We start from the raw sequence: 54,925 nt of genomic DNA on the forward strand, positions 1-54,925 counted from the left end.
TGGAAGGAAAACCCGATCATGACCGACCTTAATCTCCGAGCAGCACGAATCCAGCCCCGAGGCATCGTCGCGATCAGCATTGCGGTGGCAATCACCGCAGGTGAGTTTGCGCTGTCTTTCGCTATGCAACGCGACGTCGCATTGCAAGCGGGTATTCCCCATTCACTCGCGTGGATCTTCCCCGTGACCGTCGATGGCGCAATCCTGGGCGCAACGATCGCCGTCGTTGCGCTCAGGATGATCAACCGCAACGACGGGCGGCGCAATGCAACCGCAACGCATTCGGTGGGGAGTGCACGTCTCTCCCTCCGGGGCGTCCGTTCACTGACGACTGACCAATAGAGAGACCCCTGCCGATTAGTGCGGTAGGGGCCTCGTCGACCGGGACCCCGTGGAAGGAAAACCCGATCATGACCGACCTTAATCTCCGAGCAGCACGAATCCAGCTCCGTGGCCTCATTGTGGCGTTGCTCTTGGCGATCACTTTTGCGGTGGGAATCACCGTTGGCGCGTTCGTGCTGTCTTTCGCAGTTCTGCGTGATCTCGCTCAGCAGGCTGGCATTCCGTACTCACTCGCGTGGATCTTCCCACTGATCGTCGACGGCGCAATCCTGGGCGCAACGATCGCCGTCGTTGCGCTGAGCAAGATCAGCGGCAATGCGGCAGGTAAGAAGTTCTTCATGGCGCTCGCTGTCGTCGTGGTGCTCATTAGTGTCCTCGGCAACGCGTACCACGCAGATCAATGGGCAACCCGCTCTGCACAGAAGGTCGCCGCTGGAGTCGATCTGGGTTACGCGCCTCTCTCCCCGACTGGAGCTGCGCTCATTGCGATCATCGCGCCGCTGTTGGTCCTAGCTTTTACCCACGGCGTCGGCGTCCTCATCAAGGCGATTGGAAACGCCCACGCCGATTCCAACGCGTTCATCCAAGAATCTCGCGACCAGGAACAGCAGGCGAACGAGCTGGAATCCGAACGCCACAACGATCCGATTCGGCAGGCCCCGTCGTACTACGAGCGCAATAGGGCAGACGTTGCATCGATGCCTGTTGCTGACGTGAGTGGTGTTGCCCCGAACGACGTTGCCAACGACGTTGCGGCCACGACCCGAGCAAGCGTTGCAAAGGCGGCGACGCGAGCGACATCAGTCGTCGACGACGCCGGGCTGGTTGAGAGTCAGGCAGACATTGCGGCCGCTGTTGAGCCTGCTGTTGCGGCGGGTTCCGCACCGATCGTTGCGGACGCCGACAGCGTTGCCGAGGTTGACCAGGGGGAGTGGGGGGTCGTCCGCAATGCGCCGGACGAGGACTCCCAGGAGATCTACGTGTTGCCGGACGAGGAACAGACCATCGAGAACCTCCTCGACTTCATCGACAACTGCGATGACTTCGAGCCCGTCGTCAAGGAAACTGCCCGTCTCCGAATCACCCAGAACCTCAGCTACGCGGAAATCGCGACGACTACCCGGGCCAAGGCGGCGTCCACCGCAATGCGTCGCTTCGTCAAGGTCGAGCAACGTGCCGTGGAGGCCGGATTCCGGACCCCGCCGCTGCCCGAGGTCGACGACGCAACTGATGGCCGCATTGCGGCAACGCCTGACCAGCAGTACGCATTGGTGGGGGCACGCTGATGTCCCGCCCGGGCAAGGGCGGCGACGATCAGTTCGCGCTCTTTGACCTGACCGCCGGCGAGGCGGACGAGGAGGAGGTGCCGACGGACGTCGGTGCGGCAACAACGACCACCGAATCCGACGTTGCGGTGCAACACTCACCCGTTGCGGACGCAACAGAAGCCCATATTGCGCTCCAGGAGGTCGGTGACGACGCAACGTCGGAGGCGGACGCAACGGACGCCGGTGTTGCCGACGATGAAGTCGAGGCACCCGCAACGTCGACGCCGGTGTGGGAGTCGTTGCCGGTGGGGGAGGAAGCCGACGGGCACGCCCTGATCGTGACCGCTGCGGGCACGTACACGCCGTCCGGGCGTGAGTTGACCGGTCCGGTCGATTCTGTCGAGAAACTGGACAAGCTGATTCGCTGGGCTTCCCTGACACCGCTGGGTGCCCCGCCTCAGGTGTGGATCGTCGGACAGGTCGCGTGCGAGGCATTGGGGTGGGTGATCGATCCGGGCAGCGAAGACGACTTCGACGACATGGAGGCGCTGCGCACGCGCGCCGCCTCCGGCCTGACCGCCGTCCTGCAGGCCACCCTCACCCCGATGCTCAACGCAGGATGGGAGCTGCGCGGCGATCCCGGGCACGTCGTGCACCTGTCCCGCAGCATCGGCAAATTCACCTCGATGGTCGACGTAGTGATCGAACCGTACGTGTGGACATACTGGAACAAGGACTTCGGCTGGAACAACCGGGTCGGCGAGATGGGCATCCTCGGCTCACCCACCGCCGGAACGTATCTCCCCGACGACGACCTGCCGGCCGCACGTGAACTCGGGCGCCGGCTGGCCTGGTCCGCGAAGAACCTCGGCGTGCTCCCAGGGCCGACCCCGGCCCGCACCGGCGCCGCGATCCTCGACAAGATCAAGCGCGAACGCACCCGCTCAGGCAAAGGCATCGTTGTGGCAACCACCGGCCCGGTACCACCGCTCGACGGGCCCCCACGCGGCGACCTCGAACCCGCGGTCGGCTGGACCCGAGTACCCGACGCGCAGGATGTGGACGGGGCGAGCCGGTTGGTGTCCATCGACCAACGCGCCGCCTACCTCGCATCCGCCGGCATGCTCGAATTCGGCTACGGGCAACCCCAGCACCTGACCGGCGGGGCGGCGACAGCTGCGACGGTGGGGGACAAGGGGGCCCCGTTTGGCCTGTGGCGGATCACCCTGCCGCCCGCGCAGACACTGTCGCTGCCCGAGAAACTCCCGTTGCCGCACCCGCACATGCTCGCGGACCAGCCGGTGCAGACGTGGGTCACCTCGGTCAGCCTCGACGCCCTGCGGGAACCGGTCGCTGATGGGGGGATCGGCGCCGACCTCGACGACCTCGACATCACCGAGGCCTGGGTCTACCCACAGCAGGGCCGGACGCTGGACAAGTGGGCCAAAATCCTGCGCGAGGCCCGCAAGACGGCGGTGGACACCGAGGACGCCGCAATGAAGAGCTTCATCGGCTCCTGCTACAAGGGCTACATCGGGCGGATGGTCAACCCGGACATGTGGACTGCCAAGCAGATGCAACACCACCACCAGCCTTTGTGGCGTGCGGCGATCATCGCGCACTGCCGGTGGCGCGGCCGCCGCGTGGCGATGCGGATCGCCCGCCAGCACGGCCGCTGGCCGGTCCGCACCGTCACCGACTCCTGGGTGTACCTCCTCTCAGGAGGTGAGGACATCGCCGACGCAAGCGACGCTTTGGGGAAGATGTCGGTCGAGAAGGACGTGGTCCTCACCGACACACTCCTGTCCGCCTTCACCTCGGCCCAGGACGTGCACGATGTGAATCTGGCGATCAAGGCCGCCTTCGCCGACGAAGACGAAGAGGAGGGGGATCTTTGATGGCCCTGCATCTTCCGAAGCCGCGCACCAAGAAACCCGCACAGGAGGCGGTCGGCCTCGACGGCCTCAAAGTATCCGTCGCCAACGCCGCAACCAGCGGCGTCGAAAAATCCAAGCAGGTCAAGAGCGGGGGCCTGGCAGGGCTGACCAGCAAGGTCTCCGTCAAGCAACTGCGCAAGGAACTCGGCAACGAGGGCCTGCGGCAGGCCGCGATCGATGCCGGCCGCACACCCCCGTCCGCTCGCACGCTGCGCCGGTGGGCGCAACAAGGCCGCATCCCCCACCCGGACGTCGTCGAACGAGCCCAACGACGTGCCGCGATCGAACGCCTCGGCGGCATCGATGCCGTGGCCGCCAAGATCGGCCGGTCCCGCTCCGCCGTCTCCCGATACCGATCCGGGGAAACGAACGAGTTGCGTGCCGACGCCAGCAAGAAACTCAAGAACGTCAAGGCGCAGGACATCATGAAACGCGCCGGCGTGCTGCGCCCGGACGGAACACCGAAGAAGGCGGTCATCCGCGTCAAGGGCGGCGTCATGGTCCGCAACGGCGCCGACGAGGGCTACGACTACCGCATCCGCACCCTGGACTTCGCGAACTCCGATACCCCGTTCACAAGTGAAGAGTCCCGCGAACTCGCCGCCGCACTGGCCAACGACGATCACGCCCGCGTCGTCGCGTTGCTCGAGCGGCACGCCACCCTCGACTACCCCGAAAACAAGGGCTTCGACACGTACAGCGACCAGTTCGGATTCCACTTCGACCACATCGACTCCGTCCACATCGACTGGATCTAACATCCAGCCGCAGCCTCCCAGGCTGGGCAGACTGAGTTATCCACAGGGCTGCTGGAGATTTCCGCGCCAACTCACGACACTGTGCCCCTCACCTCGACGTGGGCATGGCCGGCTGGGACAAGCGGTACTGCCTACCGACGGGTGCACCACCACTTGTCCGCCGGGTAGATGAGGTATCGATGCCTGCCACACGTCCGACCGCTCGCCGCGTACTCGCCGCTGCGGTGACCGCGACGGTCGCCACCGGAACGGCCGCGCTGACCGCCCCTGCCATCGCACACGCAGACCCGGCGGGGTGCGCCGCCACATACAACCTGTTCATCCCCGGAACCTGGGAAACCAACGAGACCGCGGACCCCTCGGTGCCGGTGGGCATGCTCAAACCGATCGCCGACGCCATCAAGACCACACAGGGGGCCCGGGCCGAGGTCTACACCCTCCCGTACATGGCCCGCGCGTTCGACAATGGCCACACCTACGCCGACAGCAAGTCCGACGCACGCGCAAGGGCAGACAGCGTGCTATCCGATGAGGCAAGCAGGTGCGCGCGAACGAAGTTCACGATCACCGGCTATTCCCAGGGCGCGGACGCGGCCGGTGATCTGGCCTCCGCCATCGGCAACGGCAACGGCCCCATCCCACCCGAACGAGTACTCGCAGTCGGACTGTTGGCCGACCCCGGTGCCGGCACCAAAGGCGCCGCTGTCGTCGGTCCGCGCTCGACCGGGACCGGCATTGCCGACCCGCGCCCGCAGGGGATGGGCAAACTCTCCGGACGCGTCGCGTCCATCTGCTACTCCGGCAAGGACCTGTATTGCTCGATCCAGAAGGGCTCGAACCCCCTGCTCGGATCGCTCGGCTCCATCCTGAGCAAGTCACCGAGCACCGGTACCGATGCTGCCGCGGCAGGCGGAAATTCGACCGTTGCTACCGCATTGACCTCGGACTTCTCCAAGGCCGACCTACCCGGGATCGGCGCGAACACCACGTCGTTGGCCCAGCAGAGCAGCGCGAGCACGATCGACGTCGCCCAGGTCGCGAAGTCCGCCACCTCGTTGATGAACACGCTCACACCGGTGGCCGATCTGATTGCGAGTGGCGCCGCGAACTCTGCAGCCACCACACAATTGACCACCGCAGCGCCCGGCACGGCTGAGCACGCCGCCGGACAGGTCCTCGGCGTCGCGTCTCAAGCGGATCTGTCGAGCGCACTGACCACCGCAGCGAAACTCGCGGACACCGCGTCGTCGCTGGTGCAATCGGGGACCACCACCCTGCCGTCCGCCTCGCCGGACGCGACCGCATTGTCGACCGCGGCAGGGACACTGAGCACCCAGGTCGCACCGCTGGCCGCCACGCCCGCCGACGCGCTCTCGTCCGCATCGAGTGTGCTGTCGGTGCTCAAACCGAGCGTCGTCGTCGGCCAGGCGCTCAATGTGGTGACGAACGTGACCGCCCTCGACCTCCCCGCCATCCTCCGCAACCTGACCCTGCTCCCGCAGAAGGTCGCCGCCCTCGACGCGCGCGGGGCACACCAGATCGCGGGGGAGCTGAACAACCTTTTCTCGCCGTTGGTCCGGCTGGCCGCGGGTGTCGACCTGCGGTGGGTCTCCCAGATCCTTTCTGTCATTCCCGATCCGACCGGGTACACGCAGATCGCCGCCCTGGTGACCTCGATCCTGGGGAACGTTGACATCGTCCGGCTTGCCAATCTGGTCGGTCAGATCCAGGAAATAGCCTGGGCGGCCGTCGAAAAGCTGCTTCCACCCCCTGGACAGATACCTGACCCGCTCGGCGCCGGAGCGGCAATGACCGGGCTGCTGCCGGTCGGTCTCGATCTTGCCTCCGTGGCGGTGAACATGCTCAGCGGGAAAGCCACCAAGACCGACGTGGCGCTCCTGGGCAAACAGACGAACACCGCCTCCAACGCGATCACCGCCCAGGCACAGAACGTCGACCTACCCGGCCTGACCGGATCGTTAACCACGATGGCCAGCACCCAGGGCGCAGACGACCTCGCCGCCCTGGTCGGAGAAGGACTGAACGCCGCGAGCTTCTTCACCTCCGGTGCGCACACCGACTACGGAAATCTCGTCGTCGACAACGCCGGCCGCAGCGCCATCAAGTGGCTCTCCGACTGGCTCAACCTACAAATCGGCCGGGCTGCGTGACCCGCCTCCGACACCGAATCTGCACGTAGAGAGGCGAACTGTCATGACTACCCACCGATCACACAATCCCGCCGCACGGTGGATTTGGTGCGCACAGTGCCGACAACGCGGCTACCTCGCTCGCGGCGACGCCAAGAAGGTCCGTAAGCAGCGCCACCACGGCGCCAAAGGACTCGCGGTGTTCGCCTGTCCGCACAACCCTGGCCAATTTCATGTCGGCCTCCGCCCAGCCGCGCTCGGCAACGGCACGCTCACGCGAACGCAGCTGCGCCGGAACCAGCTGGGCCTGTTCACCGACGGCGCGACCGCGACCAACTGAGGAGAACTGATGGCGAACAAGTTCCGGGCGTTGGCCGGCGGCTCCATTCTGGCCGCTGCGGCGCTCGCGCTCGTCGGCCAGCAGAGCGTGCTTGCCGTCGTCACAGACATGAACACCACCTTGGCTGACGTCTTCACGGTGGCCGACACCGAAGAACCTGCACCTGCCCCAACAGATGCCGCACCAGGCCTCGACCAGCTGATTGCCGCGCTGACCGTTGTCGACGAACTTCCCACAGTGCCCGGATACGACCGCGACTGCGGCAAAGGGAACGGCTGCGTCTTCGGTCCATCCTGGACCGACAACTACACCGGCCCGGACTCACACAACGGCTGCGATACCCGCAACGACATCCTCAGATCCCAGTTAAGCGACGTGCGATACAAGCCGAACGCCCATGACTGCAAGGTCATCTCGGGCACACTCATCGACCCTTACACCGGCACCACGATCGCGTTCTCGACCGAGAAGCCCTCCGCTGTGCAGGTCGATCACGTCTATCCCCTCGCGAGAGGATGGCGAGCCGGAGCCGCCACTTGGACCCCGGAACAACGCGTCGCCTTCGCTAACGACACCGCCTCGAACTTGATTGCATCCGAGGGCAAAGCGAACCAGGCGAAATCGGACCAGGGGCCGGATACCTGGCTTCCCCCGAACACCGCATTCAGGTGCGAATACGCGCAGAAATACCTGACGGTCGCCGCCAAATACCACTTGGCCGTCACCGCCGGCGACGTCAACGCAGCACGCCGTGAGTGCACCCGACCAGCCGAAACATCAACAACGACAAGAAGGAGTCTCAGATGACCCTCAACGCCGATGGAGTCCAACGTGAACTCCCTATCGACGAACAATGCGTAAGCGGGCTGAGGAACCGCGAGCTGCGCCTGAGGCGCGCCGACAGGAAGGTCCTTTGTCGTGTAGTACGGCAGAAGGGGAGTGAGCAGTTCTTCGTCGGTGGGTTGCTGGGAATCCAGATAGCTCTCTTCGTGCTATTTGCAGGGGTTCTCAGTACTTTGAGCGATCAACTCGATTTGCCGATCCTCCGAAACCTCGCCGCACTCGCGCTTTGCGGAGCCGTGTTCCCCGTCGTCATGCAGATCCTCCGGTCGGTACTTCATTCCTTCAGGCCGATCCGCACCTGGCTTACCCGCCGCGCCAAGACTGCCCAGGACCGCGCCGAACACGTGTTGTCCGAGATCTCAGAACGAACAGCGCAGGTGACCGCCTGACAGGCTGGCCCCCAAAACCCTTGTCCCCAACCGAGACGGTATGGAGAACGACACGAACAACAACGCTCACCGGTCACTCAGACCGGTGCCAACGCTGTTTGTGAAAGGAACACACACCATTCCTCTCTTCATGTGGATCTTCTACGCCTCCACGCGGGCAGGGGCGGTGTTGTGTTGGGGAGACTCTCTCGACTTGCAAAGGACGCCCGCGGAGGGTCGATCCTGACTTCTCCCCCCGAAGTTGATGTGTGCCATGCTGGGGGCACAGTACGTGAAAGCTTGGGGGAGGCATGGCTGTTCAAACACTGACGCGATCCGGTGGAAGACATGGCTGGACGATCCGTTGTGATCTGTGCGAGCACCGGTTCACCGCCGCAGTGGCTGGCCAATCCGACGCGTGCAGCTTCGCGCAGACCAACGGGTGGATCATCGACGGCACCACACGTTGCCCAATGTGCGCGGCAACGCAGTCGGCGGCGGACCGACCAGGATGAACCTGCGGCCGGGCCGCAGGCGGAGCCGTGGTAGACCAGTCGTCAGCGAAAGGGAGAGGCGATGGGGGAGTCCAACCGGTCGGGACGGGTACTTGGCATGGTGTTGTTCTGGTGGAGTCACGGAGACGAACTCGCCAACCACCAACTCGGGCAAATCCTGACCCGAGCAGGATGTTTGGACGGGGAGATCACCGACGCCGCGGCCGTCGATCGTGCCCTGCGTGCCGTCGGTGACGAGCCTGCACTTGTGGCTGAGCTGGACGAATGGTGGCAAATGGTCGCGGCCCGCCGAAACGACAACACCACCCAGAATCCTGGTCTCAGCCTCGGCGGTTCGATCCGGCAGCTCACCGACCGCCTGGACGCGGACCGAGTTACCCCGGAGTCGATCGAGGAATGCCGCCGGCAGATCGCAGCTCTCGATACCCAGATCGTCAGTGCGAAAGACCTGCCCGAACTGGCCCACCCCGATGCCGAGATGCTCACCCTCCTCGCCCGCTACATGGAGGCGCGTTCACGGGTATTGGCAATGACCTCACGTGATCCAGTCACACGCGTAACAACTTGTGTTGAAATCGGTGGCAGCTTCGTGTTCTGTAGGCGTTGCGGGATCCTCCCCCCGAGCCCGCAATGACCGCTCTAGCCTCCCCTTGGCACCTGAGCGCGCCGGAAGCGCCCCAGTCTGGTTACCAGCTGGGGCGCTTCCTATGCCTTGTCGATCAGCCCATCCCCTCATGGGACGAACTGGAGCCGTCGATCATTCGTTTGAACTGGGGAAATGACACGTCCCCTTCACTGCGTGTCAAAGTCGAGAGGAAACGATGCGATGACGAGCGCCGCTGATCTCCGCCGGGTGAGTATCACCGAGGAAATTCACTCTCGGCTGTTCTCTGACTGCAAGCGCCCATCACGACCCGACCCCGTCCCTGGTCGACCTGAAACCGCTGGCGACGGGCGCACTTCGCAGCAAAGAGCGGAAGGCCACTCGCGACGTGATTCGCAGGATTTGCTGCCTCGGTTGCAGTTACGATGACGGACTACCGCGCTCTGTGCGCGGATGCCGGGCCCGTCAGTTTGAAACACACCGGAGGCTGGCGGGCCGCGGCTCATCCTGATCGGTCAGCGATCGAACTTGTCTGGAGTTGCCCACCGGTCCGCTTGAGGGTCGGGGCCGGCGCACGGAGGTATCCGGACTGTGGTGCGGCATACGCGGCAGAAGTACGTGCGGTGCCCTCCGTGCCCGGCGCTGGCGCACCCGCAGACCTCCCACCCGACCAGGCACGTTCCGCCGATCAAATCGTGACCGTTGGGGCACTGGCCAGGGGCGGTTTCTATGGACCTCACCTTCTAATCTTCGCACATATGTTCGACTTCGCTGCTATACTGGCTGTGCCCCGGTCCGGAGGGAAGCCGGCCGGGGCATAACTCCAGTTCAGAGACGTAAAACGCCTCGCGGGTCGACGATCGCGGAGCGCAATCGGCAGATGGGCGGAGCAGCCAACAGGCCGATCGCGCCGATGCTCGCGACCCTCGGAGCCCCTCCTCTGGGAGCGGACGAGCGTTGGGCTGCGGAGTTCAAGTGGGACGGCTGCCGCATCGTGGCTTCTACCTGCGGTGATTCCCCGGTTCGGTGGTCTCGGAGCGGTAGCAGCGTCGGGCAGTGCTACCCGGAGGTCGTGGAAGCTCTGGACAGTGCGGTCGGTAGTCGGCGAGCAATCCTCGATGGCGAACTCGTTGTGCTCGACGCTGAGGGGAGAGCCCGACCGTGCTCCGCGGCGATGGGCGAATGGACCTGACCGTATACCCGGACGGGCGAATCGATCTGAAGTTCGACCCGAAGAAATCAGACCAACAGCAGTAGGCGGACAGGCATCGCCACGTGGTTCTGCCGCCCGGTTCTCTCACTGCCCGCCATCAGTTCCCGACATACCGACCCAGGGGGGAGGGGACATGTCATCTCCCCAGTACTCTGCGCTCATGTGTCGCTCGAAATCACACGGAGCCCGCCGGTGCCCGGGGTGCGGTAGTTACAGTGCCGCAGCGAAAGCGAACGCGAACCGCCGGCACGGCCGTAACGCCCGGAAGAAGGTCGTCGACCACCTGAAAGAGCAAGGGATGGTCGAGACAGCGGCCGCGGTGCAGTCGGCGCCACCGAGCATTCTGCCGGAGTTGATGGCCGCGTTGGGCATCGACCAGTCGGTGCTGGGGGACACCCCGATGCCGAGTGTGCACGCGAACCCGCCGTCGGCGAAACTGCTGATCGCCCACGCCGAGGCCGAGCGGGCGAAGTTGACGGGCCCGCAGATCACCTCGGCGCAGGCAGCTCTCGATGAGGCCGAGCAACGCCTCGCCGACGTCGATGCCGAGGCCGAGGAAGCCCGCAAGGCGGTCAACCGAATTCGGGCCCGACTGAGGAAGGCCAAGAAGGCCGTCGAGGACGGCACCGGCTCACCGTCCGACGTCGCAACGAAGCAGCAGGACCTCGACGACGTCAAGCAGGCGCATCTCGACGCCAAGCGCAGGCAGGTCGAGGCCCGGGAAGATCTGGACGCGGCGAAGTTCGGGATGCGCGACGACATGGCCACTGGCGCCGAGCGTGATGCGTACTATGCCTCGCTCTCGGATGACGAGGTCGATGCGATCGCCCGGTCGGTGAACCGCCGCGCCGCACCAGAAGCCGCAAAGGCACTGGCCGAGGGCGGACAGCCGACCCTGTCGTCGACACCGCGGGACACCAGCGTCTACAACGCCGGCACCATCGCGATGGAAACCGGGTCCGGTGTCACCGAGGTCGAGGGCCGTGTCCTCGATGGCGGCACCGCGATCTACCGGCGCGGGTCCTCGGATTTCATCATTCTGCAGCGCAAGGGCGACGCCTACCATCCAGTGGGCCAGGCCACCGGCAAGAACGATGCCCTCGCGAAGGCCAACTGCATTCCCGTCCTGTCGGAACCAGAAGCGCTACCCGCGAACGCCACCGAGCTGCAGAGACAGGCGCACGCCATGAAGGGAGACGTGGCACTCGAAGTGGCGCGTCGAGCTGCCTCAGGTCTCGCGTCCACTCCGGCCGCGCAGCAGGCGGTCATCGATGAGGAGATGGCCGAGTCGAAGGACAAGTTGACCGATTCCGCCGGTGGAGGCCCGGTCCGCGCAGACATCCACGACGGCATCAAACGGCACCGGCGGACGTTGCGGCAACAGTCTGCAGTAAAGGCTGGCGAGCAGGCGCGCGCGAAAGCCCTCGCCGATGGCGCCAGCAAGGCGGAGGCCGACGCCGCCTACGCCAAGGCCCACCGCCGGGCACTCGGTACACCGACCCTCGGTGGGGGCACGATTCCGCATTTCGACCACGAGATCCCTCCGCAGAGTCTCGGCGCGGACAAGCACGCCAGCCTCTGGCGGAGTGGAATCCGCGCCTACGGCAGGGAAACTGCCGACGACTACGTCGTGATCGCTCAGCGGGCCGGTGACCTGAAGTCGTGGGGCTTCCAGGTCGGGCCGGGGGGCCATGTGCAAACGTCGAACATCGGCGCGCTGACCACCTCAAACACAGCGTTCGTGCAGAAGGTATTGAGCTACAAGGAGCGCAGCGCACTGACGACCTACACCGGTGGCAGCTACCGCTCGATCAACGCCGCCATCACCGGCCGCGACGCCAACCCCTCTGGACACGTGAAGACCGTGGTGTCCCAGCTGGACTCAGCGTTCGACAAGTTCCGTGAGCACAATCCGAACACGACACCCATGACGCTGGTTCGCGGCACGCAGATCCCCAGCGGGTGGAAGGGCACCACCGAGGAGTACATCGACTCGACGTTTACCGTCGGTTCTAGGATGGAGATCGGCAAGGTGACCAGCTTCAGCACCAACCACGGCACCGCCCACAACTTCGCCGGCCACCCGCCGTACATGATGGTCGTCCGCACCCGCGACGGACTTCCCGTCAAGTCCATCTCCAACTACTCGTCCGAGGACGAGGTCGTCCTGCCGATGGGTACCAACCTGCGGTGCGTGAAGGTCGACCACCACGGCATCAGCGGCCGGCCAACGGTGTACATGGTCGCCGAAGACCTCGTCGCCGAGGCCGAAGACGGCGGCAGCTCCGCCACGAAGGTCGCCTAAATCCATATTCAGCAGCCAAAATGACACGTCCCCTCCTCGAAGGGGCTGACGGAAGGACCCCCACGATGGCCGCACTCAACGACGAGCAGCTCGACGAGATCCGCCGGCACCTCGACGAAGGCATGACCCCAGACGCGATCGCGGACTACCTCGGCCGCGTCGCCGACCTCGATCTCATGGACATCGAAACTGTCCGCACCGCCGCCAACGCCATCGCACGAGGACAGACCCCATGACCGTGACACCGTCGATCGACCAAGACGCGACACCGACCGAGGGCTTCGCCATCCGGTACGCCAACGCACTGACCGGCCTCGCCGCCGGCGACGCCTGGGGATACCAGGTCGAGTTCACCAGCTACGCACAGATGCCGGCCTACCCGGTCGCCCCACCGGCCGGGACCTGGACGGTCTCCGACGACACGCAGATGACGTTGGCCGTGCACCACGCCCTCAACGACGTCACCGACTTCGCCGACATCGAAGCGGTCACCGACGCCATCACCCGGCAGTTCTTCCTGTGGCAGGTCGACCCCGACAACACCCGCGCCCCAGGCCGCACCTGCATGAAGTCGCTGCGCAACTTGCGTGCCGGCGCCCGCTGGTACGACAGGGACGGGGCGGTCGAGTCCGCCGGCTGCGGAGCCGTCATGCGCCTGGTCCCCACCGCATTCGGCCCCGAGCCCTACTGGCTGGGTCTCACGGCCCTGCAGGCCGTGATCACCCACAAGCACCCTCGGGCGGTCGTTCCGGCGCTTCTGCTCGCCGATGCCACCCGCCACGCCCCGGGCCAGCGCGGACAGTTCCTCGAGCATGCCCTCACGACGGCTGCGCAGATCTACAACGGCACCAGCACCTGGACCGAGGACCCCTACCTGCAGGACGTCCTCGCCCCGATCGCGGGGGACGTGTCATCTTTCCTGGTAGATGGCTTGAATGACGACGTGGCCGACGCGCTGATGCGCGCCGCGGACAATCGGGACCGACTGCAGGATGTCGAGCCGGCAAGCTACGGCGACCCGTGCGCCGGCATCGGCGAAGGCTGGGAATCGGCCAGCGCCGCCGCCCTGGCTCTCCTGGTCGCCGACATGGCTACCGCCCCGGGCGGCGACGTTCCCGCGCTGACCGGCCCCCAGGCGCTCGCCTGGGCCTCGACGAGCAACGGCGATTCCGACTCCATCGCCTGTATCGCCGGCGGAATCATCGGCTCCGCGCACCCTGAGCCCGACTACTGGGCAGCGAGCGGACTCAATCCGACTTTCGAACCCCGCTACGCCGAGGAGCTCGCCGCTGCGGCACGTCAGGGGACGTGTCGTCTGCACTGGTAAACACGATATCGACGAGCCGCCACCAGCTCGTTGATCGGGATTCGCCCAGCGCTTTGCCCGTCGGCACGACCTGTGCCGGCGGGCATTTCGCTATCTAGGCGCCACCCCGGCCGCCCTGCCGGTTTGATCTGTTGAACCTCTCGCGCCGCCCGGAGGTACTTCCCCAGGTTTGACATAACATCGTGACGCTGTAAGGTAATTCTTGAATGAATCACGAAGACAACGGGGGAGCCGTGATGTACGACCTGCCGATGACCAACCTGCACGAGGCCTTGGCGCAGATCGACAAGGCCAACGCCCGCCTGGCGCGCAACAACATCGCCGACCGGTTCACCTACGACCTCGACCCCTACACCCGCGAGGAGACCAACGCCCTCGGCATCACCACCGCACAGCAGCGGGTGCGCCTGACCCTGTCCGCCCCGCGGATCGGATTCGACGGCTGGGTGTTCGTCGCCCGCCTGGTCGAGGAGGAAGCCGGCTACGTGACCTTCTGCGCACCAGGGCAGAACCTCGACGGCTGGAGTCGCCCGGACACCCCGCACTGCGACTACTGCGGCAAGTTCCGCCGCCGCGCCAAGCTGTACGTGCTGCGCCACACCGACACCGGCGAGATCAAGCAGGTCGGCGCCAGCTGCATCACCCTCTTCCTCGGGGTGAAAGTCGCCGGACTGTGGACCCTCGAATACGACCTCGACGAGCACCTGCCCGCACTGGGCGGCGAAGAATGGGGCGAACCGGCAACCCGCGGAGATCGGACGCTACACAAGCTCGACACCATCGCCCTCGCACTGGCCTTCTCCAACGGCGGCCGCGGCTACATCTCCCGCGCCCGGGCCCGCGACCGCGAGATCCCCGCGACCGCAGACACCATCGCGGCCGCAGTGTGGGGACTGGCGTACATCCGCGACGGCGAGGTGCGCCGCGAACTCGAAGACGGGGCGGCGGAGGCCCGCCGGATCCGGACCGAGCAGCCCGAGCTGATCGACGCCGTCCTGGCCTCCGCCTCGACCGTCGATGCGGCCAGCGACTACGGGATGAACCTGCGCACCCTGCTCGCCGGAGACTACGTGTCCGCGAAATCGGTGGGAATCGCCGCATCGCTGGTCGCGGTCTACGCCCGACATCAGCAGCACGAGGCTGAACGCGCCACCATCGCCCCCGGATTCGTCGCCCCGAAGGGCACCAAGGTCACCGACCTCGACGCCACCGTGACCGTCTCCCGCATCATCGACGGCCACTACGGCGCCAAGACCCTGCTGGTGCTCCGGACCACCGGGGGAAACCAGCTGGTCAAGTGGTTCGCCACCGGGCTGCGCGACTTCGAGCCCGGCCAGCGGGTGCGGATCCTGCGCGCCACCGTCAAAGACCACGAAACGTTCCGCGGCCAGGACCAGACCGTGGTCACCCGCGCCAAGCTCGAGGACCTCGAACCCGCCGCGTAGCGCACACCCCAGAGCAGACCCCAGACACGGCGCGGCAGACCGGATCACCCCGGCCTCCCGCCGCCGCCACCGCCCCGGAAGGACTCCGCCATGCCTCCAATGATTCGCCCGCACTTCAGTTACAACGACCCCACCCTCACCCCGCCGGAACCGGGCAAGGACCTGGTTCTCGAAGTCGGCCTGATCTTCTCCCGCCCCGGCATCGGCCCCAAGGGTGGTGGCCAGTACGGCGGCATCCCCCTGTCTGTCGGCCCCACCACCACCCTGTTCCGCCGACACGACGGCATCGAAATGCGCCTGCCGAATACCGATTTGCTGCTGTGGCACACGCCGTTCCTCACACAAGCCCACTACCGCGGCGTCACAAGCCTGCACCGACGCCCCGGTTGGGAATGGCTGACATGGACCCTCGCCGACCACATCGCCTACGACACGGCCGTCGCAGCGGTCCCCGCACATGGCGTCGTCCCCGTCACCGACGGGGAGGCCTCACCTCTGGTGATCGTGCCGTGCGGTGGACGCAAACGCGACGAGCCAGCCCCGGCTGGAGCCCTCTATACCGGCTCCTACCACCGACTTTGCCAAGAGGCTGCCCGCCGACTGGCACCCCTCGACAGCATCCAAATACTCTCCGGACTGCACGGCTTACTCGACCTCGACACAGTCGTCGCCCCGTACGAAATGCGCCTCGGCCGCCCCGGCTCCGTCACCGCCGACACCGTCCACGCCCAGGCCGCTAACCGAGGACTCCTCGGCGCCCCGGACGTCGTCGTGCTGGCGGGGCAGGACTACACCCGGATCGTCACCGCCGTGTGGCCGCACGCCCGCACTCCGCTGGCCGGCAGCCGCAGCATGGGCGAACAGCTGCAGCGCCTTGCAGGAATCGCCGCCGGTGGAGGCCTCGACCACATTGGCCTGCATCAGAAGTCGGCATGACCCAGACATGTGGGTACCCCGCGCTACATTTCCACCGGGCAACTCATGCCCAATCTTGGTAGGGAGGAGACAAGAATGCTGATCGTTGCAATGCTCGCCTTGGGGGTGGCGTTTCTGAGCGGGGCGCTGTATCCGCTGCGTGGGGTCGTGCGGAGCTGGAGTGACGGGGATCGATCCAAGAACCAGTCGACGATCGCAGCCATGTCGCTCGTCGCGCTCTACGGCCTGCTGTTCCTCTACTCCGGGGTGACAGGGCTTTTCGGCGCGCGACTATCCGCCACGACCATTTTCGCCTTCTTCGGCATAACGGTGTTGGTCGGAACAGGCTTCGCGGTCGCGAGCTTGTACTCGAAACGCCGCGCATGGTCGCTGGACAACGAGCTGCGGGCCGCGTCCGGCCGCCCCGACCGCCGTCACTGGATGCCGCCGCTGTTGGTCGGACTCGTGTGGCTCATGGGCGGATCCATTGCCCAGTTCGGCGTGCTGCTCCTGGTGGCCAGCCTGAGCGTTGGGGAACGCTCGCCTGAGACCACGACGGACGACCTCGGCGCGACCGTTGCGATTGTGTTCATGGCTGCCGTCATGGTGATCGCTGCTGGTGCTGCGGGCACCCAGAAATGGCGGCTGAACCGAGAAGAGCACCGACTGCAGGTATCTGACCGCGCGATGGCGCAGCGAGGACACGGAGGCGGACGAGGATGAATGAAGACAACAGCATCGCGGCGACCTCCCTGGACTGGGCCACGGTCGTCCTGAAGGAATCCGAACCGCCGCCGGCCCGCCCAGCGGACGACGGGCTGATGAGCGTCTTGCTCGGCATCGTCGTGCTCTCGATCGGCGGAACCATTCTGACGGCGATCCCGCTGCTGTTCGCCGGGGCCACGGTTGCGCTGGCAGCCTTCGCGGACGTCGAGGCGCGCTTCCTCACCGACCACTCCGACGCCCTCTGGACACTCGCCGGCGCAACCACGGCGACAGTCCTCGTGGGGGGCGCTGCAGTGGGCGGCATGACAGCACTCGGTGCAGTGAGGGACAAGCGAAAGCCCAACGAGATCACCGGCAACCAATTGGCCGCTGCACCTCACGGGGTGCGCGAACTCATGAGTGACGCTGTCCTGACCGTCGAAACGATCAAGGATTCCCGCGCGTGGCGAGAAGGCTTGTTCACCGACGTGGACCTGCGGGCGGCTATCTGGGACATCGGCTCCCGGGGTCTCGCGGCCACAGCTGCATGACGCCATCACCGCGGCGGGCGAATCCGGTAACGGCGCGCTTGCGCCTGAGGACGACCAGACCTACGTGCTGTCGTGCGCCCGAATCGCCGATGCAGTTCAGGCGTTGCGGTGCGCGGCCGCCGCAGTATCGCAGCTGTCGGCCGAACTCGCCGCCGCGGATGCCGTTGCGCAGCTCGACGCCGAGCGTGCCGAACGAGCAGAACAGGCAGCAGGGCGAATCGGGCGTCTGGTCGCGGCGCAGGCCACCACCCCGACGACGCCGGCCACGGCGGTCACCGACCTCAGTGAGACGATCACTACCCGGACGCTCGCATACAGGGATCTTCGTCAGAACTGAACTGGGATAACGAAACCCCAGCCCCTCCCAGGGCTGGGGTTTCTTCTGTGGTGGGCGAGGATCACGTCAGCCGATTCGTCTGGACCCCAGACGCGCGGGGACGTGTCATCACTGCAGGTCAAGCGGGGTTACTGGCGCAAACCGCGCTTCCCGGTGGACTACCGCGCAGTGGTGCGGGCGTCGACGAATCGGCGGATGACCTTGTCCCATCCCATCGACTCGAGGAGTTCCGCGGCGGCGACCCGTGAGGTGAGTGGCCGAAGCACGTCGATGTCGAGGTCGCCGCTGGTGCCCAGGACGTCGTCGAGGCGCAGGCAATCGACGTATCCGTGGTCCGTCCAGGGTTCGACGTGGCCGTCCCAGTCTGCGGTGTCGGCGTACGGTCCACCGAGACGCAGCTTTCCGCTGCGGTGGATCATCACGTACCGGGGAACCGCCTGCATCGTCTCATCGGCAGTCGCCAAGGTCACCTCGGGATCGGCTGCGGGATCCGCGCCGGCGATCCGGCGATCGTAGGAAGCCGTCTTGACCGTTGCGACCTTGACCAGCGCCCGCACGTACACCCACCGGGCCCGCTCGACCGAGCCCGCCCACGCCGATTCCTCGTCCGCGCAGGAGAACACGTTCTCGGCCTCGGTTCGTATCAGCAGCCGCGTCCCCACCCGCTCGTGATCGACAACCAGGTCGCCGTCGACGACGAGTTCGTCGTCGTACTCGCGGACACCGGTGATCGCCGCCACCGCGAGCACCTCGTCGTCCGGCGCGGTGACGAACAGTTCACGCTCGGAGCGGCCGCTGCCGGCATCACCGGGAAAGGGGCCGCGACCTCGGGCGAAGGCATCCTGCTGGGTCAACTCGGCCCGAAACCCTGCCTCGGTCACCCCCAACGGATGATCGCGCAGGTCACCGAGCCGAACCCTCAACGTCACAGGTCGATCCTCCCCAATTCATCTCCGACACACCGCCGGAGCACCGTTGGATGATAGCTATTGACCTGCGGCGATGCCTCATCAGTGTGGCCTAACCGAAGTGAAAAAATGTGGCCGAGCTCCGCTTCTAGAACTCGGACACGCCGATGATCATGTCCCCACTCAACCACCTCAGGAGCACCCTTTTCGTGTCAACGACGCGGCCGAACCCTTACTTCCCCAGTAGGGTCGCAGGCATCTGTTCGACCGACCGAGGGGGACCGGTGACGGGTTCTGCGTCCGAAAAGATCATCACGCCTGCCTCACGCGCGTTCTGGGATCGCAGTTTCGCGGGCCGACTCGCCCTGTTCGAGGAGCTTCGTCAGCGGCCGGCGATCGAGTTCCACACGGAAACAGCCGGTCCGGGCTTCTGGTCGGTCGTCGGATACGACGACGTGGTGACGGTGAGCCGGAACCCGGAGGTCTTCTCCTCGGCCAACGGCTTCACCATCGACGACGTCCCGGTCGAGATCCTCGAGTTCGCCATGTCGATGATCGCCATGGACGACCCCCGTCACCGGCGTCTGCGCGGCATCGTGCAATCGGCGTTCACCGCGGCCTCGGTGCGGGGCATCGCCGAGCGGGTCCGCGGCTACGCTGCGCAAATCGCCGCAGACCTACCCCGAGATGCGGTGTTCGACTTCATCCCCGACGTCGCGACCCGGTTACCGGTGCAGGTGATCTGCGAGCTGCTCGGGATCCCGGAGAACGACCGGCCGATGATCGTGGCCGCGGCGGCCGACGTCATCGCCGGAGGGGGCGATCAGGAGTTCGTCACCGCACCCGGCGGCGCGGCCGGCCTGGGCCAGATCTACGGATACGCCCTCGAGCTGGGTGAGAAACGCAAGGTGGACCCGGGCGAGGATCTGACGTCCCGGCTGGTGTCGACGGTGGTCGACGGGGAGACCCTCACCCCGGCCGAGTTCGGTTCGTTCGTCATCCTGTTGATCACCGCGGGTTTCGAGACCACCCGGCAGGCGTTGGCCTGGGCGCTGCATCTGCTCAGCGAGCACCCCGACCAGAGAGAACTGCTGCTCGCCGATTTCGCCGGCCACATCGACAACACGATCGACGAGGTGATCCGCTTCGCCTCCCCGGTGCCCTACATGCGGCGCACTGCGACCGTCGACACCGAGCTCGGCGGCGCCCACATCGCGGCGGGGGACAAGGTTGTCATGTGGTATTTGTCCGCGAACCACGACGAACGCATCTTCGACGGCCCGGGCCGGTTCGACATCACCCGGGCGAACGCAGGCAAGCACCTCGGGTTCGGCGCGAAAGACATCCACCACTGCCTGGGCATGAACCTCGCACGGCTGGAGCTGCGCGTCATGCTCGAAGAACTTTTCACCGCCCACCCCGCACTCCACGCGGTGGGCGAACCGGAACTGCTGCTCTCCGCATTCGTCAGCGGCATCGATTCACTTCCAGTCCGGACACGTGACTGACGGTGCCCGAGGCGTCACCTCGACCGCAGGGCAAAAGGAGCTTGACCTGCGAAGATGGCATGTCCCCTCCGCTCTGACTCCCAACGGGACATCGAAGAGTCACCAGTGTCACTCGCTCACTCCGGTATCCGACTTCGGAGAATCGTCTAGCGGCAGAGTCTCCGAACGCCGAAACGCCCCGTCCTCCCAGCGTGGACGGGGGCGTTCTGGGGTCGGGAGAGATAGCCGGCGGGGCCGGGACATGTCATCTGTGCAGCTCAGGGCAAAATTCTGACTCCAGTGACATCGAATGCGGGCGAACGTCAATCACTCTGAGCGTCGGCGCCGAGGCTTCTGCACATCGGTGCGCGCGCCCTGCCCGGGTCTGTTGTTGGCCCACTCGATGACTTCGCCGCGCTTCCACAGCGGCGTTCGCCCGATCTTCTCGACCGGGGCCGGCGCCTGCCCCCGGGCGACATACGAGCGCCACGTCGAGGCGGAGATCTCGGTGCCGGACTCGGCCTTGATCAGGTCGATGCACTCCTGCGAGGTGAGCCTGTTTGGGTTGGCCATCTCAGATCTCCGGGTAGGTAATGGCCGAGGCCGCGGAGTCGCAGACGTACGGCCGAGTGAACGATGACGACTTACCGGTGCAGGGCGGCCTGCAGCCGGGCGTAGTCCGGTGACGCGGGGATTCCATGCGCTAGACCCTACAGCTCGAGGATGTAACGCCAGCGTTCCTGTCTGAGGCATGGGGTATCTCTTCACGCTTGCGACAATACAGCATAACGCTGTAAGGTGATCCTCGAAGGTGAGCCTCGCCAAGGGGAGACGGTGCGAAATGACGCAGGAAGCAGATTTGAATACGCGTCCGATCGAGTGCGCGAAGGGAGACCTGGTCGCGTGGACCGTGCGCCCAGGCGTCTACACCGTGGTAGCGCGGTCGCGGGCATCGGTGGTCCTGCTGCCAGTGGTGCCCGAGCCGTACGCCACGCCTGACGGTGGATGGATCACCCATCCGTCCAAACTGCGCCCCGTCGACTTCGTCGAGGTCGGACGCGCCGCACACGCGGAGGGGGAGACCCTTTCTCCTGCCCTCAGTGCGGTAGTGCGCCGCGCTCTCGAAGGCCTGACCGTCGGCGACGGGCTCGGTCGCAAGATCATGTCCGACTTCGTCGACGGATGGACGGCCGCGAGCCTCGCCGAGCGCTGAACAGCAATGCCAGCAAATCTAGGGGGAATCATGACCGATCAACTCGTCCAGGGCCGCAACGTGTTGGACCTGCGCCCCGGCGACGTCGTGCGTGAACGCAATGCCGACTGGCCAGAGCCGTTCACCGCGGACGAGTTCTACGACTACACCGTCGCCGAAATCGACCGCGTCAACACCACCACTGTGCACGTCGCCATCGTCACCGACGGATTCCCTGCCGCCGTGCCCTACGGCCCCGACCAGTGGGTGACCGTCGTCGAGGAGGTATCCCGATGACCCCGAACTGCATGTCGGAGGGTGCCGTCACGATGGCCACCGAGGAGGAGACGATGACCGCAGCAGGCAACGGCCCCCGGGAATGGGCGACGCGCATGCTCGCCCCGGGCCATGCGGTCATCCTCGATACCGAGACCAGCGACCTCGACGGATCGATCCTCGAGGTGGCCGTCATCGACGCGGCCACCGGCGCCGTCCTCCTCGACACCCTCGTCGATCCCGGCGACGTGCAGATTCACCCCGCGGCGGCAGCCGTACACGGCATCAGTGCCGCCCAGCTCATCGGCGCTCCAGACTGGCCAACCGTGTTCTCCGCCCTCGCAGCGGTCACCGCGGACCGGGTCGTACTCGCCTACAACGCCGAATTCGATCAGAGTCGCATCCTGCACGACTGCCACCGCCACGGCCTCGACTCCCTGCACCTGGCCGACACCGAGCGGTGGGGATGCGTCATGGTGAAGCGCTCCCAGGCCGAAGGCGTCGAGAAGAACATCCGACTCGACGGTGCGCACCGCGCCTGCGGCGACGCAGAAGCCGCCCGCACAGTCCTCCAGGGCATCGAAGACGGCCCTACCGGCACTCCTGTACCCTCCTGCGGCCGAGACGCCGCTCACCGCCGTGACGCGGTCGCTACGACCCCTTCCGGTGAACCGTTCGCAGACTGCGTCCTGCCCGGCTGACGCGGCCTCGTCGACACCGTCGGTTCCGGGCTCTTACCTGCATAGATGACACGTCCCCTTCGTTGGAAAGCAGATGACATGTCCAAACCTTCCGGCTACGACACTCCGCGCCGCACCGTTCATGTGATCGACCGCAGCGGGTGGGGAACCCGCGGCGCCTACCCTGCGATCCGTGCTCTCACGCTGATCTGGACGTGCCCCACTTGCCGAGGCCCGCGGGGAATCCCGCAGAAACACCGCTTCCACGAGGACGGCGAATGGCTGACCTGTGACCGATGGGACAACCAGTGCGGCCACGTCGACATGTATGTGTCGGTCCTGAACGAATCCCGAAAGAGATAGAGGACTCGACCGGGTTTCTTTGTGGGACTGAATTCAAAGGTTGCGACATCACATTGTCGCGCTGTAATGTGTTTTCTCGTGAGTCCGACACGGAAGGTCACCGTCATGAACGACAACACCGCCGTCATCACCGCAGCTCGCCAGCTCGACCGGGGATCGATCGTGATCCGAGACGGACAGATCACCGCGGTCGCCCTCGACGACGAGGTAAAAGGAGACGAAATTCTGGCGGACCACTTCGACCTGTGCGAACTGGCGGAGTCCGCGAGCGACGCCGCCATTGCGGCAGAGCTGAACGCGGCTTCGCGCGACTGACCCGCAGACCCCCAGTAATCCCACTGACAAGGAGTTCTCATGTCCCACGCTCTCGCCGAAGCCATTACCCCGGACCACCCCCGCGACCGCATCGTCGGCGTGCACGGATACCACCGCGACGAGGCGGGTTCGCGGTTCGCGACCGTCCGCCTCGCCGACGGCTCCAAGGCCGAGATCGACCTCCTCGACATCTTCATCTCGCACCCGATCCGAGAGGTCGCCGCAGCGGCCTGACACACATCCGAAAGCCTCACCTACCCAGTTGAAAGGACCCCGCAATGCACGTCGAAGCGAACACCGAAGCGGGGGGAGGCGGAACGGTGAACGAGTATTTCCCGCCCGACTGGGACAACCGCCCCCGCGTCGAACCCTGGAACGGCCACATCACCCGTCAGATGTGGCTGGCCAGGGACAAAGAGGACCTGGTCGGCATCATCGAACTGCTCGGCCACCAGATCACCACGGCGAAGCAAGACGCACGCGACGCCGGCTATCTGGCCGACTGGCGAATCTTCCGGATGCTCGGCCAGGTACGACTCGGCGCCCGCGTGTACAACAACCTCGCCCGCGCACACCGCCGTGGCCGCAAGACAGTCCGGATCGATCAACTTCTCGAGGACGCCACCGATGCCTGACCGCAATGACACACGCACCCCTCGCCGCGACTACCGCGCCCTGATCGACGGCCGAGAAGTTCAAGTCGTCGGCCACGTGCATACCTCCCGGCACCACCCCGACCGCGGAGCCACGATCACTCCCTTCGAGGATCTGGCCGAACCGGGTACCGGTGCACACCTGTTCGCGCTGGTCTCGGTCCGCGGGGCTACCGACGACACCACCGTCGATCCGAACACCGGCCTCAGGCACAACAAGTATTTCGAGGGCCTATTCGGGAAGCCCAACGGCACCAGTTGGTACCTGACACCAGCTGTCTACGACCCGCAGTCGCGTACGTACGCCCTCGGCTCGCAGGCGCTCGCCGCGGGGCTCAGCATCGGTGTACTGCACGATGACGTTCTCGAGGTGGTCAGTGGCGCTGGGTACGCTGCCCCCGCGGCCGTTCGGGTGCATGAATACCCGGTGCGATAGGGGGACTAGCACGGATCACCATCTCAACCGACAGACTCGAAAAGCGCCCCTGCGCACCCGAAAGCTATGGGCTCAAGCCCTGACCACCCGCAGTCACAGAGGAAACAATGAACGCTCTCTTCTACATCGGCCTGGCGCTGATCATCATCCCGGCCGTACTCACCACACCATCGCTTCGGCGACTGCACAGCGGTGCCTTCATGAACTGGGTGGCCGCATTCGCATTGGCTGGGTGCGCAACGATGCTGCTGAGCGCACCGACCTCAACGGGCGCAACGGTAATTCAGCGAGGAGCCGCCGCAGCCGCCGCTCTGCTCAGCGCCGTGATCCTGGTCGTGACCGTCGCACTCGTGACGAAGAAATCAGCACGGCCCGAGCCGATGGACACCGACCGATGAAACGCGCCGCCTTCTGGGGATGGGCCACGGCCACAACAATCCCGGAAGCCCTGACGAACGCGCTCGACGCCGCGATGGCGACGATGCACCAGGAACTCGGTGCCGACGCGCATCCAGTCAACACCTCGCACACCACAACCATCCTCACCGATCAGGTCCACCAAGACCCAGGACTGCTCAAGAGTCTTCTCGGGAGCTCGACGGCAACCGTGAACCGCGAAGACCACGCCCTGGTCACGGTCCTACTGATCGGCGAAGTCTGGTAGCCGCTGTCATCCGGAGATGAGACTGCAACAGGTGGCCGAACTCGCCGCACCTGTATAGCTCGTCAACCACGAACACCCGTGCAACCACCCAAGGAGCAGTGATGACCCCCAACGATCGCAACGCCCTGGTTCGCACCGGCCGTGCCATCGACGAACCGCGGCGCACCGCGGCCGCCGATGCCCTCGGCTCCCGCATCAACGAACTCACATGCCTCGCTCGAGCGGGCATGAACCCCGGGGACTACCGTCAGCCTCTGGCATCGACACTGCATCGCGCCGAGGACCTGCTGCCACCGACCGCCACGACGCCCATCCCCGAGAGCGACTCCGCGCGACGCAAGAAGCTGATCTTCGCGCCCGGGCTCGCCACGACGCTCTCGCCCACCGCCGAACGGTCCTGCTCGACCCGACCACCGAGACGCCTGCCGGCGACACCGAGATCGAGCGCCTCGACCAGCCCTACGCCTGAACCCGAGTAGGGGAGTACCGGCCGCCTCATGTTATTGACCTGGGGAAATGACATGTCCCCCACTTCGTGTCACGTTGAGAAGGGGCTCCATGAGCATCGAAAGCTGGCTGGCACTAGGGATCTCAAGGTCGTCTGGCGCGGCGCGGATGGTGGTCGGTTCCCTGGGCCGGTTGGGCGTTGTGTTGTCGGGCCCGCCACTGTCTGGGACTGCACCCGAACTGGCGGTGAAACCATCGAGAGAAGTTGCTCCGCGCCGAGAACGACAATAGGTCGGCGATCTCGGTGAACGTCTGCCCCGAATTCCCCACCATGCGTTCGGCAAGGTCGGCACGCGTCGAGTTCAGTATCGACGAGTACGACTCGCCGGTTCGGGCGAGGTGGTTATGTACGGTTCGGCGGTCGGATCCAAGACTGCGGGCAACCTGCTCGGCCGAGCATCTGCCGGTGGGGAGCAGGAGTTCGATCGATTCTCGGACCCCGCCGGCGATGGTCACGTCGTTCGGGGACCCGAATGAATCCAGGAGCTGCTGGGTGTAGGGCTGGAGAAGAGGATCCGACATCCTGTTCGGCGCATCGAGGTCGCTGGCGACGAGCACGATTCCGGAGAAGTCGTGATCGAAGTTGACGACCGGACCGAACAGGTGACGATGCGTACCCATCTGCGTCGTGGGGGCGGGATGGGTGAAGCAGACCGCGAGTGGTCGCCAGCGTGCACCGAGGAACCCGACCAGGAGTCGGTGTGTGATAGCCACTGCCAGTTCGGTGAATTGGCGGACGTCGACGGGTTCGCCGAGGTCGGGTTCGATGCGGATGGTCGCTATGTCGTTCAGTTCGGTAATACGCGTATTCAGTGCTTCGTTGTACATGTGCTGGTAGCGCGACAAGATGCGCAGTGCCTGGCGGATGTCGGATTCTTCTCGAACGACCAGGCTCAGTGGGCCGAGGTTGGAGAACTGCCGACGTTCGGCCAATCGCAACCCGAAGTCTTCGCACCCGGACAGCGCTGCGGAGTCCTCGAGGACCTTGGCGATGGCTGCGGCGGGAATCCATCGGTCCTGTAGTCCGAGGCCAGCCGGATCCAGACCCGCACCCTTCAGCAGCGGTACCGGATCGATCCGGAGGGACCGGCACAGATCGAGATAGCCGTTCAGGGAGGCGTATCGGGCGAGGGGCTTCACGTCGTACTCCAGTCCGGTTCCCATAATGATACGAATTCCTCCCGTAAGGATACGTCGAACGCCGGGGATGCTACCTAGAGTTACTTCCATCACCTCGAGTCCGGCCGAAGCATCGACACCGCCGGTCTTCGCCCGGGTGAGCCTCAGACCTCTACCGACAACACAGGAAAAAGGAATGACTGCTACCACTTTGGCCACTTCGTCCGGTAGGACCAGGACCCCGTTCCGGGTCGAGCCGTTGACCGCCACCATCGGGGCGGAGCTGTTCGACGTGGACCTGGGCGAGGTGTCGCGCGACGACGCCCTGTTCGCCGAGCTGCGCGCGCTGCTGCTGCGCCACAAGGTGCTGTTCTTCCGTGACCAGGACTTCACCCGCGCCGAACACGTCGCGCTGGCCGAGCGGTTCGGTCCGCTCGAGGATCATCCGGCGCTCGGCAGCGACCCCGACCATCCCGGTCTGGTGCGCATCTACAAGGAACTCGGCAGCGCGCCCGATCACTACGAGAACGCCTTCCACTGCGACGCGACGTGGCGGGTGGATCCGCCGATGGGCTCGGTGCTGCGCGCCGTGGAGATCCCGCCGGTCGGCGGCGACACCATCTGGGTGAACATGGCCGAGGCCTACACGCGGCTGCCGGAATCGGTCAAGGAGCGGATCGCCGGACTGCGGACCCGGCACAGCATCGAAGCCAGCTTCGGCGCGGCGAGGCCGATCGAGCAGCGCCACGCGCTGCATCAACGCTTTCCGGATGCGGAACACCCGGTGGTACGCACCCACCCGGAGACCGGGGAGAAGATCCTGTTCGTCAACTCCTTCACGACTCATTTGGTCAACTACCACACCCCGGCGAACGTCCGCTTCGGCCTCGACTACGCCCCCGGCGCCAGCGATCTGCTGCGCTACCTGATCAGCCAGGCCGCCATCCCGGAGTACCAGGTGCGGTGGCGCTGGACCCGCAACAGCGTCGCGATCTGGGACAACCGCTCCACGCAACACTATGCGGTCCAAGACTATTGGCCCGCAGTGCGCAAGATGGAACGCACCGCCATCATCGGCGACCGCCCCTTCTGATCCCTCCCTTTCCCAGCTCTCTTGTCATGACCCGCTCCAGTGCTGCCGTCGCAGCGTTGCCGCAGGTCCGGCCGGGGCACGTCACCTTTGCTCCCCCTTCTTCGCCCGGAGGCCATACCCATGCAACGCACCACGAACGGACAGCCGGTCGGGGTGCCCACCCATCCCCCCACGGCCGGAGGCGGCGTCGCCCCCGTTCTCGCCTTCGCGGCGATGACTGTCGCGGTGATGCAGACCCTGCTCGTCCCTGTCCTCGCGGACCTGCCGTCCCTGCTCGACACCACCCCGGCGGACGCGGCCTGGCTGATGACATCGACTCTCCTGGCCGGCGCCATCGCGACCCCCATCATGGGGCGTCTCGGCGATCTGTACGGCAAGCGGCGGATGCTCCTGATCAGTCTCGCCGTGATGGCCGTCGGCTCGCTGATCGGTGCCTGCACCGACGACTTCGTGATCGTGATCGCGGGCAGGACGCTCCAGGGCATCGGCATGGGAGCCGTCCCGCTGGCGCTCGGTCTCATGCGCGATGTACTCCCGAGCCATAAGGTCCGCCCGGCGATGGCCCTGCTGAGCTCGGCCGTCGGCGTGGGCGCCGGCCTCGGGCTGCCCGCGGCCGCGCTGGTGGCACAGCACGCCGACTGGCACGCTCTCTTTCTCTGTTCGGCCGCGATGGCCGTGCTGGCCATCGCCCTGACCGTCTTCATCGTGCCGGAGTCCCCGCTGCGCGCACCCGGACGCTTCGACATCGTCGGCGCAGTCGGCCTCTCCCTCGGCCTGATCTGCCTGCTGCTCCCGCTCACCAAGGGCAGCACCTGGGGCTGGACCTCGCCCCTGACCCTCGGCCTGCTCGCCGCGGCTGGGGTGATCCTTGGGTGGTGGGGACTGTTCGAACTGCGCGGCCCCGCCCCCCTCGTCGACCTGCGCACCAGCGCCCGACGCGAGGTACTGCTCACCAACCTGGCCGCAATCACGATCGGCTTCGTCTACTTCGTCGTCACGCTGGCACTGCCGCAACTGCTCCAGCTCCCCGCCTCCACGGGGTACGTCCTCGGGCAGTCGATGGTGATGGCGGGCGTCTGCCTGGCGCCGCTGGGCCTGACGATGATGGCCACGACCCCGCTCTACTCCCGCATCGCCGCCCGCTACGGACCCAAGACCACCCTCGTGCTCGGCATGGCGATCATCGCCGTCGGCTATACGGCGGGCCTCGGCCTGCTGAGCGCCGCCTGGCAGAGCGTGATCATCGCGGTGATGCTCGGCCTCAGAGGCGGGCTGGCGTTCTCCTCGACGCCCGCATTGATCACCGGCGCCGTCGACGCGTCCGAGACCGGCGCGGCCAACGGCCTGAAGACCCTCATGCGGTCGATCGGGACCTCCCTCTCGAGTGCCGTCGTCGGCATGGTGCTGGCGAACTCCTCCGCCCGGGCAGGGTCGGTGGATATCCCCACCATGGGGGGTTTGCGGACCGTATTCCTGATCGCCGTCGCGGCGGCCCTGATCGGTCTCGTGCTGGCCGCATTCCTGCCGGCGCAGCGGCACGCGCGCCACACGTCGGCAGGCAGCGGGGACACCGCACCCGCCTCTGCGGCGTCCTTCCCCGAGCAGGTGCAGCAGGTACCCTCCGGAGGCCAACACGGCGCCCAGCCCGGCGCCCCGAAGCAGCGAACCCCAACGCGCGCATAGCCTCCGCTGCGGCTGTTACCGAACCCGACCCAAGAGGCAAAAGGGGCTGAGCACCCTTCTGCGATACATGGTGACACTTCACTGCTGAGGCCGGTGAGGCAAAACGGCCTGAGCGCCGTTCTGCGGTCACAAGCGTCCGTTTTGGCCAACGCCATACCGCGCCAGACCAAGCTGTTCAGCGCGGTCGCCAGCTATTACTCGGCCTTTCGTTACGCGATGCTGTTGCAGGTTACTCGGGAATTTGTGAATTCCCCGTTAGTAAAGGTGTAGTGCAGCATGGCGTGCTCGGTCAGCTGAGTGCCGTCGGAGAACGTCCATTTGACCAGTAGCTGATTGGAGTTGGATTCGGCCGGACCGATGGTGATTCCACCAACGCTGGTGGCGGTGGCGGTGGCTGTGGGCAGTGCCTGATCGATGGGATCCCCTGTCACCGACAGCGTGTACTTGAGGTTGATGCGCTGAACGCCTGCACTCGTGTCGACTGTGCGCACCGAGAAGTTGTAGGTCTCGGTGAGGTTGTACAGCGGCCCGTCCGAGCAGTACGAGGCGGGTCCAACACGGTCCAAGGTCTCGGTGAAGGTGTCTTCGGTGACCACCGCCGGCTCTGCCTGTGCAGGTAGGGCCGCCGCGGCGGTGGGCAGGAGAATCAGGGCCGCCATAGGGAGCGAGCGAGCAAGGATGCGAAGGGAATTGCGGATACCGGGAACGGACTTCATGGTGCCTCCTCGGGGCGCAAGTGAATCCGCACCGATCTTCGCACTCCATGGACTGCTCGGTGGCCGGAATCTCCTTTCAGCAAAGGAGAATTCACGAGTTTAATGGGATCACCAGCGCCTATGACAGGGGCTGATCCGGAGCAGTAGCTGACGATCGCGGCCATTGGCTCAGGCAGCTGTTACCGAATCCGGCCGACGAGGCAAGACGGACTGAGCGCCGCTCTGCCGTCACTAGGGTCCGTTATGGCCATGGCCATACCGGTACACCGGAGAACGGCGCTCCACGGCGAATGTCAGTTTCAGGAGTGGACCGCACGGCTTGGTGGCGATTCCCGCTCCGTGCAGTGGCCTTCCGATCGCAGGCCTGTCAGAAGTGCTCTGCACACTCGCCCAGGTAAGCGATCGCGGCGTGACGCTGCCCCCGCACTCGAATCGCGCGGGTGATGTGCGGCCAGGGACTCGGCCCGTGAAATGTCGTCCCCATACGTCGAACGGTAGCGCGGACGTGATGCGCTGTACCCCTATTGGCTTGGGCCCGGATCGTACGATGCAGCCCATGAGGTTTAGCTGCATCGCTGTTCTTGGCGAAAAGCGGTGATGAACTGCGAAGATGACACGTCCCCATCGCTTCTGGGCGGCGACGACGCGTGCCGCCCTACAGCGGCGGCGGCGGTTCGTCGCCGTGGATGAGCTTCCACCACAGGGTCGCGCGCTGACGAGGGATCGGGTCAACGATGATCACATCAGCCCGATCGGCGCCGAGCATGTAGGGGGCATGACCGCGGCGTTCTCCCAGTGGCAGGCGAGTGTGCGCTCGCGGCGGGGAGGCCGGCGACAGCTGCGAAGAATCGTTCCTTGGCGTGATGTGCTCTGTCCCGTAACTCGGTGGCTGCGGCATCGCAGCGGTCGGGGGTGATGCCGTGCAGCGGAATCAGCGCTTCCCGGAACTCGTGCGCAGCGTAAGCGAGGTTTTCGAGATCGACGGGGTGGGCGCGCGTGCGTAGCGTGAGTCCAAGCGCCATGCCGGGAAGCTTTAACCTGACCGGTCGGGCGACGATTGTGACGCCAGGCCGGCCGCAACCGAGCTTGCTGGCCGGGTGAGAACTCGCACCGTCGACACCGGCTCGACATCAGTGCTGGTCGTGTCGTATCCGCCCCTGGATTGCTCCTTTGACCAGCAGAAATGACACGTCCCCTGCCCCGGACTTCGGTGGCTGGTAGTCTTGTCGCCGCGCTCCCACCCGGGAGATTCCTGAGGTCTGTCGTGGTCGGCTTCAGAAGTGGCAATGAGCTTGTGGCACAAGTGTATCCAAGTGCCGAGGCCCTCCCCGGGTGGATCAACCGTCTCGATTCCGCCCCAGGGCGTCGTCCTCGCGTGTGGGGCAGCGGCGACCAGGTGTCTTTGGCAGGGGATCGGATCGAGACGGATGGAGGAACCGCATGAGCGAGCAGCGTCGACGTGACTTCAAGGTCGCACCCTTCGGAGGGCGTGCAGATCGGACACCGGAGGAAGCGGCGCCCGCAGACCGTGGTCCAGCTCCCGGCCGGCCGGCCGGGTCAGGCCGTCGTGGGAATGGTGATCTCGGCTCTGCCATCGATGGCCGATAGTTGGTAATGCGGGCAGGTGACCACCTGCCGAGGAACGGGAATCGCCTGACGGTCGGTGTCGACGTAGAGGCGGTATGCGAGCTGCCCGCGGCGATGGCTGCCGGTGCCTGGGTCGACGGCGCCGAGGAAGTACCCATGCGCGGTGTCGACGGTCGAGAAGATCGCCCGCGCCCACTCGGCAGCCTCCGCGGGCGGCAGATACCGCGGCACGCCCGTCTGCGCGTCGACGGTGTGCACGATGACCGTGACGGCGAACCCTGCCGCCGCGGGGAACCACTCCTCGGCCGCGACGTCGAACGGTGCGATGGACGTGTGAATCCGCAGCTCGATGTCCGTTCCGGTGCGCGCCCCGGCTGTGATGATGTGGGGATCCGCCGATGCATCCTGTACAGCCAGGTTCGGCAGCGCCTGGTGGCTGTCGGCGCGGATGCTGCCGGGGTCAGCGGACATGGAGCAAGGGTACTGGCCGCCGATACCTGGTCGGCGGAGTGATGACGATTCGTTCGACCGCTACTGATCCGGCAGAATGAAGCGTTGACCTGCAGAGACGGCAGGTCCCCTAACGGAAGGACTGGACCGGTACCGGAGTTGGTGCGGGTTCGTTTGAGCCGTTGCTTGAGTAATCCTCCAATTTCAGCTGGTGGTGGCGCGTGTATGCCGCTGCCGGGCACTGCGCAAGATTTCTGTCATAACTGATGACGCCAGATTGTGGGCCAGGGACGGGCTCGGTCCTCTGAGCTCGCCGGGTGCACAACCGATCTGACACCGACGGTGATGCTGCCGAGCAGCAGGTGACACTCTGCCTAGGGATGCGTTGTCGGCTGTGGGTCTGAATTACTCGGCCTGGTCCTCAGGTGCTCGTGTCGGCCTCGCCGCCGGTGCCGACACAGTGGTCGGCGAGAGATGCCTGTTTCTCGGCCGGCGTGGGGGGCCGGCCCAGGGATAGGTGGTCGCGCGTTTCGATCCAGACGTGCCGCTCCCAGTACGCTAGTGACCGTGCCCGTGGAACACTCATGCGGATCTCCCGTCAGGGTGCGCGTGGCAGTGCCCCTCATCGGGAGATCCGCTCTCTCAAAAACACAAACGCCGCGGCAGGTTGGATGGCTTCTCGTTGGTGCACCCTCGGTAACACCAGCGAGCATCTAGTTCCTTTGTAGCCCTCGGCGTCCCCGGCGTCGTCGTCCCCAGCGATCGAAGCGGCACCGAGGGGTTTAGCTGTTCCCAGGAACCGCAAGGTTGGTATTTCACTGCCCAGCACACCACCCCGACAGCGACACCGCGAATGCGGGCCGCCACTGGGGGTTACTGGTGGGCTCGCGTAATCAACTGTCGCGAGTTCGTAGTGTCCACCTCGACGGTGACCGCAGTCGAGGCTCTGCGACGTAGCGGTTCCAGGTGGCTGTGACCTGTGGCCGCCCCGACCGAACCCGCACGCGACCCTGGTCCTCGGTCAGCGCCGGTCCCGGCGGTCGTCCCGGCCTTTCGACACATGTCGCCGACGAGCCCGCGTCCGTTCCGGGTGGCCTCACCGCACATCAAGGAGTGTTCCCATGAATGACGACAGGCGTTCAGATCCCCCGCCGGCCAGAACCAGCCGAGGCCGACACGGCGCCCGGGCGGTGCCAGGGATTCGCACTCATCGTGGCGGGCCGGTGGTCGGGGCGCGCAGGGGTTGGGTAGGCGCTGTTGATCTGGAGTTCACGCACCGTTTAGATAGACGGGTTTCGATATAAGGGTCCCGCGATCGTGGGCACACCAGGTGTCCGACACCGACGTCGCGACCTTCAGGAGGCCCCGCCGTGACCACCCTCCACCTCACCCGCACCGCCGTCGCCGTGGCCGCCGCACTGGCCCTGACGGCGTGCGGCAGCAACGACAACACCGGGGGCCGCACCGTCTCCGGGCCCGTGGTGATCGACGGCTCGAGCACCGTCGAACCGCTGTCCTCCGCCGCCGCAGAGTTGTTCATGAGTGAGCACCCCGACACCACCGTCACAGTCGGAACCTCCGGCACGGGCGGTGGTTTCGAAAAGTTCTGCGCCGGGGAGACCGACATCTCCGATGCGTCCCGGCCGATCGAGGCCGACGAGATCGCCGTCTGTGAGCAGCACGGCATCGCCTACAGCCAGCTCACCGTCGCCAACGACGCGTTGAGCGTGGTCGTCAATCCCGCCAACGACTGGGCAGACTGCCTGACGGTGGCGCAGCTGAACAAGATCTGGGCGCCGGGCTCGACGGTCACCACCTGGAATCAGCTCGATCCGTCGTTCCCGACCGAGCCGCTGCAGTTGTTCGGTCCGGGGACGGACTCGGGCACCTTCGACTACTTCACCCAGGCCGTCAATGGTTCGGAAGGGGCCAGTCGCACCGACTACAGCGCGACCGAGGACGACAACGTCACCGTCGCGGGTGTATCCGCCGGCAGGGGTGCTCTCGGCTACTTCGGCTACTCCTATGTGGAGGCCAATCCCGACAAGGTCAAGGCGGTCGGGATCGACAGCGGCACCGGGTGCGTGGCACCGTCGGCCGAAAGCGCGCGGGAGGGACGCTACACGCCGCTCGCCCGTGAGCTGTTCGTCTACGTCTCGGACGCAGCTCTCGCGAAGCCGCAGGTCGCGACCTTCGCCGACTTCTACCTCCGGTCCAACACGAAGATTGTGGACGCGGCGGGCTTCATCCCCCTCACCGACGCACAGCTCCAGGTGGCGTTGTCCGAGCTCGACGCGCTGAACCAGAAGGTAAGCAATTGATGACGAGCCCCGCCCGGTCGGGCCCGGTCGATTCGCCCGCCGCCGCCTGCGTCGGCGGTAGATTCGGCCGATCGTCCGGGTGATCGGGTTTTCAGGAGCAGCAGTTCGGGTCGAGCACGAAACACAGCGCCGCCAGCGCATCCCGGCGGGCGCGGTGATAAACGTTCATCCCGCGGCGCTCGGATTCGATCAACCCTGCGGTGCGGAGCTGACCGAGGTGGTGGCTGACGGTCGACTCGGACAGGGCGATGGTGGCCGCGAGGTCGCCGGTGGTCTGGGCGCCCGATTCTGCGGTGAGCAGCAGTGACATCAGCTTGACCCGGGCCGGGTCGGCGATCGCCTTGAGACGCAGCGCCACCTCCAGTGCCGCAGCGTCGTCCACCGGGCCCGCGGCGACCGGTGGGCAGCACACCGGGGCGGACATGTCGACCAGGGGCAGGGTCTTGGGCATACCCCATTCTCCCCACGGTCTTGACTTAAGTCAAAAAGGTGGGAGGCTGGGGGTATCGGCTATTTCGATATATGTCGCACTGGTGGAGGTGGCGTCATGTCCCGTATCCAGTTGGCCCTCAACGTCGATGATCTCGGCGCCGCGGTCACGTTCTATTCGAAGCTGTTCGGCGCGCAGCCGGCGAAGCTCGAGCCCGGTTACGCGAACTTCGCGATCGCCGAGCCGCCGCTGAAGCTGGTGCTGATCGAGAACCCCGGCAAGGGCGGAAGTATCAATCACCTCGGTGTCGAGGTGGAGTCCAGCGCGATCGTGCATGAGGAGATCGCCCGGCTCGCCGGGGAGGGCCTGTTCACCGAGGAGCAGCTGGGCACCACGTGTTGTTTCGCCACCCAGGACAAGGTCTGGGTCACCGGCCCGGCCGGTGAGCAGTGGGAGGTCTACACCGTGCTCGCCGATTCCGACACGTTCGGTACCAGCCCCGAGCTGCTCGCCGCCGATCCCGCGGGCGGATGCTCCTGCGAGAGCGGCTCTCCCGCCGCGCAAGGCGACGAGCACCAGCAGCACGCCGCCACGACCCGCTGCTGCTGACCTGACGCGGTCAGGACGGGCCGTCGGTGCCGTCGATGGGGCGGCCGCTCTCCTCGGAGCCGGCGCTGCCGTGCGGGAGGACGGCGTTGTCGGCGGTGGCCGTGGCATCGGGATACAGCACCACGACCAGGGCGAGCCCGACCAGGCCGCCGACCAGTTGCGCAGCTACGAACGGTGGCATCGAGGCGGGGGCGATGCCGGCGAAGGTATCGGAGAAGACCCGGCCGATGGTCACCGCCGGGTTGGCGAACGAGGTGGAGCTGGTGAACCAGTACGCCGCCCCGATGTAGGCGCCCACCGCGGCGGCCGACAGCGCCGCCCGGCCGGTGCGCGCGAGGGCGAAGATCAGCAGGATCAGCCCGCCGGTGGCGACGACCTCACCGAGCAGGTGCCCGGAGGTGATCCGCGCCTTGGTGGAGAGCTGGAAGGCGGCAAGGTCGAACATCACGTTCGCCAGCACCGCTCCCGCGACGGCGCCGGTGATCTGGGCGAGCGCATACAGGCCCACCGCGGATCCGGCCATGCCGGTGCCGGCGTGCCGGCCGAGCAGCCAGTCGGCGGCGGAGACCACCGGGTTGAAGTGGGCGCCGGAGACCGGGCCGAGCATCAGGATCAGCACCCCGAGACCGAACACGGTCGCGGTCGAGTTCTCCAGCAACTGCAGCCCGATATCGTCCGGGGACAGCTGCTGTGCGGCGATCCCGGACCCGATCACCACCATCACCAGCAGTGCGGTGCCCAGGAATTCGGCGAGCAGCCGCCGTACCAGCGGCGGGGTTCGCGGCCTGCCGGTCACCCGGACCCCGCCGTCACCCCGGCCTCGGCGCCTGCCCCGAGTACGGCCGAGAGTTGGTGCAGCGCCGCCGGGACCACCCAGTAGTACACCCAGGTGCCGCGGCGCTGGCAGTCCAGCAGTCCGGCCTCGCGCAGCACCTTGAGGTGGTGGGAGATGGTGGGTTGGGTCAGGTCGAAGGATCCGGCGATGTCACAGACGCAGGCCTGTCCGCCCTCGTGGCCGGCCACCAGGCTCAGCATCCGCAGCCGCACCGGATCGCCGAGGGCCTTGAATTTGCGGGCCAGATCCCGCGCCGAGTCCACGTCGAGGGGTTCGCGGACCAGGGGCGAGGAGCATGCGTCGTCCCCCGCCGCGGGGTGTGTCCGGTGTGCCACCTCTCTACATTGGCGGGCGTCTATTCACCGTGGCAAGTGAAGAGTTGATGAACCACCCTCCGCCCGTGCGGCAGGCACGCGGGTGCTCAGTTCACCGGCATCGTCTGCGCAGCTCCGACCATTGCGGTGAGCACCTCGACCCCGACCGGGTCGGTGGCCAGTTTCGGCACCACCGCGAACCGGGGGTGCGCGGCGGTGACGGCGCCGATCTCCGGAAGTTCGGTTGCGGCCCGCTGCCGCAGCAGCGGCGACGTCGGTGCCGCGGCGGCGAGGGAGTTGTTGACCACCCACGCCCACGGCTGAATCCCGGCGCGCTGCAGGTCCGTTTGCAGGCCTTCGGCCTCGAGGCGGGGGGTGGTTTCGGCGAGGGTGACCAGCAGAACCTTCGTCTCCTCCGGGTTCTGCAACCGCATCAACGGGGTGGTGAAATTCGCGTTGTCACCCATCTGGCGGGCGATCTCCCGGTGATACGACCCGGTGGCATCGAGGAGGAGCAGGGTGTGCCCGGTGGGGGCGGTGTCGACGACGACGAACCGGCGCCGTGATTCGTGGATGATCCGGGAGAACGCCTGGAAGACGGCGACCTCCGCGGTGCACGGGGAAGCCAGGTCCTCGGCCAGGGTGGCGCGGCCCTGCTCGTCGAGGGCGGCGCCCTTGGTCGCCAGCACCCGCTGCCGGTACTGATCGGTGGCCTCGGCCGGGTCGATCCGCGACACGGTCAGGCCCGCGAGGTTTCCGTCGAGGGTGTCGGTCAGGTGGGCGGCCGGGTCGGTGGTGGTCAGGTGCACCTGGTGGCCACGCTGGGCGAGGGCGACGGCGATCGCGGCGGCGAGGGTGGTTTTCCCGACCCCGCCCTTGCCCATGCACATGATCAACCCGTGCCCGCTCTCGGCGAGTTCGTCGACCAGCGCGGACAGCGGCGCCTGCGGGACGGTCACCTCGGGAGCCGGAACCGTCGGTGCGGCTGCGCTGTTCGGGGTGAGCAGGGTGTCGAGGGCGGCGATGCCGACCATGTTGGTGGCCTTGAGTTCGACCAGGTCGAGCGGCAGCCCAGCGAGCTGCGTGGGCAGGTCGGCGAGCGCGGCCTGCTCCCGTCGGTAGAGGGCACCGGCCAGCTCGTCCCCGCCGGTGGGGGCGGGCAGGACACCGTTGATCACCACGTGCTGGCGGGTGAGCCCGATGTCGGCGAGTTCGGTGTGGGTGCGGGCGATCTCGGCGAGCGGGGACCGCTGCGCCCGGGCGACCAGCACCAGGCGGGTCCGCTGCGGATCGGCGAGGGCGGTGACCGCGTCGGCGTAGATGCTGCGCTGCTTCTCGAGCCCGGACAACGGGCCCAGGCAGGACGCGTCGCCCTTGCCGTCATTGAGGAACTCGGTCCACGACCCGGGCAATTGCAGCAGCCGGATGGTGTGCCCGGTGGGGGCTGTGTCGAAGAGCACGTGATCGAATCCGGCCACCGAATCGTGGTCGGTGAGCAGGGCGGTGAACTCGTTGAACGAGGCGATCTCGGTGGTGCACGACCCCGACAGCTGCTCGGTGATCGACGCCAGTTCCTTCTCCGGCAACAGCCCGCGCACCGGTCCGATGATCCGTTCCCGGTACGCGTCGGCGGCCTGCTCGGGGTCGATCTCCAAGGCCGACAGGCCTGGGACGGCCGCGACCGGGGTGACGGTGTTGCCGATGGTCAGCCCGAACACCTGCCCGACGTTGGAGGCCGGGTCGGTGCTCACCAGCAGCACCCGTTTCCCCGCCCGCGCCAGGGAGATGGCGGTGGCGCAGGCGATGGAGGTTTTCCCGACCCCGCCCTTACCGGTGAAGAACAGGAAGCGGGGCGGGGCGTCGAGGAACTTCATGTGCGGTTCAGAGCCTTTCAGCAGCAGCTGGTGCCGCTGGTGTCGGTGGGGGCGCAGCAGGACCCGGCGTCGGCGGTGTCGGTGAGCCCGAGCATGGTGATCCCGGCCGGTGCGACTGTGGCCGGGGCCTCGGTAAGTCCGGCCCACTTGGCGAGCTGGGCGCGGTCCGGGTAGCGGCCGGTCTGCGCGGTCACCCCATCCACCAGCACCAGCGGGAGGCCTTCGGAGCCGGCGACCTGCAGGAACGCCGTGACCGGTTCGCGCTCGGCGAACGCGAGCGGTTCGCTGGCCAGGTTGAATCGGGCGATGTCTCCGCCCTGGGAGCGGACCCAGTCCAGGTCGGCGGAGAAGGTGACCAACGCCTGGTCGACGTCGTCACCGCAGACGCCGGTGTTGCAGCACAGGGCGGGTTCGAAAACTTCAATGGTGGACATGGTTGCTCCTCGGGCGGTTCAGGATTCGGTGGTGGTCAGCTGGCCGGCGAGCCGGGTGACGCGGGCGGCGATGTCGTCGCGGACCAGGCGCATCCGCTCGATGCCCTCGATCCCGCGCTCGGACGGCTCATCGGTGTCCCAGTTCTCGAACCGGGTGCCCTCCACCGGGTCGACGCGGGCCTCCCGGCCCAGGGTGACCACCAGGTCGACGTCCCGGACCAGCTGCGGGTCGATCAGCGTCGGGGTCTCCCCGGTGATGTCCACCCCCACCTCCAGCAGAGATTCGGCGGAGAGGGCGTTGACGGCGGTGCCGGGTTTCGTTCCCGCCGAAAACACCTCGACGGTGTCACCGGCAACCTTGCGCATCAGTCCGGCGGCCATTTGGGACTTGCCGCCGTTCTTCACACACACGAACAACACGGAGGGTTTACTCGTCACGCGATCCTCCTCAGTTCCCGGCCGCCGCGGTGGCTGTGGCGGCATCGACGGTGTTGGCGGTGATGTCGCCGCGCTCGGCCAGCCAGCGTTCGGCGTCCATCGCGGCGGAACATCCGGTGCCGGCGGCGGTGATCGCCTGCTGGTAGATGTGATCCACCAGGTCGCCGGCGGCGAAGACACCGTCCAGTGAGGTGGCCGTCGAGGGCGAGGCCACCCGCACGTAGCCGGCCTCGTCGAGGTCGACCTGGCCTTTGACCAGTTCGCTGCGCGGGTCGTGGCCGATGGCGACGAACATGCCGGTGACGTCCAGCGTGGAGGTCTCACCGGTGACGGTGTCGCGGATCACGAGGCCGGTGACGCTGCTCTCGCCCAGCACCTCGACGGGTTCGGCGTTGGTGACGAACCGGATCTTCGCATTGGTCTTCGCGCGCTCGAGCATGATGCGTGAGGCACGGAACTCCTCACGCCGGTGCACCACGGTGACGCTGTTAGCGAAGCGGGTGAGGAAGGTGGCCTCCTCCATGGCGGAGTCGCCGCCGCCGACCACGACGATGTCCTGGTCCTTGAAGAAGAATCCGTCACAGGTGGCGCACGCGCTGACACCGCGGCCGAGGAGGCGCTCCTCGCCCGGGATGCCGAGGTAACGGGCTGCGGCGCCCATCGCCAGGATCACGGCGTGCGCCTGGTACGTCTCGCCGTTCACGACGACCTTCTTGATCGGGCCGGTGAGGTCGATCGCCTCGACGTCCTCGGTGCGGATGTCGGCACCGAACCGCTTGGCCTGCTCGCGCATCTCGTCCATCAGCTCGGGGCCCATGATGCCGCCGCGGAATCCGGGGAAGTTCTCGACCTCGGTGGTGGTCATGAGAGCGCCACCGAACTGGGTTCCCTCGAACAACAGGGGCTCGAGTTCCGCGCGGGCGGCGTAGACGCCGGCGGTGTATCCGGCGGGCCCGGAGCCGACGATGATCAGGTCGAAGACCGTGGTCGGGGAAGTCACGAGGATCAGATCCTTTCTGCCAGTGGCAGACGTTGAGGTCAGCTGGTAGCGGGCTGGGTGGTGAGCTCGGCGATCAGGGCCTCGACCTTGGCCTTGATCTCGTCGCGGATCGGGCGCACCGACTCGATGCCCTGACCGGCCGGGTCCTCGAGGACCCAGTCCCGGTAGCTCTTGCCCGGGAAGACCGGGCAGGCGTCGCCGCAGCCCATGGTGATCACCACGTCGGAGGCCTGCACCGCGTCGACGGTGAGGATCTTCGGGGACTCGGCGCTGATGTCGATACCCAGTTCGGCCATCGCTTCGACCGCGGCGGGGTTGACGGTGTCGGCGGGGGCGGATCCGGCGGAGCGAACCTCGATCCGATCGCCGGCGAGGTGGGCGAGGAATCCGGCGGCCATCTGGGAACGGCCGGCGTTGTGGACACAGACGAACAGCACGCTGGGGCGAGAAGTCATGAGAGTCAACCTTTCACAAGTTTTGGCAGAGAAAGCAGAGAAAGCAGTGCGGGTGAAGGATCAAACGCGGTCCGGCTCCGCGGCGTGCAGGGCCTGGTCGGCGAAACGTTTACGCAGCGCAAGGGACACGTAGACCAGGCCGACGAGGACCGGGACCTCGATCAGCGGGCCGACGACCCCGGCCAACGCCTGCCCGGAGGTGGCGCCGTAGGTAGCGATCGCGACGGCGATGGCGAGTTCGAAGTTGTTGCCCGCGGCGGTGAACGCCAATGTGGTGGTGCGCTCGTAACCCAGTCCCATCGCCGCGCCGAGGGCGTAGCCGCCGCCCCACATGATCGCGAAGTACGCCAGCAAAGGAATCGCGATCCGGACGACGTCCCACGGCTGGGACGTGATCTGCTCACCCTGCAGCGCGAAGAGGATCACGATCGTGAACAGCAGGCCGTACAGCGCCCACGGCCCGATCTTCGGAATGAACTTCGTCTCGTACCACGTGCGGCCTCTGGCCTTTTCGCCGAACCGGCGGGTCAGGTAACCGGCGAGCAGCGGGATGCCCAGGAAGATCAGCACCGACTTCGCGATCTGCCACGGCGAGGTGTCGATGGTGGTCTGCTCGAGGCCGAGCCAGCCGGGCAGAACCGAGAGGTAGAACCAGCCGAGGATGGCGAACATGATCACCTGGAACACCGAGTTGATCGCGACCAGCACGGCCGCGGCCTCGCGATCCCCGCAGGCGAGGTCGTTCCAGATGATCACCATGGCGATGCAGCGGGCCAAGCCGACGATGATCAGGCCAGTGCGGTACTCCGGCAGATCCGGCAGCAGCAGCCAGGCCAGGGCGAACATCAGCGCCGGTCCCAGCACCCAGTTCAGCACCAACGATCCGATGAGCAGTCTGCGATCACCGGTGACGGTATCGAGGCGGTCGTAGCGGACCTTGGCGAGCACCGGGTACATCATGATCAGCAGGCCGAGGGCGATCGGCAACGAGATGCCGTCGATCTCGACCGCGGACAGCGCATCGCCCAGGCCGGGAATCATCCGGCCGAGGAGCAGTCCGGCGACCATGGCGACGCCGATCCACACCGGCAGGAACCGGTCCAGGGTGGAGAGTTTCCCGACGACGGCGGGGTGCTCTGTGGTGGTGGCCTCGCTCATGCGGGGACCTCCGTCTCGGCGCAGGCCGCGCCCGCGGTCAGCGTCGGGGTGCCTTCGACGAGGAGGACGGCGGACAGTTGCTGCAGCGCCGACGGGATCACCCAGTAGTAGACCCAGGTGCCGCGGCGCTCGCAGTCCAGCAGCCCGGCCTGACGCAGCACCTTCAGGTGATGGGAGATCGTCGGCTGGGACAGGTCGATCGTGGCGGAGATGTCGCACACGCAGGCCTCGCCGCCGGCGTGGGAGGCGATCAGGCTCAGCAGGCGCAGGCGGACCGGGTCACCGAGTGCCTTGAACATCCGGGCCAGATCCCCGGCCCAGTCCTCGGTCAGGGGTTCGCGTGCCAGGGGTGAGCAGCATGCGCCGCTCTCCGCCTCGTCTTGTTTCGACATATGTCGATATTGACAGAGTTCAAATCAGGGTGCAAACCAACATCCGGTGAACGGCGAGGCCGACGTCAGGCGTGTGCGGACTTGACTCGATAGTTGGGTACGGGGTTGAGAATGGCGGCATGCGTAGCAGTGAGGTCGCCGCTGTCACCGGGGTGAATGTGCAGACGCTGCGGTATTACGAGCGCCGCGGCCTGTTGGCGCCGCCGCCGCGGTCGCCGGCCGGGTATCGGGCGTATCCGGCCGACGCCGTGGCGGTGGTCCGATTCGTCAAACGCGCTCAGGGGCACGGGTTCAGCCTCGACGAGATCGAGGACCTGCTGCATCTGGCCGAGGGTGGACCGGAGGACTGCGACACGGCGCGGGAACTCGCCGAGGCCAAGCTGGCTCAGCTGGCCGAGAAGATCGCCGACCTGCAACGCATGCAGCGGTCCCTCTCCGATCTCGTCGCCACCTGCGAGCGGCCACGCACCGACCGGTGCTGCCCGCTGCTGCACACCCTGCACACCGACGGAGATGACCGATGAGGCTGGAAATCCTGCAGGTTCCAGGTTGCCCCAACGTGGCGTTGCTCGAGCATCGGCTCGAGGATGTTCTGGCAGATCAGCAGTCCGAGGTAAGAATCTCGCATCGGGTGATCGATGACCCGGCGGCCGCCGCCGACGCCGGCATGACCGGCTCACCCACCCTGCTCGTCGACGGCGCGGACCCGTTCGCCGCACCCGGGCTGGTGCCGAGTGTGTCCTGTCGGCTCTATCCCGCCGAGGGTGGCGGGGTCGGGGGCGCCCCGTCGGTGGCGGCGTTGCGGCAGGCGTTGCACACGGCCGCGGCCGACACGGCGGGCGAGCCCGCCGACGGCCGGGGCGACTGCTGCTCGGCGGGTGCTGCGGCGGAATCGCCGCTGGCCGGGTTGGGTGGATGGCGCGATGCGGCACGGCCGCAGACTCCGGCCGAGCGGGCGGTCCATCATGCGATTCTGCGGGCGTTCGCCGACCGCGGCGAAGCGCCCGAGGAGGCCGAACTGGACTCGGTGGCAGCCGAATTCGGCGATCCGGGTCGGCGGGTCCTGGACCGGTTGCACGCCGCGGACGTGATCCGGCTCGATCCGGCCGGGCGGATCGCCTCGGCGTATCCGTTCTCCACCTCGCCGACCCCGCACCGGGTGCGCATCGGGGGCGGGGCGGGCGTGTACGCGATGTGCGCGGTCGACGCGCTGGGGATATCCGCAATGCTCGGCGCCGAGGTGATGATCGAATCGGCCGATCCGGTGACCGGTGGGCGCATCACCGTGACCGTGCGGGGTGAGAACGCCATCGCGACCCCGGCCACCGTGGTGGTGTTCGTCGGGGCGGCGGCCGGGCACGGCCCCTCCGCGGAAACCTGCTGCACCACCTTGAACTTCTTCACCGACCGCGACACCGCCCGGTCGTGGGCCGAGGAGCACCCGCAGGTCGGCGGCATCGTCGCCGACCGGGCCGACGCCACCCGTCTCGGGGCGAGAATCTTCGGCGGGGCGCTCACCACCTGATGGCGGGGCGCCGATGCGCTCAGCCGAGGGTGAGCTGGGCGCGGTGGAAGTCGAAGTGCTTACCCGGGTACCGGTACACCTGCTCGAGGGTCATGACCTCGTCGAAAAACGGATCCCAGCGCACCGGAAAGGCCATGCTGCGCCGCAGATCGGCTTCCGATTCCCGCGCCAGAGAGCGTTGCAGCTTGGCGATGACGCGGTCGCAGTGGCGGCCCATCCGGCGGCGGTCGAACACCGTGGCCGCCGCGCACGATCCGAGATAATTGATCTGATGGAACAGCGGTGTCCCCGCGTCCAGGGCGCGGGCGAATCCGCGGCCGACCCGGTCGGGCAGCCGGGAGAACACCCGGACCAGCACCAACAGTCGGCGCACCACCATGTAGCCGAACACCATGTGGAACAGCAACTGCTCGTTCGTCCAGCGGGTGCCGTCCGATCGGCGGTCGAGATCTGCCGCGGTGGCGTTGCCGAGGAGTTCGTGCAGTGCCAGGCGGGCGCGGTCGAGGTCGGCGGCGATCGCCGCGCGGTCGACCGGTGATGCGGTTGACATGGTGCGCCTCGAGACTGAGGGGTCGGTGCGGGGTTATTCGGCGGCGGAGGTGCGGCGTTCGAGGAAGACGGTGTCGCGCCAGATGCCGTCGAGTTGGGCGATGCGTTCGCGCACGCCGATGGTGCGGAATCCGGCGGAGTGGTGCAGGGCGATGCTGGCCCGGTTCTCCGGGAAGATCGAGGTCTGCAGCGTCCACACTCCGGCCTCGTCGGCGGCGATGACCTGGGTGCGCAGCAGGGCCTTGCCGACGCCGCGACCGCGCATCCCGTCGGCGACGTAAATCGAGTTCTCGGCGACGCCCTGGTAGCAGTCCCGCCCGGAGGTCGGGGTCAGCGCCGCCCAGCCGACCACGACGTCGTCGATCTCGGCGACCCACCGATGATCGGGGAGCCACTGTGCGTCGAGGGTGTCCCGGTCAGGGACTTCGGTGGTGAAGGTGGCGGTGCGGGTGGCGATCCCCTCGCCGTAGATCCGGCGCACCCTCTCCCAGTCGCCGTCTGCCATGGGGCGGACGGTGACGTCGTCAGGGAGGTCGTCCGGGCAGCACGGGCGCGGGGTCAGGACGCCCATCACCGCATCGGCGGCATGCGGCAGGCCGGTGCAGCAGGACGGGTTCACCCTGACGACGGTGCTGGTGCCGTTCTTTTCGGCGGTGACGAAGCCGACGTCGGCGAGCTTGCGGACGTGATGCGAGACGGTGGGCTGCCCGATCCCCAGCGCCTCGGCCAACTCACCGACGGTGATGCCCGCGGGATGACTGGCGACCTGATGCAGCAGCCGGACCCGGGTCGGGTCGGCCAGGCAGGCGAACCACCCGGCGTAAGTGGCCGCATCGTCCGGCGCCAACGCATCCACCTGATCGGCGCCGGGGGTGCGGAGGGCCGGCATGTCCAGGGAAGTCATGGGTTCACTATATCGATATCCGTCGATGGTTGCATTCATCGACACATGTCGATACTCTCCCAACTTAGAGGATCGATGAACGTCGATGGAAGGATTTTCGAGATGAACACCTTGCCCGTAGTCGTCGTAGGGGCCGGACCGGTCGGCCTCGCCGCCGCCGCACAGCTGCGTGAACGAGGCCTGACGGCGCTGGTCTTCGAACGCGGGGAGAGCGCCGGTGCCGCGATCGCGGAGTGGAATCACGTGCGGCTGTTCTCCCGCTGGGGTGAACTGATCGACCCCGCCGCCCGCCGTCTGCTCGAGACCACCGACTGGACCGCCCCGGACGACGACGCGTACCCGACCGGCCAGGACTGGACCCGCGACTACCTGGTCCCCTTGGCGAACGCGCTCGGCAACGACATCGTGCAGCTGAACACCGAGGTGGTCGGCGTGGCCCGCCGCGGCCGCGACCGGGTCGTCGACGCCGGCCGCGACACCGAACCACTGTCGGTGCACCTGCGCCGATCGGACGGCACCGAGGGCCGCATCACCGCGCAGGCGGTCATCGACGCCTCCGGCACCTGGACCACCCCCAACCCCCTCGGCGGGGAGGGCCTGCCCGCCCTCGGCGAGCGCGACGCCGTCGATGTCATCGAGTACCGGGTCCCGAACCTCGCCGACGAGGCAGTGCGAGCGAGGTATGCGGGCAAGCACATCGTGATCGCCGGCAGCGGGCACTCAGCGATGACCGCCATCGTCGCTTTGGCCGACTTGGAGAAGCAGGCACCGGGCACCCGGATCAGCTGGGTGCTGCGCCGCGGCGACGTCGGCTCCACCTTCGGCGGCGGGGAGGACGATCAGCTGCCCGCCCGCGGCGCCCTCGGCCTGCGCGCCAAGGCGGCCGTGGACGCCGGACTGCTGACTGTGGTTCCCGGATTCCGCACCGCCACCATCGAACCCGCCGACGACGATGACCGGGTGGTGTTGGTCTCCGACACCGGTGCCCGCATCGACGACGTCGATCGGGTGGTGGTGCTCACCGGGTTCCGCCCGGACCTGTCCTGGCTCTCGGAGATTCGCCTCGGGCTGGATCCGGTGCTGCAGGCCCCCACCCAGTTGGCGCCGTTGATCGACCCGAACGTGCACTCCTGCGGCACCGTCTACCCACACGGGGTGGCCGAGCTGTCGCATCCGGAACCGAATGTGTTCCTGGCCGGGATGAAGAGCTACGGGCGGGCGCCGACGTTCCTGGCGATGACCGGCTACGAGCAGGTCCGCTCCATCGCCGCCGCCCTCGACGGGGACCATGACGCCGCGGCCCGGGTCGAGCTGACCCTCCCCGAGACCGGGGTGTGCGGCGGGGCGGGGGTGTTCGACGACCCCGACACCACCTCGGCTGACGCCGAGGATGCCTCCGCTGGGTGCTGCCCCGCCCCGGCTCAGGCGCTGATCACTCTGTCCGCCCGTGCGGGCGGATAACCCGTGGCCGACACCAGGACCCTCCCGCAGACCACCCCATCGCTCGATGAGGGTGGGCTGCGGCGGGTCCTGGCGGTGCTGTGCCTGACCGAGATCACCAGCTGGGGCATCCTGTACTACGCGTTTCCGGTGCTGTCGGTGTCCATTTCGGCCGATACCGGGTGGTCCCTGCCGGTGATTGTGGCAGCGTTCTCCCTGTCCCAGCTCGCCGCCGCCCTGACGGGCATCCCGGTGGGGCGGATCATCGACCGGGTCGGCCCGCGGGCGGTGATGACCGCCGGATCCGTTCTTGCCGTTCCGTCCCTGTTGGTGGTGGCGGCCGCCCCGAACCTGCCGATCTTCTACGCGGGATGGATCGCTGCTGGGATCGCGATGGGCGCGGTGCTGTATCCGCCGGCGTTCGCCGCGCTGACCCGCTGGTACGGCGACGGCTACGTCAAGGCGCTGATGATCCTCACCCTCGCCGCCGGGCTGGCCAGCACCGTCTTCGCCCCGCTGACCGCGGCCTTGGTGGACCGATACGACTGGCGGGCCACGTATCTCGTCCTCGCCGCGATCCTGGCGATCATCACCGTGCCCGGCCACCTGCTGGGTTTGCGCGGACGCTGGCCGCACCCACCCACACCGACCGGCACGCACCCGGTCGATCACCGCGACGCCTCCCACAGCCGCGCGTTCCTCGCCCTCGTCATCGCACTGAGCCTGGGGGCGTTCGCCGCGTTCGCCGGGGTGTTCAACCTGGTGCCGCTGCTGATCGAGCAGGGCTTCTCCCCGTCGCTGGCCGCGCTGACGTTGGGGTTGGGTGGCGCCGGGCAGGTCCTCGGCCGCATCGGGTACCTGCCGCTGGCGGCGCGCACCACCGCCCGCACCCGGATCGTGGTGATCCTCGCCGCCACCGCCGCGTCTACGGCGTTGCTCGGGATCGCCTCCACCACCCTCGCTTTGATCGGGGTCGCGATTGGGGCCGGGCTGATCCGCGGGATCTTCACCCTGATCCAGGCCACCGCGATCACCGACCGGTGGGGTGCCACCCACTACGGACGCCTGAACGGGCTGATGTCCGCGCCGGTCGTCATCGTCATGGCCCTCGCCCCGTGGGCGGGGACCGCGTTGTCGGCGTGGACGGGCAGCTACGCCCACGCGTACCTGCTCCTCGCCGCCCTTGCTGTGGTCGCCGCCCTCGTCGGCGCCGCCAGCATCCCTCACCATCGGCATTGCGACGCCGCCACCACTTCCTGACCGTCTTTGGCAACCCTCGAAGGGACAACTGAATTGACCGACTACGGCGCCCTGGTCGTCGGCGGCGGTCAGTCCGGCCTCGCCGCCGCCCACCACCTCCGCACACGGGGGTTGAACCCGGCGATCCTCGAGGCCGGCGACGAACCGGTCGGGTCCTGGCCGCACTACTACGACAGCCTCACCCTGTTCTCCCCGGCGAAATACAGTGCCCTGCCCGCACTGCCGTTTCCTGGTGACCCGGATCGGTATCCGCGCCGCGACGAAGTGGTCGACTACCTGCGCCGGTACGCGAAAACTCTCGACGTCGACATTCACGTCAATCACCGGGTCCTCACGGTCGATCACGACGGACGTGCGTTCACCGCCCACACCGGCACCGGCTCCGCGTTCACCGCACCCCGATTGATCGCGGCGACCGGTGGTTTCGGCGCACCCCACCTTCCCGATTTACCCGGGCAGGAGCGTTTCACCGGGAAGGTGCAGCACGCCAGCGACTACCGGTCACCGGCCGAGTTCGCCGGGCAATCGGTGATCGTCGTCGGGGCCGGGAACTCCGCGGTGCAGATCGCCGCCGAACTCGCTGACGTTGCCGACGAGGTCGTGCTGGCCAGCCGGAGTCCGGTGAAGTTCGTGCCGCAACGCCCGTGGGGGAAGGACATGCATTTCTGGTTCACCGTCACCGGACTCGACGCCGCCCCGATCGGACACCTACTGAAAACGGCGCCGACGGCACCGGTGTTCGACACCGGCCGCTACAAAACAGCCCTGACCGCGGGCAAACCCCGAGTGCGGCCGATGTTCACCGCCCTCGACGGAAACGAAGCGATCTGGGCAGACGGCACCCGCACCGGTGTGGACACGGTCCTGCTCGCCACCGGCTACACCCCGCACCTGCCGTACCTGGCCGGGGTGCGGGCGCTCACCGACACCGGCCGGCCCCGCCACCGTCGAGGTCTGTCCACCACTCACCGCGGGCTCGGGTACCTGGGATTGGAGTGGCAGCGGTCGCTGTCGTCGGCGGCGCTGCGCGGGGTGGGCCGCGACGCCGCGCATCTGGTGCGCCGTCTTACCCGCGGCCACTCGAGCTGATCGGAGGCCGCAATCGGCGGCGGGTGCGTCCGAATCGCGGTTGGTTCGTCTGAGGAGGTAACTCTCATCCACGACGGGATGGGAGCACACCGTCCTTCGAAAGGAACTCCTTCGATGACCACCCACCTGCTTTCTCCCACCGGAACCGGCCGCGAGGCCGGCGGCCTCGGCGGGGGCGTGCGATGACCGCCCCCGCCGTCCTCGTCGAGGATCTGCACGTCGCCTACGGCAAGACCTGGGCACTTGACGGCGTCGACCTGACCGCAGCCGCCGGAAGCACGCTCGGAGTGCTCGGCCACAACGGCGCCGGCAAGACCACCCTGATCCGCACCCTGACCACCCTGGTGCGCCCCACCGTCGGCCGCGTGCAGATCGAGGGCCTCGACATCGTCGCCGACGCCACCGCGGTGCGCCGCCGGATCGGGGTGACCGGCCAATACGCCGGCCTCGACGAATTCCTCACCGCCCGCGAGAACCTGGAGCTGATCGGCCGCCTGACCGGGCTGCGCCGCACCGCCCGCGCGCGAGCCGATGCGTTGATCGACCGACTCGGACTGGACGAGTACGCGGCTCGGCGAGTCGGGGAACTCTCCGGGGGCTCCCGCCGCCGGATCGACCTGGCCGCCAGCCTGGTCGGCTCCCCGACGGTGCTGTTCCTGGACGAGCCCACCACCGGCCTCGACCCGATCGCCCGCGCCGGGCTGTGGGACGTCGTCGACGAGCTCACCGAGGCGGGCACCACGGTCGTGCTCACCACCCAGTACCTCGAGGAAGCCGACCGGCTCGCCGACCACATCGTGGTCCTCAGCCGCGGCCGGGTCGCCGCCCGCGGCACCCCCACCGAACTGAAACGGATCGTCGGCGGCAAGGTCCTGACCGCCACCGTCCCCACCGGCCAGCTCGCCGATCTACCGTTCATCCCGGACACCGACCACCGAGTCGACGACAACCGGGTTCGGGTGTCGGTCACCGTCGACGACGCCCCCGCCGCGACCGAACTGATCGCCCACCTGCACCGAAGCCGCATCGACGTCACCGACCTGGACGTCACCTCACCGAGCCTCGACGACGTCTTCACCCACCTCGCCCACACCACCGGAGCCCACAAATGACCACCACCACTGCGATCGGGCGCCCCTCGGCCTTGGACCAGCTCGCCGCCCTGACCGTCCGCAACCTGCGCACCAGCGCCCGCGTCCCGCAGCTGCTGATGTTCTCGCTGACCATGCCGATGGCGATGCTGGTGCTGTTCAGCCAGGTCTTCCTTCGCGTCGCCGCCGGACCCGGCTTCCCACCCGGGGTCAGCTACATCGTCTTCCTCACCCCGGCCATGCTCGCCGTATCCACAGTGATGGCCGGCACCAACGCCGGAGTGTCCGCCGCGATCGACCACACCAACGGCCTGCACGACCGCTTCGCGGCCCTGCCCATGCGGGCGGCGCTGCCGGGGGTGGCCCGCACCATCAACGAGGCCGTCTTCACCCTCGCCCGGGCCGCGCTGCTCGGGATCGCCGCCGTCGCTTTGGGTTTCGAGTTCCACGGCACCGCAGGTGATGCCGTCGCCGCCGTCCTGGTGCTGGTGGTGCTGGCCGGGGCGATGAGCGCCCTGTTCGGGCTGATCGGGGACCGGCTCCGCCGCCCGGACGTGGTCCAGTTCGCCGGGATGATGGTGATGATGCCGCTGATGTTCATCTCGAGTGCGTTCGCGCCGATCGAGACCATGCCCGGCTGGATGCAGGCCATGGCCACGGTGAATCCGGTCGCACACGCCACCGACGCCCTCCGCGGCCACGTCCTCGGCACCGCCACCGCCGGCGACACCGCCGCAGCCCTGGTCGCGGCGATCGGGTTGTGGGCGGTGGTGACCGCCGTGCCCGCCTTCACCCGCGTGGTCCGGTCGGCACGCACCCGCTGAAAACGAACCCGCCCCGCCGCTCCCCACAAGGGAGAGACGGGGCGGGTTCTGGTGTGCGCTCCTCGTGCGGATCCGGGCATTCTTCCGGCCCCTACCCGTAGAGACGGCAGGGGCCCGGCTGGTGTGCTGTGGTCAGCGGATGCGCCCGGAGCGGGCGTCGACGGCGCTCATGCGGCGGCGTCGAGCAGATGCAGTTCCTCCGCCACGATCAGATCGACCTCTTCGCTGGTCAAACCCGACAACAGATGTGTGGTCAGCATCGCTCTCACCTCCTCACCGCGCTTCAACTGGTACGTCGAACCGGAGAATCCGAAATCGACATCGACACCCATACAGACGAGGAACTTCGGATTCGGACGCAGGTGCGTCCGATGCCGGTCACTGTCGTCCGTACCTCTGGAAGGACCCTGGCCCGAGGGGTCGCCCCCGCGCCTCGGGGCGCGGATGCTGGAGACGGAGAGGAACCACAGATCATGAACGAGGACACGGCCACCACCGCGACGGCACCAGCGGATCTCGACCAGCTCTGGCGCAGCTTCTCGAGCGATCTGCGGGCCTTCATCGCCCGCCGGGTCTCCCGGCCCGAGGACGCCGACGACATTCTGTCGATCGTGTTCCTGCGGATGGCCAAGAGCCTGGACAACCTGCGCGAGCAGGACCGGCTCCTGGGCTGGATGTATGCCATCACCCGCAACGCGATCACCGACTACTACCGGTCCGCGCCCCATCGGCGTGAGCTGGCCGTCGACGCCGTCCCCGACAACCCACCGGCCGGCGAACCGGACGCCGACGAGGCGGCGGAGAAAGAACTCGCCTCGTGCCTGGTGCCGATGCTGTCGGGGCTGCCCGCCGAGCAGGCGGCGGCGGTGAAGATGGTCGACCTCGACGCCCGCACTCACGCCGCGGCTGCCGGGGATGCGGGAATTTCGGTGTCCGGGATGAAGTCCCGCGTCCAGCGTGGCCGCGCCGCCCTCCAGGCCCGATTGCACGCCTGCTGTCAGATCAGCCAGGACCGGACCGGTCACGTGCACGACTACCAGCCCCGCGGCGGGGGAGCCTGCGCCTGCGGAGCCACAACCCCGGCGGACCGGTAGACCGACACACCGGCTCTGGTGACAGGAGTCCGGTCGCCCTACGTCACTACGCACGGACAGCGGTGCGGTGCGAGCCCATTCGCTCGCACCGCACCGCCGTATTGCGGGATGAACGGCTACTGGCAGCCGCATCCGCCGCCGGCCGTCGCCGCCGGACCGCAGCATGTCGACTTCTCGCTCTGATCGCAGCAGGTGGTCTGCCGTTCGGTGCTGCAACACGTGGTCGCCGCGGCCTGCGGGGTTGCGTCCGTCCGATCCGTCGCCGGGTTCTCGAACTTGTTGGGGTTGGTCATGGTGACTCCTTGATCCGTGGGGATGGGTACCAGGACAGACGAAGAAGAACGAGAAAGGACGCACCCCCTTGGCCAGGCTGTGGGAGAGCCGCTTTCGTGCAGGTCACCGGCTGCGGTGTTGCGTCGACGCAACCGGCACCGACACAATGTGGGTGCCCGAGGCAGTAGCCGAGGGAAGTGGTTCGTGTAGGAGGTCTCCGGGGCGTAACCACCCCCTGTCGGCAGCCCCACCCAGCGGTTTCCAGCCTTGCGCGCCCACCACACACGGTGAACGCCCAATATTTCGAGGGGCGTTCTCGTTTGTCAGATCCGCAGCCCGGTGATGAGGTCGGTGATCTTCGCCCGCATATCCCCACTTGCGACACTTCGATCCGGTGGCAGCCCGCGTTCGGTGTACCGCTATGTCGAGGAGGGTCGGCGAGCAGCTCGTAGTCCGGGGAAGTACGTCAAAAGGCAAGTAGGTCACAGTTATCCGCCGTTGCAGGGTTCCGTCGCGTGTGTGACACCGAGTCTGCGTTCACTCTCCCCGCCGACATCTGTCGAACTTCTCGTCGATCATGGATCGACGGTCACCGGATAGAGGGATAGGAGCGAACTTGAACGTGGGAGTGCTGTCACAGCAGAGGTGGACGATGCCTTTCTATGACTTCCGTCGGCAGTGGGCGGACGTTGAACATCTTGTGCCCGGGGTAAGCGACGTGGTGGGTCTGGCAAGGCGAAGTTCGTGCAGCGGCCGCCGGGGCCGTTCGAGGTCGGCGGCGATCTCTGCACGATCGACCTCCTGATCGACCATGGCGACCCCCTTACATGCGGTTGCCCCCAAGTCTGCCGCGGAAGTCGCCACGGTTGTTAGATACCCCACCGGGTACTTGCATACCCCTGGGGGTATCAGGCACCCTGGTCGTATTGCAGGTGACGATCCCTGTCAGGAGGAGACCGGATGATTCTCGAGCAGTACTACATCGAGTGCCTGTCGCACGCGTCGTACCTGATCGGCGACGAAGCGACGGGTCGGGCGATCGTGGTCGATCCACGCCGTGACGTCACCGAGTACCTCGCCGACGCGCGTCGATATGGGCTGCGGATCGAGGGAGTGATCAATACCCACTTCCACGCGGACTTCGTCTCCGGGCACCTGGAGTTGGTGGAGGCGACCGGCGGCTGGATCGGCTTCGGGGAGGCGGCGCAGACCGAGTACCCGATCCGCCGGTTGGCGCACGGCGAGCATCTTTCGCTAGGGGAGGTCGACCTCGAGGTGCTGGCCACCCCGGGGCATACCTGGGAGTCGATCAGCCTGCTCGTGCGCGAGACCCCCGGCGCGGTCCCCACTGCGGTGCTGACCGGGGATTCGCTGTTCATCGGCGATGTCGGCCGCCCGGACCTGGCCAATCTCGGGGGCGGCAGCAACACCGACCTGGCCCGGGCGATGTATCGCACCGTCCATCGGGTGCTGTTGCCGCTGCCGGATTCGGTGACGGTGCTGCCCGCGCACGGCGCCGGGTCGTCCTGCGGGAAGAACCTGTCGGCGGAGCTGACCTCGACCATCGGGGAACAACGCCGCACCAATCCGTCGGTGCAGCCGATGAGCGAAGCGGACTTCGTCGCCTTGATCACCGACGGCCAGCCGGCGGCGCCGGCGTACTTCTCGGTCGATGCCGCCCTGAACAAGGCCGCTCGCCCGGTCCTCGATCAGCAGCGCCGGGTTCCCGCGGTGACTGCGGCCCGGCTGCGGGCCGCGCTCACGGCCGGGGTCCGGGTGCTCGATGCCCGCAGCGTCGCCGATTTCACCGCCGGGCACCTGCGCGGATCGGTGAACGTCGGTTTCGACGGCCGGTTCGCCGAAACCGGTGGGATGGTCGCCGACATCGGTGAGGACATCGTGCTGATCACCTACCCCGGGCAGGAGCAGGACGCGGCCATGCGGCTGGCCCGCATCGGCTCCGACGCCGTGATCGGCTACTTCAACACCGATGCCGACGGGGCGTTTCCCGGTGGGCTGGCCGATATCGTCCGGACGGCGCCGCGGACCACCGTCACCGAGCTCGGCGGCCTGCTCGCCGACGGCGCGATCACGTTGATCGACATCCGCAATCCCGGCGAACGCGGCGCTGGTGTGATCCCGGGATCGGTGCCGATCCCGTTGCCGCAGCTACGTTCCCGCGTCGGTGACCTGCCGGGCGGCAAGCCGATCGTGGTGCACTGCGCCGGCGGTTGGCGGTCGAGTGTCGCCGCGTCCCTGCTCCGTGCCCACGGGATCGAGCAGGTCAGCGACCTGGTCGGCGGCTACAACGCCTGGGCCGAGCAGTCGATGCCGGTCTGACCTTTCTTCGCTCTCCCGCACACCCGATGTGCCCGGCGCCCGAACCGGCGGCCTGGCTGCCGGGTGTCGGAAGCGGCTGCGCCGCAGAGAATTTCCCCCGGTCACCGCCGGGGTTCCACCAACACCGTTGTTTACCAGGAGGACTGATCATGTGTTATCCCGTCGCGTGCCGCCGGTGCGGAAAAATGACCTGGGGAGGCTGCGGCCGGCATGTCGACGACGTC

61 protein-coding genes and 2 pseudogenes (1 of these 63 running past the window's edge) are annotated in these 54,925 nt (G+C 67.1%); 44 read left to right on the forward strand and 19 right to left on the reverse strand.

Going from position 1 to position 54,925, the window contains the following annotated elements; all coding sequences use genetic code 11:
- Positions 1-18 precede the first annotated feature (18 nt).
- From QM806_RS25745 to QM806_RS25825, 18 genes and pseudogenes are all read left to right on the forward strand, one after another.
- Positions 19-246: pseudogene (locus QM806_RS25745) on the forward strand (DUF2637 domain-containing protein); the annotation flags it as partial.
- Between the two features lie 164 nt (positions 247-410).
- The gene (locus QM806_RS25750; protein ID WP_283293224.1) at positions 411-1,628 is read left to right on the forward strand and encodes a DUF2637 domain-containing protein; all 1,218 of its coding nucleotides are present in this window, start codon (positions 411-413) and stop codon (positions 1,626-1,628) included.
- Positions 1,628-3,508, forward strand: a complete 1,881-nt coding sequence (locus tag QM806_RS25755) for a hypothetical protein (protein WP_283293225.1) — start codon at positions 1,628-1,630, stop codon at positions 3,506-3,508. The genes QM806_RS25750 and QM806_RS25755 overlap by 1 nt, the downstream gene beginning before the upstream one ends.
- Entirely contained in the window at positions 3,508-4,305 is a 798-nt protein-coding gene (locus tag QM806_RS25760; RefSeq protein ID WP_283293226.1) for a hypothetical protein, read from the forward strand. The genes QM806_RS25755 and QM806_RS25760 overlap by 1 nt, the downstream gene beginning before the upstream one ends.
- Positions 4,306-4,484: 179 nt before the next feature.
- Complete coding sequence (locus tag QM806_RS25765) at positions 4,485-6,476, forward strand: cutinase family protein (RefSeq protein ID WP_283293227.1); 1,992 nt, start codon at positions 4,485-4,487, stop codon at positions 6,474-6,476.
- 43 nt (positions 6,477-6,519) lie between these two features.
- Positions 6,520-6,795 carry a hypothetical protein gene (locus QM806_RS25770; RefSeq protein ID WP_283293228.1) on the forward strand — a complete coding sequence of 92 codons (276 nt, stop codon included), beginning with the start codon at positions 6,520-6,522 and terminating at the stop codon, positions 6,793-6,795.
- A 9-nt stretch (positions 6,796-6,804) separates the two neighbouring features.
- The gene (locus tag QM806_RS25775) at positions 6,805-7,602 is read left to right on the forward strand and encodes an HNH endonuclease family protein (RefSeq protein WP_283293229.1); all 798 of its coding nucleotides are present in this window, start codon (positions 6,805-6,807) and stop codon (positions 7,600-7,602) included.
- A complete protein-coding gene (locus QM806_RS25780) occupies positions 7,599-8,027 on the forward strand; it encodes a hypothetical protein (protein WP_283293230.1) in 429 nt (142 codons plus the stop codon). Before QM806_RS25775 ends, QM806_RS25780 begins: the two co-directional genes overlap by 4 nt.
- Before the next feature lie 669 nt (positions 8,028-8,696).
- Positions 8,697-9,155, forward strand: coding sequence for a hypothetical protein (locus QM806_RS25785; RefSeq protein WP_283293231.1), 459 nt, complete (start codon positions 8,697-8,699; stop codon positions 9,153-9,155).
- An 883-nt stretch (positions 9,156-10,038) separates the two neighbouring features.
- Positions 10,039-10,317, forward strand: coding sequence for an ATP-dependent DNA ligase (locus QM806_RS41775; protein ID WP_502943891.1), 279 nt, complete (start codon positions 10,039-10,041; stop codon positions 10,315-10,317).
- A gap of 319 nt (positions 10,318-10,636) precedes the next feature.
- On the forward strand, positions 10,637-12,643 hold the full coding sequence (locus QM806_RS25790; RefSeq protein ID WP_283293232.1) for an ADP-ribosyltransferase: 2,007 nt from the start codon (positions 10,637-10,639) through the stop codon (positions 12,641-12,643).
- Positions 12,644-12,708: 65 nt separating this feature from the next.
- Positions 12,709-12,879, forward strand: a complete 171-nt coding sequence (locus QM806_RS25795; protein ID WP_164709583.1) for a helix-turn-helix domain-containing protein — start codon at positions 12,709-12,711, stop codon at positions 12,877-12,879.
- Positions 12,876-13,970, forward strand: a complete 1,095-nt coding sequence (locus QM806_RS25800; protein ID WP_283293233.1) for an ADP-ribosylglycohydrolase family protein — start codon at positions 12,876-12,878, stop codon at positions 13,968-13,970. Before QM806_RS25795 ends, QM806_RS25800 begins: the two co-directional genes overlap by 4 nt.
- A gap of 206 nt (positions 13,971-14,176) precedes the next feature.
- Positions 14,177-15,415 (forward strand): hypothetical protein, encoded by a 1,239-nt coding sequence (locus QM806_RS25805; RefSeq protein ID WP_283293234.1) that lies wholly within the window; start codon positions 14,177-14,179, stop codon positions 15,413-15,415.
- A gap of 90 nt (positions 15,416-15,505) precedes the next feature.
- A complete protein-coding gene (locus tag QM806_RS25810; RefSeq protein ID WP_283293235.1) occupies positions 15,506-16,351 on the forward strand; it encodes a DUF6884 domain-containing protein in 846 nt (281 codons plus the stop codon).
- Between the two features lie 75 nt (positions 16,352-16,426).
- Positions 16,427-17,053: a hypothetical protein gene (locus tag QM806_RS25815; protein ID WP_283293236.1), complete on the forward strand. Its 627-nt coding sequence runs from the start codon at positions 16,427-16,429 to the stop codon at positions 17,051-17,053.
- Positions 17,050-17,586, forward strand: a complete 537-nt coding sequence (locus QM806_RS25820; protein ID WP_283293237.1) for a hypothetical protein — start codon at positions 17,050-17,052, stop codon at positions 17,584-17,586. Before QM806_RS25815 ends, QM806_RS25820 begins: the two co-directional genes overlap by 4 nt.
- A 64-nt stretch (positions 17,587-17,650) precedes the next feature.
- The gene (locus QM806_RS25825) at positions 17,651-17,923 is read left to right on the forward strand and encodes a hypothetical protein (RefSeq protein ID WP_283293238.1); all 273 of its coding nucleotides are present in this window, start codon (positions 17,651-17,653) and stop codon (positions 17,921-17,923) included.
- 158 nt (positions 17,924-18,081) lie between these two features.
- Here QM806_RS25825 and QM806_RS25830 read toward each other — a convergent pair whose 3' ends face one another.
- Positions 18,082-18,852, reverse strand: a complete 771-nt coding sequence (locus tag QM806_RS25830; protein WP_283293239.1) for a hypothetical protein — start codon at positions 18,850-18,852, stop codon at positions 18,082-18,084.
- Between the two features lie 263 nt (positions 18,853-19,115).
- On the opposite strand from QM806_RS25830, the gene QM806_RS25835 reads away from it, so the two are divergent.
- Positions 19,116-20,339, forward strand: coding sequence for a cytochrome P450 (locus tag QM806_RS25835; RefSeq protein WP_283293240.1), 1,224 nt, complete (start codon positions 19,116-19,118; stop codon positions 20,337-20,339).
- A gap of 306 nt (positions 20,340-20,645) precedes the next feature.
- Here the strand turns inward: QM806_RS25835 and QM806_RS25840 are convergent, their stop codons facing one another.
- A complete protein-coding gene (locus QM806_RS25840; protein WP_005257276.1) occupies positions 20,646-20,891 on the reverse strand; it encodes a helix-turn-helix transcriptional regulator in 246 nt (81 codons plus the stop codon).
- A gap of 286 nt (positions 20,892-21,177) precedes the next feature.
- Between QM806_RS25840 and QM806_RS25845 the strand changes: the two genes are divergently transcribed.
- The 11 genes from QM806_RS25845 (at position 21,178) to QM806_RS25895 (ending at position 25,376) form a co-directional block, all read left to right on the forward strand.
- A complete protein-coding gene (locus tag QM806_RS25845) occupies positions 21,178-21,531 on the forward strand; it encodes a hypothetical protein (RefSeq protein ID WP_283293241.1) in 354 nt (117 codons plus the stop codon).
- Between the two features lie 30 nt (positions 21,532-21,561).
- Positions 21,562-21,807, forward strand: coding sequence for a hypothetical protein (locus tag QM806_RS25850; protein ID WP_283293242.1), 246 nt, complete (start codon positions 21,562-21,564; stop codon positions 21,805-21,807).
- Positions 21,804-22,487: a 3'-5' exonuclease gene (locus QM806_RS25855; RefSeq protein ID WP_283293243.1), complete on the forward strand. Its 684-nt coding sequence runs from the start codon at positions 21,804-21,806 to the stop codon at positions 22,485-22,487. Before QM806_RS25850 ends, QM806_RS25855 begins: the two co-directional genes overlap by 4 nt.
- 78 nt (positions 22,488-22,565) lie before the next feature.
- Entirely contained in the window at positions 22,566-22,829 is a 264-nt protein-coding gene (locus QM806_RS25860; protein WP_283293244.1) for a hypothetical protein, read from the forward strand.
- 105 nt (positions 22,830-22,934) lie between these two features.
- On the forward strand, positions 22,935-23,144 hold the full coding sequence (locus QM806_RS25865) for a hypothetical protein (protein WP_283293245.1): 210 nt from the start codon (positions 22,935-22,937) through the stop codon (positions 23,142-23,144).
- A 39-nt stretch (positions 23,145-23,183) separates the two neighbouring features.
- Entirely contained in the window at positions 23,184-23,378 is a 195-nt protein-coding gene (locus tag QM806_RS25870) for a hypothetical protein (RefSeq protein WP_054248534.1), read from the forward strand.
- Between the two features lie 44 nt (positions 23,379-23,422).
- Positions 23,423-23,779, forward strand: coding sequence for a hypothetical protein (locus tag QM806_RS25875; RefSeq protein ID WP_283293246.1), 357 nt, complete (start codon positions 23,423-23,425; stop codon positions 23,777-23,779).
- Entirely contained in the window at positions 23,772-24,233 is a 462-nt protein-coding gene (locus QM806_RS25880; RefSeq protein WP_283293247.1) for a hypothetical protein, read from the forward strand. The genes QM806_RS25875 and QM806_RS25880 overlap by 8 nt, the downstream gene beginning before the upstream one ends.
- Before the next feature lie 107 nt (positions 24,234-24,340).
- A complete protein-coding gene (locus tag QM806_RS25885) occupies positions 24,341-24,631 on the forward strand; it encodes a hypothetical protein (RefSeq protein WP_283293248.1) in 291 nt (96 codons plus the stop codon).
- Positions 24,628-24,897, forward strand: coding sequence for a hypothetical protein (locus QM806_RS25890; protein ID WP_283293249.1), 270 nt, complete (start codon positions 24,628-24,630; stop codon positions 24,895-24,897). The genes QM806_RS25885 and QM806_RS25890 overlap by 4 nt, the downstream gene beginning before the upstream one ends.
- Positions 24,898-24,998: 101 nt before the next feature.
- The gene (locus QM806_RS25895; RefSeq protein WP_283293250.1) at positions 24,999-25,376 is read left to right on the forward strand and encodes a hypothetical protein; all 378 of its coding nucleotides are present in this window, start codon (positions 24,999-25,001) and stop codon (positions 25,374-25,376) included.
- A gap of 112 nt (positions 25,377-25,488) precedes the next feature.
- Here the strand turns inward: QM806_RS25895 and QM806_RS25900 are convergent, their stop codons facing one another.
- Positions 25,489-26,544, reverse strand: a complete 1,056-nt coding sequence (locus QM806_RS25900) for an AraC family transcriptional regulator (protein ID WP_283293346.1) — start codon at positions 26,542-26,544, stop codon at positions 25,489-25,491.
- A 175-nt stretch (positions 26,545-26,719) separates the two neighbouring features.
- Here QM806_RS25900 and QM806_RS25905 point away from each other — a divergent pair, with 175 nt between their 5' ends.
- Entirely contained in the window at positions 26,720-27,616 is an 897-nt protein-coding gene (locus tag QM806_RS25905; protein WP_283293251.1) for a TauD/TfdA dioxygenase family protein, read from the forward strand.
- A 120-nt stretch (positions 27,617-27,736) separates the two neighbouring features.
- Positions 27,737-29,299 carry an MFS transporter gene (locus QM806_RS25910; protein WP_283293252.1) on the forward strand — a complete coding sequence of 521 codons (1,563 nt, stop codon included), beginning with the start codon at positions 27,737-27,739 and terminating at the stop codon, positions 29,297-29,299.
- Positions 29,300-29,508: 209 nt separating this feature from the next.
- On the opposite strand, the gene QM806_RS25915 is transcribed toward QM806_RS25910, so the two are convergent.
- The 3 genes and pseudogenes from QM806_RS25915 to QM806_RS25925 all read right to left on the reverse strand — a co-directional run bounded on the left by QM806_RS25915 (position 29,509) and on the right by QM806_RS25925 (position 32,073).
- Positions 29,509-30,015, reverse strand: coding sequence for a hypothetical protein (locus tag QM806_RS25915; protein WP_283293253.1), 507 nt, complete (start codon positions 30,013-30,015; stop codon positions 29,509-29,511).
- 379 nt (positions 30,016-30,394) lie between these two features.
- Positions 30,395-30,568 (reverse strand): annotated as a pseudogene (locus tag QM806_RS41780) (phosphatidylserine/phosphatidylglycerophosphate/cardiolipin synthase family protein); the annotation flags it as partial.
- 1,004 nt (positions 30,569-31,572) lie between these two features.
- Positions 31,573-32,073 (reverse strand): N-formylglutamate amidohydrolase, encoded by a 501-nt coding sequence (locus QM806_RS25925; protein ID WP_283293254.1) that lies wholly within the window; start codon positions 32,071-32,073, stop codon positions 31,573-31,575.
- Positions 32,074-33,422: 1,349 nt separating this feature from the next.
- Between QM806_RS25925 and QM806_RS25930 the strand changes: the two genes are divergently transcribed.
- Positions 33,423-34,373 carry a PstS family phosphate ABC transporter substrate-binding protein gene (locus tag QM806_RS25930; RefSeq protein WP_283293255.1) on the forward strand — a complete coding sequence of 317 codons (951 nt, stop codon included), beginning with the start codon at positions 33,423-33,425 and terminating at the stop codon, positions 34,371-34,373.
- A gap of 91 nt (positions 34,374-34,464) precedes the next feature.
- On the opposite strand, the gene QM806_RS25935 is transcribed toward QM806_RS25930, so the two are convergent.
- A complete protein-coding gene (locus tag QM806_RS25935) occupies positions 34,465-34,824 on the reverse strand; it encodes an Rv2640c family ArsR-like transcriptional regulator (protein ID WP_169693614.1) in 360 nt (119 codons plus the stop codon).
- Positions 34,825-34,920: 96 nt separating this feature from the next.
- Between QM806_RS25935 and QM806_RS25940 the strand changes: the two genes are divergently transcribed.
- Positions 34,921-35,412, forward strand: coding sequence for an ArsI/CadI family heavy metal resistance metalloenzyme (locus QM806_RS25940; protein ID WP_283293256.1), 492 nt, complete (start codon positions 34,921-34,923; stop codon positions 35,410-35,412).
- A 10-nt stretch (positions 35,413-35,422) separates the two neighbouring features.
- On the opposite strand, the gene QM806_RS25945 is transcribed toward QM806_RS25940, so the two are convergent.
- The 9 genes from QM806_RS25945 to QM806_RS25985 form a co-directional block, all read right to left on the reverse strand.
- Positions 35,423-36,208 carry an aquaporin gene (locus tag QM806_RS25945; RefSeq protein ID WP_283293257.1) on the reverse strand — a complete coding sequence of 262 codons (786 nt, stop codon included), beginning with the start codon at positions 36,206-36,208 and terminating at the stop codon, positions 35,423-35,425.
- Positions 36,205-36,582 (reverse strand): ArsR/SmtB family transcription factor, encoded by a 378-nt coding sequence (locus QM806_RS25950; RefSeq protein WP_283293258.1) that lies wholly within the window; start codon positions 36,580-36,582, stop codon positions 36,205-36,207. Before QM806_RS25950 ends, QM806_RS25945 begins: the two co-directional genes overlap by 4 nt.
- 86 nt (positions 36,583-36,668) lie before the next feature.
- Positions 36,669-38,435: an arsenical pump-driving ATPase gene (gene arsA / locus QM806_RS25955; RefSeq protein ID WP_283293259.1), complete on the reverse strand. Its 1,767-nt coding sequence runs from the start codon at positions 38,433-38,435 to the stop codon at positions 36,669-36,671.
- A gap of 17 nt (positions 38,436-38,452) precedes the next feature.
- Positions 38,453-38,869: an arsenite efflux transporter metallochaperone ArsD gene (gene arsD, locus QM806_RS25960; RefSeq protein ID WP_283293260.1), complete on the reverse strand. Its 417-nt coding sequence runs from the start codon at positions 38,867-38,869 to the stop codon at positions 38,453-38,455.
- An 18-nt stretch (positions 38,870-38,887) separates the two neighbouring features.
- On the reverse strand, positions 38,888-39,250 hold the full coding sequence (locus tag QM806_RS25965) for an arsenate-mycothiol transferase ArsC (RefSeq protein ID WP_283293347.1): 363 nt from the start codon (positions 39,248-39,250) through the stop codon (positions 38,888-38,890).
- A gap of 67 nt (positions 39,251-39,317) precedes the next feature.
- Complete coding sequence (gene trxB / locus QM806_RS25970) at positions 39,318-40,307, reverse strand: thioredoxin-disulfide reductase (protein WP_283293261.1); 990 nt, start codon at positions 40,305-40,307, stop codon at positions 39,318-39,320.
- A 38-nt stretch (positions 40,308-40,345) separates the two neighbouring features.
- Positions 40,346-40,762, reverse strand: coding sequence for an arsenate reductase ArsC (locus QM806_RS25975; protein WP_283293262.1), 417 nt, complete (start codon positions 40,760-40,762; stop codon positions 40,346-40,348).
- A gap of 60 nt (positions 40,763-40,822) precedes the next feature.
- Positions 40,823-41,920 (reverse strand): ACR3 family arsenite efflux transporter, encoded by a 1,098-nt coding sequence (gene arsB, locus QM806_RS25980; RefSeq protein WP_283293263.1) that lies wholly within the window; start codon positions 41,918-41,920, stop codon positions 40,823-40,825.
- Positions 41,917-42,312: an ArsR/SmtB family transcription factor gene (locus QM806_RS25985; protein ID WP_283293264.1), complete on the reverse strand. Its 396-nt coding sequence runs from the start codon at positions 42,310-42,312 to the stop codon at positions 41,917-41,919. The genes arsB and QM806_RS25985 overlap by 4 nt, the downstream gene beginning before the upstream one ends.
- A gap of 119 nt (positions 42,313-42,431) precedes the next feature.
- Between QM806_RS25985 and QM806_RS25990 the strand changes: the two genes are divergently transcribed.
- Positions 42,432-42,836, forward strand: coding sequence for a MerR family transcriptional regulator (locus tag QM806_RS25990; RefSeq protein WP_283293265.1), 405 nt, complete (start codon positions 42,432-42,434; stop codon positions 42,834-42,836).
- Positions 42,833-43,837 carry an alkylmercury lyase family protein gene (locus tag QM806_RS25995; protein WP_283293266.1) on the forward strand — a complete coding sequence of 335 codons (1,005 nt, stop codon included), beginning with the start codon at positions 42,833-42,835 and terminating at the stop codon, positions 43,835-43,837. The genes QM806_RS25990 and QM806_RS25995 overlap by 4 nt, the downstream gene beginning before the upstream one ends.
- A gap of 19 nt (positions 43,838-43,856) precedes the next feature.
- Here QM806_RS25995 and QM806_RS26000 read toward each other — a convergent pair whose 3' ends face one another.
- Both QM806_RS26000 and QM806_RS26005 read right to left on the reverse strand, forming a co-directional pair.
- Positions 43,857-44,387 carry a DinB family protein gene (locus QM806_RS26000; RefSeq protein ID WP_283293267.1) on the reverse strand — a complete coding sequence of 177 codons (531 nt, stop codon included), beginning with the start codon at positions 44,385-44,387 and terminating at the stop codon, positions 43,857-43,859.
- A 33-nt stretch (positions 44,388-44,420) separates the two neighbouring features.
- On the reverse strand, positions 44,421-45,290 hold the full coding sequence (locus QM806_RS26005) for a helix-turn-helix domain-containing GNAT family N-acetyltransferase (protein WP_283293268.1): 870 nt from the start codon (positions 45,288-45,290) through the stop codon (positions 44,421-44,423).
- A gap of 102 nt (positions 45,291-45,392) precedes the next feature.
- Between QM806_RS26005 and QM806_RS26010 the strand changes: the two genes are divergently transcribed.
- The 6 genes from QM806_RS26010 to QM806_RS26035 all read left to right on the forward strand — a co-directional run bounded on the left by QM806_RS26010 (position 45,393) and on the right by QM806_RS26035 (position 52,088).
- Positions 45,393-46,751: an NAD(P)-binding domain-containing protein gene (locus QM806_RS26010; RefSeq protein ID WP_283293269.1), complete on the forward strand. Its 1,359-nt coding sequence runs from the start codon at positions 45,393-45,395 to the stop codon at positions 46,749-46,751.
- A 3-nt stretch (positions 46,752-46,754) separates the two neighbouring features.
- The gene (locus QM806_RS26015; protein ID WP_283293270.1) at positions 46,755-47,990 is read left to right on the forward strand and encodes an MFS transporter; all 1,236 of its coding nucleotides are present in this window, start codon (positions 46,755-46,757) and stop codon (positions 47,988-47,990) included.
- Between the two features lie 33 nt (positions 47,991-48,023).
- Positions 48,024-49,079, forward strand: a complete 1,056-nt coding sequence (locus tag QM806_RS26020; protein ID WP_283293271.1) for a flavin-containing monooxygenase — start codon at positions 48,024-48,026, stop codon at positions 49,077-49,079.
- Positions 49,080-49,261: 182 nt separating this feature from the next.
- Positions 49,262-50,191, forward strand: coding sequence for an ATP-binding cassette domain-containing protein (locus tag QM806_RS26025; protein ID WP_283293272.1), 930 nt, complete (start codon positions 49,262-49,264; stop codon positions 50,189-50,191).
- Positions 50,188-50,994, forward strand: a complete 807-nt coding sequence (locus tag QM806_RS26030) for an ABC transporter permease (RefSeq protein WP_283293273.1) — start codon at positions 50,188-50,190, stop codon at positions 50,992-50,994. Before QM806_RS26025 ends, QM806_RS26030 begins: the two co-directional genes overlap by 4 nt.
- A 473-nt stretch (positions 50,995-51,467) precedes the next feature.
- Positions 51,468-52,088: a sigma-70 family RNA polymerase sigma factor gene (locus QM806_RS26035; RefSeq protein ID WP_283293274.1), complete on the forward strand. Its 621-nt coding sequence runs from the start codon at positions 51,468-51,470 to the stop codon at positions 52,086-52,088.
- 116 nt (positions 52,089-52,204) lie between these two features.
- On the opposite strand, the gene QM806_RS26040 is transcribed toward QM806_RS26035, so the two are convergent.
- Positions 52,205-52,381: a hypothetical protein gene (locus QM806_RS26040; RefSeq protein ID WP_283293275.1), complete on the reverse strand. Its 177-nt coding sequence runs from the start codon at positions 52,379-52,381 to the stop codon at positions 52,205-52,207.
- A 940-nt stretch (positions 52,382-53,321) separates the two neighbouring features.
- On the opposite strand from QM806_RS26040, the gene QM806_RS26045 reads away from it, so the two are divergent.
- Positions 53,322-54,701: an MBL fold metallo-hydrolase gene (locus QM806_RS26045; RefSeq protein ID WP_283293276.1), complete on the forward strand. Its 1,380-nt coding sequence runs from the start codon at positions 53,322-53,324 to the stop codon at positions 54,699-54,701.
- A 149-nt stretch (positions 54,702-54,850) separates the two neighbouring features.
- Positions 54,851-54,925, forward strand: the 5' portion of a protein-coding gene (locus tag QM806_RS41785; RefSeq protein WP_502943886.1) for a DUF8730 family Cys-rich protein. 96 nt of this gene lie beyond the right edge of the window; 75 of the gene's 171 nt are visible here — the first part of the coding sequence; its start codon is at positions 54,851-54,853; its stop codon lies off the right edge, out of view.

Origin of the sequence: Rhodococcus sp. IEGM 1351 (assembly GCF_030056875.1) — a bacterium.
GTDB classification, from domain to species: Bacteria; Actinomycetota; Actinomycetes; order Mycobacteriales; family Mycobacteriaceae; genus Rhodococcus_F; species Rhodococcus_F opacus.

What these genes read in the sequence shown, in the direction of transcription:
- QM806_RS25840 (WP_005257276.1), bottom strand. Translation starts at nt 20,891, where the DNA reads ATGGCCAACCCAAACAGGCTCACCTCGCAGGAGTGCATCGACCTGATC.
- QM806_RS25805 (WP_283293234.1), top strand. Translation starts at nt 14,177, where the DNA reads ATGAATCACGAAGACAACGGGGGAGCCGTGATGTACGACCTGCCGATG.
- QM806_RS26045 (WP_283293276.1), top strand. Translation starts at nt 53,322, where the DNA reads ATGATTCTCGAGCAGTACTACATCGAGTGCCTGTCGCACGCGTCGTAC.
- QM806_RS25965 (WP_283293347.1), bottom strand. Translation starts at nt 39,250, where the DNA reads ATGGCCGCCGGACTGATGCGCAAGGTTGCCGGTGACACCGTCGAGGTG.
- QM806_RS26030 (WP_283293273.1), top strand. Translation starts at nt 50,188, where the DNA reads ATGACCACCACCACTGCGATCGGGCGCCCCTCGGCCTTGGACCAGCTC.
- QM806_RS25770 (WP_283293228.1), top strand. Translation starts at nt 6,520, where the DNA reads ATGACTACCCACCGATCACACAATCCCGCCGCACGGTGGATTTGGTGC.
- QM806_RS25935 (WP_169693614.1), bottom strand. Translation starts at nt 34,824, where the DNA reads ATGCCCAAGACCCTGCCCCTGGTCGACATGTCCGCCCCGGTGTGCTGC.
- QM806_RS25850 (WP_283293242.1), top strand. Translation starts at nt 21,562, where the DNA reads ATGACCGATCAACTCGTCCAGGGCCGCAACGTGTTGGACCTGCGCCCC.
- QM806_RS25870 (WP_054248534.1), top strand. Translation starts at nt 23,184, where the DNA reads ATGTCCCACGCTCTCGCCGAAGCCATTACCCCGGACCACCCCCGCGAC.
- QM806_RS26000 (WP_283293267.1), bottom strand. Translation starts at nt 44,387, where the DNA reads ATGTCAACCGCATCACCGGTCGACCGCGCGGCGATCGCCGCCGACCTC.
- QM806_RS25775 (WP_283293229.1), top strand. Translation starts at nt 6,805, where the DNA reads ATGGCGAACAAGTTCCGGGCGTTGGCCGGCGGCTCCATTCTGGCCGCT.
- QM806_RS26040 (WP_283293275.1), bottom strand. Translation starts at nt 52,381, where the DNA reads ATGACCAACCCCAACAAGTTCGAGAACCCGGCGACGGATCGGACGGAC.
- arsB (WP_283293263.1), bottom strand. Translation starts at nt 41,920, where the DNA reads ATGAGCGAGGCCACCACCACAGAGCACCCCGCCGTCGTCGGGAAACTC.
- QM806_RS25995 (WP_283293266.1), top strand. Translation starts at nt 42,833, where the DNA reads ATGAGGCTGGAAATCCTGCAGGTTCCAGGTTGCCCCAACGTGGCGTTG.
- QM806_RS25925 (WP_283293254.1), bottom strand. Translation starts at nt 32,073, where the DNA reads ATGTCCGCTGACCCCGGCAGCATCCGCGCCGACAGCCACCAGGCGCTG.
- QM806_RS25800 (WP_283293233.1), top strand. Translation starts at nt 12,876, where the DNA reads ATGACCGTGACACCGTCGATCGACCAAGACGCGACACCGACCGAGGGC.
- QM806_RS26010 (WP_283293269.1), top strand. Translation starts at nt 45,393, where the DNA reads ATGAACACCTTGCCCGTAGTCGTCGTAGGGGCCGGACCGGTCGGCCTC.
- QM806_RS25895 (WP_283293250.1), top strand. Translation starts at nt 24,999, where the DNA reads ATGACCCCCAACGATCGCAACGCCCTGGTTCGCACCGGCCGTGCCATC.
- QM806_RS25765 (WP_283293227.1), top strand. Translation starts at nt 4,485, where the DNA reads ATGCCTGCCACACGTCCGACCGCTCGCCGCGTACTCGCCGCTGCGGTG.
- QM806_RS25815 (WP_283293236.1), top strand. Translation starts at nt 16,427, where the DNA reads ATGCTGATCGTTGCAATGCTCGCCTTGGGGGTGGCGTTTCTGAGCGGG.
- QM806_RS26005 (WP_283293268.1), bottom strand. Translation starts at nt 45,290, where the DNA reads ATGACTTCCCTGGACATGCCGGCCCTCCGCACCCCCGGCGCCGATCAG.
- QM806_RS25880 (WP_283293247.1), top strand. Translation starts at nt 23,772, where the DNA reads ATGCCTGACCGCAATGACACACGCACCCCTCGCCGCGACTACCGCGCC.
- QM806_RS25910 (WP_283293252.1), top strand. Translation starts at nt 27,737, where the DNA reads ATGCAACGCACCACGAACGGACAGCCGGTCGGGGTGCCCACCCATCCC.
- QM806_RS25795 (WP_164709583.1), top strand. Translation starts at nt 12,709, where the DNA reads ATGGCCGCACTCAACGACGAGCAGCTCGACGAGATCCGCCGGCACCTC.
- QM806_RS25875 (WP_283293246.1), top strand. Translation starts at nt 23,423, where the DNA reads ATGCACGTCGAAGCGAACACCGAAGCGGGGGGAGGCGGAACGGTGAAC.
- QM806_RS25915 (WP_283293253.1), bottom strand. Translation starts at nt 30,015, where the DNA reads ATGAAGTCCGTTCCCGGTATCCGCAATTCCCTTCGCATCCTTGCTCGC.
- QM806_RS25810 (WP_283293235.1), top strand. Translation starts at nt 15,506, where the DNA reads ATGCCTCCAATGATTCGCCCGCACTTCAGTTACAACGACCCCACCCTC.
- QM806_RS25985 (WP_283293264.1), bottom strand. Translation starts at nt 42,312, where the DNA reads ATGTCGAAACAAGACGAGGCGGAGAGCGGCGCATGCTGCTCACCCCTG.
- QM806_RS25975 (WP_283293262.1), bottom strand. Translation starts at nt 40,762, where the DNA reads ATGACTTCTCGCCCCAGCGTGCTGTTCGTCTGTGTCCACAACGCCGGC.
- QM806_RS25885 (WP_283293248.1), top strand. Translation starts at nt 24,341, where the DNA reads ATGAACGCTCTCTTCTACATCGGCCTGGCGCTGATCATCATCCCGGCC.
- QM806_RS25890 (WP_283293249.1), top strand. Translation starts at nt 24,628, where the DNA reads ATGAAACGCGCCGCCTTCTGGGGATGGGCCACGGCCACAACAATCCCG.
- arsA (WP_283293259.1), bottom strand. Translation starts at nt 38,435, where the DNA reads ATGAAGTTCCTCGACGCCCCGCCCCGCTTCCTGTTCTTCACCGGTAAG.
- QM806_RS41775 (WP_502943891.1), top strand. Translation starts at nt 10,039, where the DNA reads ATGCTCGCGACCCTCGGAGCCCCTCCTCTGGGAGCGGACGAGCGTTGG.
- QM806_RS26035 (WP_283293274.1), top strand. Translation starts at nt 51,468, where the DNA reads ATGAACGAGGACACGGCCACCACCGCGACGGCACCAGCGGATCTCGAC.
- QM806_RS25750 (WP_283293224.1), top strand. Translation starts at nt 411, where the DNA reads ATGACCGACCTTAATCTCCGAGCAGCACGAATCCAGCTCCGTGGCCTC.
- QM806_RS25905 (WP_283293251.1), top strand. Translation starts at nt 26,720, where the DNA reads ATGACTGCTACCACTTTGGCCACTTCGTCCGGTAGGACCAGGACCCCG.
- QM806_RS25855 (WP_283293243.1), top strand. Translation starts at nt 21,804, where the DNA reads ATGACCCCGAACTGCATGTCGGAGGGTGCCGTCACGATGGCCACCGAG.
- QM806_RS25865 (WP_283293245.1), top strand. Translation starts at nt 22,935, where the DNA reads ATGAACGACAACACCGCCGTCATCACCGCAGCTCGCCAGCTCGACCGG.
- QM806_RS25860 (WP_283293244.1), top strand. Translation starts at nt 22,566, where the DNA reads ATGTCCAAACCTTCCGGCTACGACACTCCGCGCCGCACCGTTCATGTG.
- arsD (WP_283293260.1), bottom strand. Translation starts at nt 38,869, where the DNA reads ATGTCCACCATTGAAGTTTTCGAACCCGCCCTGTGCTGCAACACCGGC.
- QM806_RS25790 (WP_283293232.1), top strand. Translation starts at nt 10,637, where the DNA reads ATGGTCGAGACAGCGGCCGCGGTGCAGTCGGCGCCACCGAGCATTCTG.
- QM806_RS25755 (WP_283293225.1), top strand. Translation starts at nt 1,628, where the DNA reads ATGTCCCGCCCGGGCAAGGGCGGCGACGATCAGTTCGCGCTCTTTGAC.
- QM806_RS25820 (WP_283293237.1), top strand. Translation starts at nt 17,050, where the DNA reads ATGAATGAAGACAACAGCATCGCGGCGACCTCCCTGGACTGGGCCACG.
- QM806_RS25760 (WP_283293226.1), top strand. Translation starts at nt 3,508, where the DNA reads ATGGCCCTGCATCTTCCGAAGCCGCGCACCAAGAAACCCGCACAGGAG.
- QM806_RS25940 (WP_283293256.1), top strand. Translation starts at nt 34,921, where the DNA reads ATGTCCCGTATCCAGTTGGCCCTCAACGTCGATGATCTCGGCGCCGCG.
- QM806_RS26025 (WP_283293272.1), top strand. Translation starts at nt 49,262, where the DNA reads ATGACCGCCCCCGCCGTCCTCGTCGAGGATCTGCACGTCGCCTACGGC.
- QM806_RS25990 (WP_283293265.1), top strand. Translation starts at nt 42,432, where the DNA reads ATGCGTAGCAGTGAGGTCGCCGCTGTCACCGGGGTGAATGTGCAGACG.
- QM806_RS25780 (WP_283293230.1), top strand. Translation starts at nt 7,599, where the DNA reads ATGACCCTCAACGCCGATGGAGTCCAACGTGAACTCCCTATCGACGAA.